Source organism: Ethanoligenens sp., from assembly GCF_047718355.1.
Taxonomy (GTDB): domain Bacteria; phylum Bacillota; class Clostridia; order Oscillospirales; family Ethanoligenentaceae; genus Ethanoligenens.
Genome location: NZ_JBDNLG010000011.1, coordinates 1 through 49,979, shown reverse-complemented (window position 1 = coordinate 49,979; position 49,979 = coordinate 1). Strand labels below are relative to the sequence as shown.

Annotated in this window: 68 protein-coding genes, 1 tRNA gene and 1 other RNA gene; 14 read left to right on the top strand and 56 right to left on the bottom strand. The window is 51.4% G+C overall.

From position 1 onward, the window contains the following. The 45 genes from ABF463_RS03220 to ABF463_RS03000 form a co-directional block, all read right to left on the bottom strand. Nucleotides 1-721 (bottom strand): hypothetical protein (locus ABF463_RS03220; RefSeq protein ID WP_415532107.1); only part of this gene is annotated, 721 nt, incomplete at its 3' end. Beyond that, nucleotides 721-1,917: a phage distal tail protein gene (locus ABF463_RS03215; protein ID WP_415532106.1), complete on the bottom strand. Its 1,197-nt coding sequence runs from the start codon at nt 1,915-1,917 to the stop codon at nt 721-723. The genes ABF463_RS03215 and ABF463_RS03220, both read right to left, overlap by 1 nt. Then, a complete protein-coding gene (locus tag ABF463_RS03210; RefSeq protein WP_415532105.1) occupies nt 1,917-2,408 on the bottom strand; it encodes a hypothetical protein in 492 nt (163 codons plus the stop codon). Before ABF463_RS03210 ends, ABF463_RS03215 begins: the two co-directional genes overlap by 1 nt. A 2-nt stretch (nt 2,409-2,410) precedes the next feature. Then, a complete protein-coding gene (locus ABF463_RS03205) occupies nt 2,411-2,956 on the bottom strand; it encodes a phage tail protein (protein ID WP_415532104.1) in 546 nt (181 codons plus the stop codon). Nucleotides 2,957-2,970: 14 nt separating this feature from the next. After that, nucleotides 2,971-5,631 carry a phage tail tape measure protein gene (locus ABF463_RS03200; protein WP_415532103.1) on the bottom strand — a complete coding sequence of 887 codons (2,661 nt, stop codon included), beginning with the start codon at nt 5,629-5,631 and terminating at the stop codon, nt 2,971-2,973. Between the two features lie 81 nt (nt 5,632-5,712). Beyond that, nucleotides 5,713-6,180, bottom strand: a complete 468-nt coding sequence (locus tag ABF463_RS03195) for a DUF4429 domain-containing protein (RefSeq protein ID WP_415532102.1) — start codon at nt 6,178-6,180, stop codon at nt 5,713-5,715. Nucleotides 6,181-6,502: 322 nt separating this feature from the next. Further along, on the bottom strand, nt 6,503-6,844 hold the full coding sequence (locus tag ABF463_RS03190) for a hypothetical protein (RefSeq protein ID WP_415532101.1): 342 nt from the start codon (nt 6,842-6,844) through the stop codon (nt 6,503-6,505). Between the two features lie 12 nt (nt 6,845-6,856). Beyond that, on the bottom strand, nt 6,857-7,675 hold the full coding sequence (locus ABF463_RS03185; protein ID WP_415532100.1) for a hypothetical protein: 819 nt from the start codon (nt 7,673-7,675) through the stop codon (nt 6,857-6,859). Beyond that, a complete protein-coding gene (locus ABF463_RS03180; RefSeq protein WP_415532099.1) occupies nt 7,675-8,007 on the bottom strand; it encodes a hypothetical protein in 333 nt (110 codons plus the stop codon). Before ABF463_RS03180 ends, ABF463_RS03185 begins: the two co-directional genes overlap by 1 nt. Then, a complete protein-coding gene (locus ABF463_RS03175) occupies nt 8,004-8,396 on the bottom strand; it encodes an HK97 gp10 family phage protein (RefSeq protein ID WP_415532098.1) in 393 nt (130 codons plus the stop codon). Before ABF463_RS03175 ends, ABF463_RS03180 begins: the two co-directional genes overlap by 4 nt. Next, nucleotides 8,393-8,698, bottom strand: coding sequence for a hypothetical protein (locus ABF463_RS03170; protein WP_415532097.1), 306 nt, complete (start codon nt 8,696-8,698; stop codon nt 8,393-8,395). Before ABF463_RS03170 ends, ABF463_RS03175 begins: the two co-directional genes overlap by 4 nt. Continuing rightward, entirely contained in the window at nt 8,698-9,015 is a 318-nt protein-coding gene (locus ABF463_RS03165; protein WP_415532096.1) for a hypothetical protein, read from the bottom strand. The genes ABF463_RS03170 and ABF463_RS03165 overlap by 1 nt, the downstream gene beginning before the upstream one ends. Before the next feature lie 57 nt (nt 9,016-9,072). Beyond that, complete coding sequence (locus tag ABF463_RS03160) at nt 9,073-10,287, bottom strand: phage major capsid protein (protein ID WP_415532095.1); 1,215 nt, start codon at nt 10,285-10,287, stop codon at nt 9,073-9,075. Nucleotides 10,288-10,302: 15 nt separating this feature from the next. Next, on the bottom strand, nt 10,303-10,938 hold the full coding sequence (locus ABF463_RS03155) for an HK97 family phage prohead protease (protein WP_415532094.1): 636 nt from the start codon (nt 10,936-10,938) through the stop codon (nt 10,303-10,305). Further along, on the bottom strand, nt 10,925-12,205 hold the full coding sequence (locus tag ABF463_RS03150) for a phage portal protein (RefSeq protein WP_415532093.1): 1,281 nt from the start codon (nt 12,203-12,205) through the stop codon (nt 10,925-10,927). The genes ABF463_RS03155 and ABF463_RS03150 overlap by 14 nt, the downstream gene beginning before the upstream one ends. A gap of 9 nt (nt 12,206-12,214) precedes the next feature. Continuing rightward, complete coding sequence (locus ABF463_RS03145) at nt 12,215-13,864, bottom strand: terminase large subunit (RefSeq protein WP_415532092.1); 1,650 nt, start codon at nt 13,862-13,864, stop codon at nt 12,215-12,217. Next, nucleotides 13,864-14,250: a hypothetical protein gene (locus tag ABF463_RS03140; protein ID WP_415532091.1), complete on the bottom strand. Its 387-nt coding sequence runs from the start codon at nt 14,248-14,250 to the stop codon at nt 13,864-13,866. The genes ABF463_RS03145 and ABF463_RS03140 overlap by 1 nt, the downstream gene beginning before the upstream one ends. 105 nt (nt 14,251-14,355) lie before the next feature. Next, entirely contained in the window at nt 14,356-14,637 is a 282-nt protein-coding gene (locus tag ABF463_RS03135; RefSeq protein ID WP_415532090.1) for an HNH endonuclease, read from the bottom strand. A gap of 819 nt (nt 14,638-15,456) precedes the next feature. Continuing rightward, nucleotides 15,457-15,870 carry a hypothetical protein gene (locus ABF463_RS03130; protein ID WP_415532089.1) on the bottom strand — a complete coding sequence of 138 codons (414 nt, stop codon included), beginning with the start codon at nt 15,868-15,870 and terminating at the stop codon, nt 15,457-15,459. Continuing rightward, the gene (locus ABF463_RS03125; RefSeq protein WP_415532088.1) at nt 15,871-16,176 is read right to left on the bottom strand and encodes a hypothetical protein; all 306 of its coding nucleotides are present in this window, start codon (nt 16,174-16,176) and stop codon (nt 15,871-15,873) included. Between the two features lie 65 nt (nt 16,177-16,241). Next, nucleotides 16,242-16,619, bottom strand: a complete 378-nt coding sequence (locus tag ABF463_RS03120; RefSeq protein ID WP_415532087.1) for a DUF3310 domain-containing protein — start codon at nt 16,617-16,619, stop codon at nt 16,242-16,244. Beyond that, a complete protein-coding gene (locus tag ABF463_RS03115; RefSeq protein WP_415532086.1) occupies nt 16,619-16,987 on the bottom strand; it encodes a hypothetical protein in 369 nt (122 codons plus the stop codon). The genes ABF463_RS03120 and ABF463_RS03115 overlap by 1 nt, the downstream gene beginning before the upstream one ends. Next, a complete protein-coding gene (locus ABF463_RS03110; protein WP_415532085.1) occupies nt 16,971-17,171 on the bottom strand; it encodes a hypothetical protein in 201 nt (66 codons plus the stop codon). The genes ABF463_RS03115 and ABF463_RS03110 overlap by 17 nt, the downstream gene beginning before the upstream one ends. Then, nucleotides 17,168-17,443: a hypothetical protein gene (locus tag ABF463_RS03105; RefSeq protein ID WP_415532084.1), complete on the bottom strand. Its 276-nt coding sequence runs from the start codon at nt 17,441-17,443 to the stop codon at nt 17,168-17,170. Before ABF463_RS03105 ends, ABF463_RS03110 begins: the two co-directional genes overlap by 4 nt. Next, nucleotides 17,443-17,739 (bottom strand): hypothetical protein, encoded by a 297-nt coding sequence (locus tag ABF463_RS03100; RefSeq protein WP_415532083.1) that lies wholly within the window; start codon nt 17,737-17,739, stop codon nt 17,443-17,445. The genes ABF463_RS03105 and ABF463_RS03100 overlap by 1 nt, the downstream gene beginning before the upstream one ends. Continuing rightward, nucleotides 17,736-18,125, bottom strand: coding sequence for a DUF551 domain-containing protein (locus ABF463_RS03095; RefSeq protein WP_415532082.1), 390 nt, complete (start codon nt 18,123-18,125; stop codon nt 17,736-17,738). Before ABF463_RS03095 ends, ABF463_RS03100 begins: the two co-directional genes overlap by 4 nt. Continuing rightward, nucleotides 18,113-18,760, bottom strand: a complete 648-nt coding sequence (locus ABF463_RS03090; RefSeq protein WP_415532081.1) for a hypothetical protein — start codon at nt 18,758-18,760, stop codon at nt 18,113-18,115. Before ABF463_RS03090 ends, ABF463_RS03095 begins: the two co-directional genes overlap by 13 nt. Before the next feature lie 146 nt (nt 18,761-18,906). Continuing rightward, on the bottom strand, nt 18,907-19,725 hold the full coding sequence (locus ABF463_RS03085; protein ID WP_415532080.1) for a hypothetical protein: 819 nt from the start codon (nt 19,723-19,725) through the stop codon (nt 18,907-18,909). A 2-nt stretch (nt 19,726-19,727) separates the two neighbouring features. Continuing rightward, a complete protein-coding gene (locus tag ABF463_RS03080; protein WP_415532078.1) occupies nt 19,728-20,168 on the bottom strand; it encodes a RusA family crossover junction endodeoxyribonuclease in 441 nt (146 codons plus the stop codon). After that, the gene (locus ABF463_RS03075; protein ID WP_415532077.1) at nt 20,165-20,380 is read right to left on the bottom strand and encodes a hypothetical protein; all 216 of its coding nucleotides are present in this window, start codon (nt 20,378-20,380) and stop codon (nt 20,165-20,167) included. Before ABF463_RS03075 ends, ABF463_RS03080 begins: the two co-directional genes overlap by 4 nt. A gap of 111 nt (nt 20,381-20,491) precedes the next feature. After that, nucleotides 20,492-21,259 carry an ATP-binding protein gene (locus ABF463_RS03070; RefSeq protein ID WP_415532076.1) on the bottom strand — a complete coding sequence of 256 codons (768 nt, stop codon included), beginning with the start codon at nt 21,257-21,259 and terminating at the stop codon, nt 20,492-20,494. Continuing rightward, nucleotides 21,235-22,092 carry a hypothetical protein gene (locus tag ABF463_RS03065; protein ID WP_415532075.1) on the bottom strand — a complete coding sequence of 286 codons (858 nt, stop codon included), beginning with the start codon at nt 22,090-22,092 and terminating at the stop codon, nt 21,235-21,237. Before ABF463_RS03065 ends, ABF463_RS03070 begins: the two co-directional genes overlap by 25 nt. A gap of 221 nt (nt 22,093-22,313) precedes the next feature. Further along, nucleotides 22,314-22,733: a single-stranded DNA-binding protein gene (locus ABF463_RS03060; protein WP_415532074.1), complete on the bottom strand. Its 420-nt coding sequence runs from the start codon at nt 22,731-22,733 to the stop codon at nt 22,314-22,316. Continuing rightward, on the bottom strand, nt 22,711-23,265 hold the full coding sequence (locus ABF463_RS03055; RefSeq protein ID WP_415532073.1) for an HNH endonuclease: 555 nt from the start codon (nt 23,263-23,265) through the stop codon (nt 22,711-22,713). Before ABF463_RS03055 ends, ABF463_RS03060 begins: the two co-directional genes overlap by 23 nt. A 261-nt stretch (nt 23,266-23,526) precedes the next feature. After that, a complete protein-coding gene (locus ABF463_RS03050) occupies nt 23,527-24,048 on the bottom strand; it encodes a hypothetical protein (RefSeq protein ID WP_415532072.1) in 522 nt (173 codons plus the stop codon). Further along, nucleotides 24,045-24,689: an ERF family protein gene (locus ABF463_RS03045; protein WP_415532071.1), complete on the bottom strand. Its 645-nt coding sequence runs from the start codon at nt 24,687-24,689 to the stop codon at nt 24,045-24,047. The genes ABF463_RS03050 and ABF463_RS03045 overlap by 4 nt, the downstream gene beginning before the upstream one ends. A gap of 215 nt (nt 24,690-24,904) precedes the next feature. Then, nucleotides 24,905-25,096, bottom strand: a complete 192-nt coding sequence (locus tag ABF463_RS03040) for a hypothetical protein (RefSeq protein WP_415532070.1) — start codon at nt 25,094-25,096, stop codon at nt 24,905-24,907. An 84-nt stretch (nt 25,097-25,180) separates the two neighbouring features. Beyond that, nucleotides 25,181-25,363 carry a hypothetical protein gene (locus tag ABF463_RS03035; RefSeq protein ID WP_415532069.1) on the bottom strand — a complete coding sequence of 61 codons (183 nt, stop codon included), beginning with the start codon at nt 25,361-25,363 and terminating at the stop codon, nt 25,181-25,183. Between the two features lie 6 nt (nt 25,364-25,369). Next, complete coding sequence (locus tag ABF463_RS03030) at nt 25,370-26,095, bottom strand: hypothetical protein (RefSeq protein WP_415532068.1); 726 nt, start codon at nt 26,093-26,095, stop codon at nt 25,370-25,372. A gap of 163 nt (nt 26,096-26,258) precedes the next feature. Then, nucleotides 26,259-26,543, bottom strand: coding sequence for a hypothetical protein (locus ABF463_RS03025; RefSeq protein ID WP_415532067.1), 285 nt, complete (start codon nt 26,541-26,543; stop codon nt 26,259-26,261). 177 nt (nt 26,544-26,720) lie between these two features. Further along, nucleotides 26,721-27,050 carry a sporulation initiation factor Spo0A C-terminal domain-containing protein gene (locus tag ABF463_RS03020; protein WP_415532066.1) on the bottom strand — a complete coding sequence of 110 codons (330 nt, stop codon included), beginning with the start codon at nt 27,048-27,050 and terminating at the stop codon, nt 26,721-26,723. A gap of 41 nt (nt 27,051-27,091) precedes the next feature. Beyond that, the gene (locus ABF463_RS03015; protein ID WP_415532108.1) at nt 27,092-27,373 is read right to left on the bottom strand and encodes a helix-turn-helix domain-containing protein; all 282 of its coding nucleotides are present in this window, start codon (nt 27,371-27,373) and stop codon (nt 27,092-27,094) included. A 17-nt stretch (nt 27,374-27,390) separates the two neighbouring features. Further along, nucleotides 27,391-28,236, bottom strand: a complete 846-nt coding sequence (locus ABF463_RS03010; RefSeq protein ID WP_415532065.1) for an ORF6N domain-containing protein — start codon at nt 28,234-28,236, stop codon at nt 27,391-27,393. 11 nt (nt 28,237-28,247) lie between these two features. Next, the gene (locus tag ABF463_RS03005) at nt 28,248-28,478 is read right to left on the bottom strand and encodes a helix-turn-helix domain-containing protein (RefSeq protein WP_415532064.1); all 231 of its coding nucleotides are present in this window, start codon (nt 28,476-28,478) and stop codon (nt 28,248-28,250) included. A 16-nt stretch (nt 28,479-28,494) separates the two neighbouring features. After that, nucleotides 28,495-28,737 (bottom strand): helix-turn-helix transcriptional regulator, encoded by a 243-nt coding sequence (locus tag ABF463_RS03000; protein WP_415532063.1) that lies wholly within the window; start codon nt 28,735-28,737, stop codon nt 28,495-28,497. Nucleotides 28,738-28,908: 171 nt separating this feature from the next. On the opposite strand from ABF463_RS03000, the gene ABF463_RS02995 reads away from it, so the two are divergent. Together ABF463_RS02995 and ABF463_RS02990 are read left to right on the top strand one after the other, a co-directional pair. Next, entirely contained in the window at nt 28,909-29,553 is a 645-nt protein-coding gene (locus tag ABF463_RS02995; RefSeq protein WP_415532062.1) for a LexA family protein, read from the top strand. A 52-nt stretch (nt 29,554-29,605) separates the two neighbouring features. Next, nucleotides 29,606-30,727: a tyrosine-type recombinase/integrase gene (locus ABF463_RS02990; RefSeq protein WP_415532061.1), complete on the top strand. Its 1,122-nt coding sequence runs from the start codon at nt 29,606-29,608 to the stop codon at nt 30,725-30,727. A gap of 46 nt (nt 30,728-30,773) precedes the next feature. Here ABF463_RS02990 and ABF463_RS02985 read toward each other — a convergent pair. Next, nucleotides 30,774-30,847: transfer RNA gene (locus tag ABF463_RS02985), tRNA-Gly, on the bottom strand. 167 nt (nt 30,848-31,014) lie between these two features. On the opposite strand from ABF463_RS02985, the gene ABF463_RS02980 reads away from it, so the two are divergent. From ABF463_RS02980 to dusB, 6 genes are all read left to right on the top strand, one after another. Then, nucleotides 31,015-31,209, top strand: a complete 195-nt coding sequence (locus ABF463_RS02980) for a helix-turn-helix transcriptional regulator (protein ID WP_415532060.1) — start codon at nt 31,015-31,017, stop codon at nt 31,207-31,209. A gap of 4 nt (nt 31,210-31,213) precedes the next feature. Continuing rightward, nucleotides 31,214-31,654 (top strand): hypothetical protein, encoded by a 441-nt coding sequence (locus ABF463_RS02975; protein ID WP_415532059.1) that lies wholly within the window; start codon nt 31,214-31,216, stop codon nt 31,652-31,654. 54 nt (nt 31,655-31,708) lie between these two features. Beyond that, a complete protein-coding gene (locus tag ABF463_RS02970) occupies nt 31,709-32,605 on the top strand; it encodes an ABC transporter ATP-binding protein (protein WP_415532058.1) in 897 nt (298 codons plus the stop codon). Further along, a complete protein-coding gene (locus ABF463_RS02965) occupies nt 32,602-33,855 on the top strand; it encodes an ABC transporter permease (RefSeq protein WP_415532057.1) in 1,254 nt (417 codons plus the stop codon). Before ABF463_RS02970 ends, ABF463_RS02965 begins: the two co-directional genes overlap by 4 nt. Nucleotides 33,856-34,118: 263 nt before the next feature. Beyond that, nucleotides 34,119-36,041: an APC family permease gene (locus tag ABF463_RS02960; RefSeq protein WP_415532056.1), complete on the top strand. Its 1,923-nt coding sequence runs from the start codon at nt 34,119-34,121 to the stop codon at nt 36,039-36,041. 93 nt (nt 36,042-36,134) lie between these two features. Continuing rightward, entirely contained in the window at nt 36,135-37,094 is a 960-nt protein-coding gene (gene dusB / locus ABF463_RS02955; protein WP_415532055.1) for a tRNA dihydrouridine synthase DusB, read from the top strand. A gap of 40 nt (nt 37,095-37,134) precedes the next feature. On the opposite strand, the gene ABF463_RS02950 is transcribed toward dusB, so the two are convergent. Further along, nucleotides 37,135-37,464, bottom strand: coding sequence for a hypothetical protein (locus ABF463_RS02950; protein WP_415532054.1), 330 nt, complete (start codon nt 37,462-37,464; stop codon nt 37,135-37,137). Between the two features lie 432 nt (nt 37,465-37,896). On the opposite strand from ABF463_RS02950, the gene ABF463_RS02945 reads away from it, so the two are divergent. Further along, on the top strand, nt 37,897-39,255 hold the full coding sequence (locus ABF463_RS02945; RefSeq protein ID WP_415532053.1) for an aminopeptidase C: 1,359 nt from the start codon (nt 37,897-37,899) through the stop codon (nt 39,253-39,255). Between the two features lie 92 nt (nt 39,256-39,347). After that, on the top strand, nt 39,348-40,256 hold the full coding sequence (locus tag ABF463_RS02940) for a PHP domain-containing protein (protein ID WP_415532052.1): 909 nt from the start codon (nt 39,348-39,350) through the stop codon (nt 40,254-40,256). Between the two features lie 79 nt (nt 40,257-40,335). On the opposite strand, the gene ABF463_RS02935 is transcribed toward ABF463_RS02940, so the two are convergent. Next, the gene (locus ABF463_RS02935) at nt 40,336-40,965 is read right to left on the bottom strand and encodes a hypothetical protein (protein ID WP_415532051.1); all 630 of its coding nucleotides are present in this window, start codon (nt 40,963-40,965) and stop codon (nt 40,336-40,338) included. Then, a complete protein-coding gene (locus tag ABF463_RS02930; protein ID WP_415532050.1) occupies nt 40,958-41,536 on the bottom strand; it encodes a TetR/AcrR family transcriptional regulator in 579 nt (192 codons plus the stop codon). The genes ABF463_RS02935 and ABF463_RS02930 overlap by 8 nt, the downstream gene beginning before the upstream one ends. A 329-nt stretch (nt 41,537-41,865) precedes the next feature. Here ABF463_RS02930 and ABF463_RS02925 point away from each other — a divergent pair, with 329 nt between their 5' ends. Next, the gene (locus ABF463_RS02925; RefSeq protein ID WP_415532049.1) at nt 41,866-42,465 is read left to right on the top strand and encodes a TetR/AcrR family transcriptional regulator; all 600 of its coding nucleotides are present in this window, start codon (nt 41,866-41,868) and stop codon (nt 42,463-42,465) included. A 21-nt stretch (nt 42,466-42,486) separates the two neighbouring features. Here ABF463_RS02925 and recR read toward each other — a convergent pair whose 3' ends face one another. The 7 genes from recR to ABF463_RS02890 form a co-directional block, all read right to left on the bottom strand. After that, on the bottom strand, nt 42,487-43,086 hold the full coding sequence (gene recR / locus ABF463_RS02920) for a recombination mediator RecR (protein ID WP_415532048.1): 600 nt from the start codon (nt 43,084-43,086) through the stop codon (nt 42,487-42,489). A gap of 65 nt (nt 43,087-43,151) precedes the next feature. Beyond that, entirely contained in the window at nt 43,152-43,670 is a 519-nt protein-coding gene (locus tag ABF463_RS02915) for an NUDIX hydrolase (RefSeq protein ID WP_415532047.1), read from the bottom strand. 8 nt (nt 43,671-43,678) lie between these two features. Then, nucleotides 43,679-44,026, bottom strand: coding sequence for a YbaB/EbfC family nucleoid-associated protein (locus tag ABF463_RS02910; protein WP_415532046.1), 348 nt, complete (start codon nt 44,024-44,026; stop codon nt 43,679-43,681). 60 nt (nt 44,027-44,086) lie between these two features. Then, on the bottom strand, nt 44,087-45,814 hold the full coding sequence (gene dnaX / locus ABF463_RS02905; protein ID WP_415532045.1) for a DNA polymerase III subunit gamma/tau: 1,728 nt from the start codon (nt 45,812-45,814) through the stop codon (nt 44,087-44,089). Nucleotides 45,815-45,826: 12 nt separating this feature from the next. Continuing rightward, nucleotides 45,827-46,049: signal recognition particle sRNA large type (gene ffs, locus ABF463_RS02900), an RNA gene on the bottom strand. Nucleotides 46,050-46,191: 142 nt separating this feature from the next. Further along, nucleotides 46,192-47,271: a radical SAM/SPASM domain-containing protein gene (locus ABF463_RS02895; RefSeq protein WP_415532044.1), complete on the bottom strand. Its 1,080-nt coding sequence runs from the start codon at nt 47,269-47,271 to the stop codon at nt 46,192-46,194. After that, nucleotides 47,246-47,836, bottom strand: a complete 591-nt coding sequence (locus tag ABF463_RS02890; protein WP_415532043.1) for a TetR/AcrR family transcriptional regulator — start codon at nt 47,834-47,836, stop codon at nt 47,246-47,248. Before ABF463_RS02890 ends, ABF463_RS02895 begins: the two co-directional genes overlap by 26 nt. A 208-nt stretch (nt 47,837-48,044) precedes the next feature. Between ABF463_RS02890 and ABF463_RS02885 the strand changes: the two genes are divergently transcribed. From ABF463_RS02885 to ABF463_RS02875, 3 genes are all read left to right on the top strand, one after another. Then, nucleotides 48,045-48,392: a hypothetical protein gene (locus ABF463_RS02885; protein WP_415532042.1), complete on the top strand. Its 348-nt coding sequence runs from the start codon at nt 48,045-48,047 to the stop codon at nt 48,390-48,392. A gap of 99 nt (nt 48,393-48,491) precedes the next feature. After that, entirely contained in the window at nt 48,492-49,034 is a 543-nt protein-coding gene (locus ABF463_RS02880; protein ID WP_415532041.1) for a DUF4830 domain-containing protein, read from the top strand. An 88-nt stretch (nt 49,035-49,122) separates the two neighbouring features. Further along, nucleotides 49,123-49,863, top strand: a complete 741-nt coding sequence (locus tag ABF463_RS02875) for a pseudouridine synthase (protein WP_415532040.1) — start codon at nt 49,123-49,125, stop codon at nt 49,861-49,863. Nucleotides 49,864-49,979: the final 116 nt, after the last annotated feature.

The window sequence follows — 49,979 nt, the reverse complement described above, 5'->3', positions numbered from 1 at the left end:
GGCTGCCGGTGTCCTGCTGCTCGCTGGTGATGGTCGTGCTGTTATTGTCACTGTCAGTCACCGTGCTCTCGGCATATACGTCGTTAGTGAGGTTGAGGATATCGCGGGCCAGCGTAGGCGCGGCGATGATGTTGTCTGCTTCTCCGCCGTATTCGAGCACATATTGCGGTTTGTCCGCGCCGCGCCGCAAAGCGAAGTGATACACCCGCGCAGTGTCCACCCAATAGTCATAGTTGGCGTCGGCGCAGATGTCCTTGATTTTATCAAACAGCATATCCGTTGCTTTAACCTCACGCTGTGTCTGGATTGCGCCGGGCGCAATGCTGTACCCAGCCAGCCCAATGGGATAATCTGTGCGCGCACTCTGGCAGTCCGCAATCAGTTGCTGTGTAAGGGTGCCGTATTCCAGCACCGGGTAGGTCTTGGCGCGCAGACGGCGGTATTTGAGCAAGGCGTTATAGTCCGTACAGTTGAGCGTCAGCTTTGTGTCGTCGAAACTATGACCGGCGATGTACCCGCTCCACACCGTCGCGCCGTTGTCGGCGGCATACTCAATATGGTTGCCTAACTGCATGTTTGCGGGTGTGCATTTTGGGTCAGCCAGTGCGATGTCCAGCGCCATGGTGTCAATGTCGTTTAAAGTCCAGCCGTATTTCGGCGGGCTGAACTGGTATAGCTCGTCCAGTTGGATGTGATCGCGGTCAAACAGCTTGATGTACATCACAAATACCTCCCTTGCAGGGCAATTGTGCAGTGCCGTTTGGTGTCGTAGCCGTCACGCTCAAACGTCAGCACGTTGTCCCCCGGCGGGCAGTGTAGCCAGCCCAGTCCCTGCTTGATGCCGAATGTGAGCGTGCCGTTCAGGTAGCATCCGCGCGTGGCCGGTCGGCAGTCGATTACAAGGGTATCGGTGCTCCCCAGCGCAACGTTGACGGCGATTGTCTCACCAGTTGTGCTGTTGGCAATGGATGGATTGGCACACGAGCCGACGATCGTAACGACCGGATAAGCATCTACATTGCCGGTATTGGTGATGGTGCCGGTCTCACCGACCGCCGGGTAAAAAATAACACCCTGCGTGCCGGGGGATACCCAGCCGGTCGCCGTGCTGCCTGCCTCGATTTGCAAGCCAAGCTGGTATTGTTGGCAGACCGTGCCGGAGGGGATAAAAAGTTGCACGGACGGGATGGACTGCCCTGCGGCGGTAAGGGTGGACGGTGTGCTGGCAGATACAGACGCGAGCGGTGACGGGAGTACCACTGTAGTTGTGCCCTCAAAATAGGTCGTGAACAGCGCCGCCATCTGGTTGGCGGTGAGGTTGTACAATGGGTTTGACGCGGCCGCACCCATGTCGATTGCCATAATTTTAACATCATATGCGCCGGTCACAGCGGCAGGCGTTTGCAAATAAAAATTGTCGACGTATACCGTCGATATGTTGACTAATCCATAGCCAATAACATATGAGGACGACGCAGCAAGGGGGGCAATAACGGCGTATGAAGTATTATGCGACTGTAGATTAATTGCAAAGGCGGATTTTGAAAAGCCACACAAAAAATATCGATGCCCGGCGGCAGCTACCATGCCGCCAACCACGGTAAGTTTCGCGTTGTTTTGCGTACCGGTTTTTTGACCGCCAACAATTGCTTGCGTTGCCTGTGCGGATTGCAATATATTTGCCGTCACGTTTCCGGTCGCATAGCCGCCTTTTGGGGTCATGGAGGCGGTATACTGCCCGCTGCCAAGCGCGGCACTGTTTACAGGGATCGTGAGGGCGGTATCCGCCGTGGCAGTGCCGGAGAGTGTGATTAGTCCGCTTGCCGCCGCCTGCGCGGTGATGCCGTTTGCGGACTGAGCGCCGGAGAGCAGCTTGAGCAGGTTTTTAGGTGCGCCGAAGATGATATTGTGCAGCATTAGCCCACTCCTCCTCCATCCCAAGTGACTGCTGCACCTGTGGCGTCTACCCACTTTGACCCATCCCACCAAAGCGGTTTGCCTAATGTCTGTGCAAACACTTGATCTCCGACAGCACACCCCTCATAGCTTGCCCATGGTGCGGGCCCACAAAAATGGCCGTTGACTGTAACATGGGAGTAGTTAAACGTCACATCGCCGTTTGGTGCGACCAAAACATAGTAGGCTCCCTCATCCTGACCAGCAATTTTAAAGGGGGGATTTCTACCGTCCATGTGCAGCGTGAGCTGCGAAAAAGGCGCGTATTTTTGGCTTACTACCCATACTTTTAGGTCTTTGACGTGTGTCTGCCCGTCGCCCATCAGTAGCCACAACTCGTCCTCTGGGCTGTCTGTGATAACGCCGAGCACTCCCTCGGGCAGTACAACGTTGTTGTTTTGCCAGTTGGCATAGGTGTCCCTGCGGTTTAAAAACTCATATAGTGCCGCCATAATCAGTCACTCCCTCCCGCATCCAGTGTTGTGCGTGTGTTGTCGTCACTGCCTGCCGCGTCCAGCAATGTCCGCACCGCCGCGTCAGACGCGCCGGCATCAAGCTGTATCCGTGTCACATCGCCAAAAATCACCCCGTTGTCAATGTGAGGTTCCAATGAAAGTATGTCTGGAGCCAAGGCGTACCAATGCGGATCGGGCATGGTTAGCTGAATCGATTTGAACAGCACCGAATCGTCACTGGTAGCAAGGCTGGCCACTTCGGCGTAACCAATCAATCGCCCCATATCCGTGTCGATCACAAGAGGCTTTAAGGCATTTCCTGTCACCATCCGGTTAAGGGAAGCCTGCATGACGGCGCTATATGAGGACAGTACCATATTCAGCACCAGCTTGCGTTCGCTCACTTTCGACCGTCCAAACACCTGCCCGTCACTCAGAATATCATTGTCAGTAAGTACTTTGTCAGAATCAAATGCACCTTTTAGTACGGATGCAATTTGATCTGTGTTGATGTCAATGCCACTAAAGCTGATTGGTGTAACCATATAAATCCTCTCCCTTAGATGGACAGTGACATGAATTGGAGCTGTTGCTCGTTTGCCCGCTTGCTTCCCGCATCAGTCATATTGATCGGCCCATTGATGTTGATGACCGGCGCTTTGGTGTTGTTGGTCGTCGCATTGGTGGTGGAATATGATGTGCGCTGTGTTGCCGATAGAGCAGAGACGGGTGTAGATATTAACGACATAGAACCGCCGATATTGCTTGCCACCGATTCCGCCACATGCCGTGCTGCGTCGGCTACCGGTGCGATATTGGAATTGATATCTTCCGCCATACCATACATCATATCTTTCCACCAGCCGTGGAAGCCAACCAAAGGGCCAGTATCCGGTTCTGAGAAGTGAAGGAAGGAGCGAATGTCCTGCGCCACGCCCTGCACGGCTTTTCCAACGGCACCGGCGGCATTCTTGATACCGTTTACAATGCCGTTGATGATGTCTCCGCCCCATTTGAGTGCTTCATCCGGCAGACCGGTGATAAAGCTGATGGCATCTTGAAACCCGCTGCGCACCGCTCCTCCGAGTGAAGACAAACCAGACATAAATCGTCCGGGGATACTGGCCACAAATCCTACAAGCCCGTCCCATACGCTGCGTACCCACGATCCGATGGCGTTCATAATGTTTCCGATGGTGTTCGGTAGGCCGGTGAAGAAAGCAATCAGCCCATTCCAAACATCAACAGCAACGTTCTTGATACCATTCCAGAGACCTGTAAAAAACGCTGCCAGCGCATTGAATATTGTCTGTGCAGCCGCCACCCAAGAATTCCATATAGCCATCACTACGGTTACTATGACCTGGACGACGCCGGTGATTACCTGCTGAATGCCTGCCCATATTTGTGCCAGCCCGTTCTGAATGTTGGTAAAGATTTTAACCGCGTCATCGTGCAGTTTTCCGAAGTTTCCGGTCACAAGGTCGCAGATCAACAGAACCGGCCCAAGCACGATGTTTTTGATAACCGTCCAAATACCTCCTAGAATGTTTTTTAGTCCATTCATCACGGTTTGGATTCCGCCCTTCATGCCGTTCCAGATATTCATAACGCCGTTAATAAGCGGTGTCACTACGGCCATTACCACGGCCTTGATACCGTTCCATGCAGCGGATATACCTGCTTTGATGCCGTTCCACAAGCTTACAAAGAACGCCGAAATTTGTCCCCAGTGTTGCATGATGAGCAACGGAATTCCGACAAATGGCGCGATTACCGCGAGGATCACCACACCCCATTGCCGGAAAAATCCCGCGATGCCATTCAATACGTTTCCGATAGCCGTTTTGGCGGCATTGAATGCGCCGCTGACATCTTTCCATAGCCCTACGAAGAAACCGGAGATATCTTTCCAATGTGTTACGATGGCCACCGCAGCCACTGCAAGTCCTGCAATCGCTGCAACCACTAAAGTGATAGGTCCCAGCGTTGCCAATTCGACCATTCCAAACGCTGTAGTTACCGTGGTCAACAGTGACAGCCCACCAACCAATAGGCCAATCACAGCAACAATGGCCAGAATGGCGGCTGTCAGTTGCGGATGTTTGGACACAAAATCAGCAACAGTCTGAATGATGGGCATGGCAGATTGCAATAACTTGGCCAACATCGGCATGAGTGCGGTGCCGATGGTTTCCTGCACTTCCTCCATGGTGTTTTGCAGCTGTTTCTGTTTGCCAGCATAAGTGTCTGCTGCCGCCGCTGCCTGTCCGCCAAATTCCTTGTTGAGTTCGCCCAAGATGACTTTTTGGGCGCCTGCCATGTCTCCGGTTTTGACCATCTGGGCGATCTGGTCTTTTTGCTGATCGGTGAATGTAACGCCAACGCGCGTGAGCGCTGTAATGCCCTTTACTGGGTCATTGAGCGCTTTTCCTAACTGGACGGCAGCATCTTTCGGAGCAGTTCCCATCTTCTGTGACATATCCAACAATGCAGCTGTAGCTTGCGGGAAGACATTCTTTCCAATGTTGGTGAATGTAAGCAGCATGCCTTCGCCGGATTTGACCTCATCATCCGAAAACGTGGTGTTTTTGATCATGGATTCGGTCAGTTCGTCGAGCAACTGCATGGTCATACCGGACGCGCCACCGGTGGATTTCAAGGTCTGTGCCAGATCCGCGTTGGCCTTTTGTGCATCTTGGGCTTTGCTGATGGAACTTCCAAGGAAAGCGCCGACTGCCGCACCAACCGATCCAATTCCGGCCTTGACATTCTCCAGTGAAAATGCAGATTTGATAGATTGCCCCATATTGGAGAACGAGGATTTTATTTTGTCCCCCAGCGTTCCGACAGACGCGCCGACATCCAGCTGTTGCTTCTGCACATCTTTAAGCTGACTGGTGACCTTTTCATATTCGCGCTCGACCGCGCGCACTTTGTCAGCGCCAAAATTGCCCTTTTCAAACTGTGCCTGTGCGTCGGTGACCGCCTTTTTGAGAATAGCCTGCTTGTCTTTGAGCGCGTCGGCACTCTGAGCCAATAAGTCCTGCTTCTGCTTGAGCAAAGTGGTGTTGGACGGGTCAAATTTCAGTTGCCGGTTGACCTCTTTCAGTTCGCTTTGCAGCTTGTTGATCGGGGTATTGACCTCCTGCAAAGCCGAAGCAAGTGGGCCAACATTCCCGCCGATGTCCACGGTGATGCCTTTGATATTATTTCCCAAACGTTTTCACTCCTTTCATTAAAAATGGGCATGAAAAAGCACCCGCTTGGCGGGTGCTATAAACTATTTGATTATCGCTGTTCAGATTTTGGAAAGCAAACTGTTTTTCTTGCTGTCAAATTCATCCTGCGTTATGATTCCATCGTCCAGCAATCCTTTAAGCTTTCTGATCTCGTCAGAAGGGCTTGACGCTGACGCACTCTGCGGCCTGTTTTGACTCTCTTGGATTTCTTCTATTTTTTCTTTGATCGCCTGCGCAATTTTATTCTGGTCTTTGTGAAACATTACGGTGTTTTCGTCCTGAGTGGCGGATGAAATCCCTTTTCGACTTTCATTTCCCCCCGGAATCGTGAACTGGATAAATCCGTTTAGCGCAAATCCCCCTAATTTCAGTTGAACCCCGGTGATATTTCGAATCATAATTTCTTTGTCTCCGGAAAATCCATGTGTCATTTTGGCTAATGCGCCTTTTCGCTTGATTACCACCTTGTTTTCATGTAGCTCCAGTTGTCCCGCCACGCCTTTTAGAGTTAAAATTGGTTCTGCCATTTCCGCCACTCCCTTTCAGATGTTTCCATCATAAGGTAATTTTACAATTCTGTCAACTATTTTCCGAATTGTCGCCGGAGCGCTGCTCTGTCTGGTTTGGTCTGCTGTGCCCGCCAGCACTTTTCAAGATATTCCTTGCCATCCTCGGTCTGCTGGAGGTTATATATCACGGCGTCTCGAAGGAAAAGCCAGAATTCAAAGACTGTTAGACTTTCCATCCGGTCGAAATCATATCCGGTGAAATCCCGTACAATCTTTTCCTCAATCAGATTGACGGAAAAGTGCCCCTCGTCACCTTTATCATCTGGGCAAGAGGGGACAGTTAGTTTTTTGCTTTTTTCTGTGCTCCCAACCACTCAAAATACGCCGTGATGATACCAATCAGCTGGTCGAAGTCCAGGCCGTCCACATACTTGTCCGGCACTTTATACCCAGCTTTGTTTTTGCTGAGCATATCGCGCACAACATTCTGTAACTCGTCCATGGCCGCAAAATTGTCTGCGTTTACTTCATCTCCGGGTTTGGCAATGGCCGTTAGGCGACGCAGCAGCTTAATTTTCGGTGGTTCTACCTGCAATTTAAGTTCATGTTCCTCATCATTTTCATCTGTGCAGATCAGCCGCAGGTCAAAATAGCGCCGGTTCACACTCGAAACATCATACATAGTTCGTCCTCCTTATGCTTTCGCCGTTGCAACAACAATACCGGCCTTTACTGCCGCACCGGTGCCATCCACCTCGGCCACAGTTAGAATATCACCCGTGGTCGCTGTAATACTGCTGGTGCCGTCCCAAGCCGACCAGTTTGTCAGCACTTGTCCGACCGCGGGCGTAGCCGCGCCGCGACACACCGCGTAACTGTCACCGGACGATTTCACCGGGGTGACTGTCAGTGTAGTGGTGCCGCTGGTAGAACCGGCTGCCGAAGACACGGACAGACCGGATGCCTTGACGGTATCGCCCAAGACTTCCTCGTCGTAGACGATCAGTGTGCCTTCGCTGTCGCTCGGCTGCGCGGTCACCTCGAGGTCGAGATTGCCGGAATCGTCTAGCTTATAGGATAGTGTAAACCCGCCGGTGTTAGTGCCCACAATGGTAATACGCACATCGCCAAGTTCAGCATCTGGATGAACAAAGCGGAACAGGTACTTTTTATTGGATACATTCTGCAAACCACCAATCTTGATGGTGCGCCGCCCAGCAGATTCAGAAACGCGTCCGCTCATGGAAAACACGTCCATGTTGGACGAACTCCATGCAATCAGGCTGGCTTTTAGTGTGACTTCTTCTTCGGTCACAACTGTGCGCTGTATGATTCCATAGTCATCCTTGAATGTCTTTGTGGTCGGCTTATACTGCACGGTCGCACCTTTTTCAATACGTCCAAGCCGGTTTGCTTCGGTTTCAATCGTTGCATCATCGGGAATTGAGCCGGTGAATTCTGTTTCAAACAGATTGCCGCTCCCGATGGGGATTTCCAAAATTTTATCTGCCATTATATCCTCCTCAGTATCGATAGATCATAGCTTATCAAGTACATTTTTTGATCCGGTATCCATGTTTCGTCTTTGGTAAAAGGCCATGGACTCAGGATGGTTTCTATTTTGATTTCCGCTTCCGCGTTCTTGTTGGATGTATACAGTTCCACCCGTACGGAATCGCTTGATAGCATGTTCATGCCATCCGGGCCGCTGTGCTGCTCATGTGGAAACAACCACACCACGAATGGCGGGTCTGGCGGCGCATAGGTATCGCTGGTGGGAGGAAAATGATTGTAGGCTACCGGATAACCCGCCTGTGAAAGCAGTGTGTACCAATCGATGGTCATTCGCCTTTCACCGCCTTCTCAATTTCTTCTGGTAGACGCTTCTGCGCCCAATCCTCGCCGTACTGGATGTGTCGGAACGCCCGTGTGCGGCCACCGTTCCGGGTGGCATGCCCGTATTCCAACAGATGGGTCAACCGGTAATAGGGCGCGGCCACATACCAGGTCTTACGTTTGTTCCGCATATCCCGGTATGTTTCCTTTACTCGGAACGCCCGCCGGTAATGTTTCCAGTGAGACGGCGCGTGCTTCTCGATGACCTCTTTGGTCTCATCAGCCACCTTGTCCACCGCCGCCATGACCTTGTCCGTCACTTCGTCGGTGTAAGCATTCAGCTGCTCCATTAGCGCGGCGGCCAGATCATCTACCTGCACATGCATGGTGTTGCTCATCGTGCGCCTCCTGTTTGGAGCGTCAGCTCCACCGTGTCCTTTTCGGTCACATAGGAACGAAACACCTTGTACCGAATACCTGCGGCATCTTGAAAAAGCGTTTGCCCGGCCCAGTCCTCGGTGTGGACTTCCACCATTTTTTCCAACTGGACGCCCTGCGCCGACGCGGCGTAAAATTCGGATTGCCGCACGGACTTTTCGTTGTACCATACCGGCGTGGCTGTCTCAACAGCGGGCTGTTCCACGCCTTTGACCATTGGATGGGTGACGGTGATCAGCTTGCCTTCATCGGAAAAATACATCAGCCGGTCACCTCTGCTGTGCTGTCGGCATAGTAGCCGCTGGATTGCCGGAGTTCATTCACCCGGCTTTGGTACATGAGCATATAGCGGTCGGCATCTGGATTGCCCAGACCAAATTGCCATTTGCAGAAATCCCGCACCGCGCCGAAGATAAGCGCATCCGTTTCATCTTCCGCTTTGCTTTGCAGGATGCCCAGCCGTTCCATGTCCGCGCGTGCTTCATCCACCAGTGCGGAAACTTCTGCAGTCACGGCATCGGAGGTGTTACGCCTTAGAGACTGCACCAGTCGGTTTACATAGTCTGCTGAAACTGCCATACCATCACCACCAAAAGGGCGGCTTACCGCTTACGCGTGCACCCATAGAATTTTGTGTTACGATGCAGCCTCATCCATTTTGACAAACGCATCTGTCAATGCAATTCCGCAGTCGAAGATGGCAGACCCAAGATAGTGAATGCTACGGCTGTCAAACCCGGCAGCATCATTTGCTTCAACGGTCACGTCCTGTGCAAGGTTTCCAACCATTTGCTTGAAGTCTCCAAAGATCATCGTGCCATCGGGGGCTTTGTCCGAAATGAGGATGGGGAATCCAAGGATACGCTGCGCAATGGGGTTGGAGAAGTCCTGCACAAGAATCGGACGTTTCTGATCGTCCTTGATCTTGGCAAGCTGACCATACAGGAATTTGTTGTTGCACAGGAATTTTGCGTTTCCGCTGTAACGCGCCGGAAGCATAGAAATGAGATCAACTACATTGTCGTAAGTAGGCGAGCCGCCGTGCGTATATTCCACCAAATTGGTGCCCGCTGCCCACATGGTGGCGTTTGTAACGCCTTTTGGCTCGCTGGAACCGGTGCCGTTGATAGAGGCATCCTCAATCTTGACAGCAATGTCCTGCGAGAGCATATCTGTGATCCACCCTTCGAAAGCGGGAATAGCCATAGTCGAAATTGTCTTGCTGATTACAATCAGCTTGGTATAGTCATAACCGCCAAGTTGCACATATACCAATGTATCGGCTGCCGGAGTAATTGCTGTGTTCTCAGTGTGGTTTGCGGCGTTGTCTCGCGTGCCCTGGACAGCAAATTTGATGTTGCCAGCCACGCGAAGCAGCGTGATCTCGTTGAGTAACGGAGCAACTTTGACCATTTTTTGGAACAGGATATCTGAGGTCTGCGTAGGGATGACCGCCGTAGTGGAGCTGTCATAAGCGCGCTTTTCGGCATCTGTTAGCGGTTTGCACTGGAGCATTTTAAAAAATGCGCTGCGGTATTCCGGGGTGGAAAGCAATTCTTCTTTGGGCATGTTTCCAAAGTCGCGTTTTTCAACGGCGGGTACCGGCGGATTGATGGGATTCCCTGTGATGACACCGGTGTTGATACCGTCGGCAATCTGTCGGCGGCGTTCAAGGTCGGCTTGCTCCGTGGAAAGTCCGCGCGATTCAGTGTCCAGACCCTCGAGTTCTGTCTGGAGTTCATCCAAATTAACTTTTTTGGTTTCGTCTGTTAACAGGCTGCGAATTTCAGCTTTGCGTGATTCAATGGCGTTCAGTCTTTCAAAAATTTCCTTTAAACGTTTTTCGTGCATGTTGTTCCTCCTTGTTTACAGATAAGTGAATGCGATCAGGCGTTTGCGTCGCTCGGCGTCACTATCCAGTGACCGGGCGCGGGCGCTCTCCAGCGTCCTTTTGGCACTATCCAGTGCCGATGCGCCCCGTGCGGATATATCAGTGCCGGGATTGGCCGGCATCGAAACTGCAGATACTTCATAGACCTTCGCGATGGCAGTAATGGTGCGCTGCGGCATATCGCTGTCCAGCCCTGTCCATTCATCGTCCGCGATTGCAAAGATGTACGACATACCAGAGATGTCGCCGCGTCCTACGGCACTGTAAAGAGCGCGGGCATCGGCGTTGTTTTCAACGTCAAGCGTTGCACGGGTGGCAAGTCCTTGGTCATCCACCTGCAATTGCAGGGTGGAATTGGCATTGTTGTTCCGGCTGCGCGCCAGTGGGATGCGGCTGAGATCGTGATTGACGCTGAACAGCACGTCTGTAAAGTCCGTCTGGTCAAATGCGCCACGCGCGATGGTTTCCGTCCACATGCCGTACATGTCATAGGGCTGTCCGAACACGGCGGCATGGCCCTGCACGACGTCGCCTTCCGGGTCTGCGGTAATGTCTGGCAGAGCGAACGCGCGAATTTCGCGCTCTCCTTTGATTGGCTTATGTTTGGGCATTCTGGTCATCTCCTTCCTGCATAGGATTGTTCAAATCTTCCGGCTGTCCGGTGTCATCCTCTCCCACCTGGTACTTGTTGGCCTTTTTGGCGTCAATAAAATTCAGCGATACGATGCGTTTGTCACCATCATCTCCCGGAAGCGGTGCCATGTTGAATATTTCGCGCATCTCGTTGTAGGTGAACAGCCCGATTTGGAAGGCGTTCTGCACCAGCTGAATCTTCGTGGACGCGCTGGCGTATTCCAGACGGTTCGCTTCAAATATGATCTGGTTGCCAAACTGCTGTTCACGGTTTGAGAACAGCGCCGATGTGAACTGCAAGCTCATCTGGATAGCCACTGGTTCAATGGTGCTTTCATAAAAGGCATTCCACTGGTTTTCCGTGTAGGATGACGTGATGATTTCCGGCGCCACACCGAAGTACCGGCAGACCTTGTCCGATAGAAATTTCATTGTGATGGCGTTGACTTGCTGTGGCTGGCTGTTCAGTTCCTGATAATCCGTGGTGTTGTCCATCGCCGCGACGCCGCTCGCACCGTCGCTGATGGTCATATAGTCCGAAATGAAAGCCTGCTGTTTCTTTCTCAAATCTTCGGGCTTAAGCATGTTCTGACTTTTGAGAATGCCGCGCAGGGCGTTAGAAGACTTCACAGCGTTTGCTATTCCCTGGTTGGCTGTATTGATGGTGTCCAGCGTTTGCCCCAATGCCTGCATATTTTGTTCGCCGTATAAGTCGTTTCGGTAGAAAAACCGGCGCAGGTGGATGAGCTGGGTGTATTCTACGGTCACATTGTCGCCGCCGGTGAAAGAAAACTTCGCATAGACAATGCCTCCGCTCTCAATCAGCTGGATATTGGAAAACGGGATAGGATACAGCCCCTGCACATTCCCCATGCTGTCATACTGCACGTAAATGAACGCGTTGTTCTGCATGAATAGCTGGGTTGTGACTTTGTACAGGAACGTGTAGGTGTCCATATACGGGTTTGGCTGCATCTCCAGCAGATTCTGAATGTTGTCTGAAACGTTGGCAATCGCACCGGTCGCATCCTTGCGGATGTGCTTCGGGTGCAGCTTGGCGACGTTGCGGGCGATAGCATCCACTGCCGCGCGGACATCGTCGCTGTCATAGGCTTCCTGGCCGAACGCCGTGAATACCGGTGAGTATCCGTTGAGCATTCGCAATTGTGTAGCCATGCCCGGCGGCGCGGCGGGCTTGTTGCCAAAGATAATGCTAAACAGGGAACGTCGTTGCTTCTTTGCCACTTTTTCACCTCAAATCATGGCCGTGTAATCCTGCATCTTATCATTCAGCCCTACATAGGCATCCAGCAGACTGACCATGCCATCAATGCGGTTCCGGCTGGATACGCCTTTGATTGGGCGGATGTTGTCGTTTGTATCGTGTTGGGCGGATGTATTGCACAAACACCATAGCAAAATGGGATTGTGGTTGTAATTGACCAGCTTGTCCTTCAGGTCGGCTTCCAACATTTTCATGGGATGGCTGAATGTCATGGCTCCCTGTGCGCATGGAACCATTGTGAAGCCATTGGCTGTCATTTCCTGTACCCAGTAGCCTGCCAGTGCGCGGTCGTAATAAATCCACAGCGGCGTGATGCCGTATTTGCTCAACATCCGGTTGAACCAAGCCGTCACCATGGCGTAATCCACACGCCATCCGGGGCAGGCAGTCAGCAAGCCGCGCTTTGCCCAGATGTCGTAAGGAATTTTGTCTTCGCGCACGCGCTTGTCCAAGAGTTCCTGCGGCAAAAAGTACATTTGCAGAACGTATTTCACATCGCTTCCCGCTTTCATAATGAGCAATGTTGCACAGGTGAGGTCTGTGGTAGCGGACAGGTCGCACCCGCCAATGGCGTAGGTGTTGGACACGTCCTCCATGGTGAACGTGGCGGAATTGTCGATGTCCTGATAAGTCATCCACGCACCGGCCGCCGTCTCGCGAACATTGAAGTCCTTAGTTAGCACTGTAGGCAGATAGTTGGGGCGGCGTTTGGCGTCCTCTACCTGTTTGGCAAGATAGTCGTAACTCTTGATGGTGCCAAGACCGGGGTTTGCTTTTTCCCACATTTTAGGGTCTGTCCATTCAGAACGGTCGTCCAGTTCATAGATGAATGCCAGCTTGGTTTCATCCTCAAAGCCTTCCAGACCGTCCAGCCGCTTGCAGGAAAGGTCATAGAGTTCGTCATAGATACCGCCGCGCACAAAACCGGACGTGGTGATGATGTACATGAGGGGCTGTTCGCGGGTGCCCATGGACTGCACTGACACGTCGTAAATGTTGCGGTCCTTCATGGCGTGCACTTCATCAAGGATGCCGCAGGACATGTTCAAACCGTCGAGAGTGTTGGAATCGCTGGACAGCGGCTCGAAGGTACCGAAGTTGAACGGGCTGTACATGTCCGATTTTCGCTTGCGGATGAACCGCTGCAAGGCAGGCGACTGCCGCACCATATTGACCGCTTCGCCGAATACAATACGCGCCTGATCGCGCTTGGTTGCCACACAGCACACCTGCGGGCCGCCCTCACCATCCGCCAGCAGCATGTAATTCCCGATGCCGGAGGTCTCACAGGACTTGCCGTTTTTCCGGGCTTCTACTGAGAACACTTCGCGACACCGGCGCAACCCGGTATCCGCGTGAACAAACCCGAAAATGGCCTGAAATTTTGCTTTTTGGAACAATTGAAGCTCAATTTTCTGTCCAATCCAGCGCCCTTTCGACTGTCTACAGAATCGTTCAATGAATTCAATCGGGGCGTTTGCCTTATTATCGTCGAACACCCAAGGGCCTTTTGGATGATCCAATTCCTCCACCAGGGGGCGGTATTGCTGAATGATCCGGCGGGGGGCGATAATGTGCCCGGATTGGATTTCCTGCCAGTATTTCCGAATGCAATCCATCACCGCCTCGCCTTCTTCATCATGCCAAGCAGGGCTTTTTCTTCTTCACTGGCTCCGGCATCTGCTGCCGGCTTGTCGTCTGGCAGCAGATCAAACAGTTGCTTGAAAACCGCCGCATAGTTTTTAATCGTGCGGTTGAAAATGGCCATGGCAGGCCGTTCACGGGCGTATTCAATGCCTTCTGTCTGGCTGAACATTTCTGTCGCGCCGTTTTCATTGACGTCAGCTTCCAAATCTTCGAGGGAAACCTGCATGAAAGCAATCCGCTTGATCAGACCTTCGGCGGCGCGTATCTTTTCGTTCGGAAGCTTGCGCTTGCGCAGAATGGATTTGAGGGCTTTTTCCGATTTTTCAATGCGGCTGTCACGATCTGTGGATTCTTCCATGCTTTTCACCTCACTTCAAGATTTTTAGGGGGAGGGGTTATGCGCGCGACGGTTCGGGGTCTTCCCTTAACCCTTACCCGGTCCCCGGGCTGGGATGGCACATGGTCACCTGGGGGGGATAGGATCGCCGTTTGCGTCAAACTTCATTGTCTGATTTTTGCGATGCAGCTCTGCGTGACAGTCGGTGCACACAGCCATGAGGTTGTCCCATGACAGCGTGACGTTCGGATTGTTGATGTTCTTGGGTGACAGGTGTACCTTGTGGTGTGCTACCGTGGCAGGCGCGCCACACCGTTCACAGGTCCAATGCTTCGACCGCATGAACCCAAGTCGGCAACGTTCCCATGCACGGCTATGATAAAAGGATTCTGCAAAGGGTCTTGCCATGGTGTTGCCTTCTTTCACATATTCCTCCGCGTCCCTGCAATGATAGCAAGGAGTCTGCGGTCTATGGTATCTGTCCCGGTGCGCACTCCCACGGCAAACGCTGCATGGCTCTGTGTGAATCCACTTGATTACCGTGGTGGTCACCCCCAAAGCATAAAATAAAGTGCCCATCACTGGACGCTGAATAATCGCGCGGGCCGTCCGCAGACTGACCCGCCAAGCCTGTAGTAACAGGTCTGTTAAACCCGGCAGTTATATCGCACTGCCGAAACGTCGCAGGCTACCCGACGGTAAGAGGCCCCTGCTTGAATGTTCCTTTTTTTGTTTAACTCCGGCTGGCACACCGAAGGTGTAAACCGGCTCCATCTCTACCGCCTAAAAACATAAAAAGTTTTGTGAGCATTGCCTCCCCGCCGGTCAGCCCACACTACCGCCCTTATTGCGGCTCCCCACATGGTTTCGGATGCTGGATTTGAACCAGCGCCTCCAGCTGCCTGCATCGGCAAGCCAGCGCACTCCCAATTATTCCAATCCGACATATGCCACCGTCTTTGGTGGCATCCCGTGCAGGCGGTTTATATCTCGCACTTATGCACGGTATGGTCGCACCGGCCATCACTGAACCGCCCACACGCGACCTGCCGTGAAGGGCGACCGATGCATGGAGCAATCAGACGGTTCGTGCGCCGTCAGATTGCAAAAAAGTGCCCGACCAGTTGGCCGGGGTGAAAGTGGAGAATCTGATAAAAGGCGTGTGGATTCCCGTGTGTCGAAAACCACTATACTTAGTTTACCCCTTGACAGTGTCCTCTGATTACCTCAAATCAAATTTCTTTTCTTTGAAAGTAAAAAGAAAAACTTGTGCACTTTCTGATAAAAATAGTTATACCCGCATGGAATATCTTTTAAAGTTTTGAGAAAATGGTAAGGTACTCCCTCGGTGACAGACAGAATTATCCATTGATAAAGCGAAGGGTCCGTCTCTATTGCCGCCTGTTTAATCATTTCACAATCGTGTGACAACACTGCCGCCAACTCTGCCGCCCTTGCCGTAGGTTCGCCCGGGCTTGTCCCGTGCGGCATCCCGTCGTAATTCATAGCCCGAAGCGGATTATGTAGATCGGCAATCCTACGTTTCTTTTCGGGATATTGCAGGCAAAAGTATTTCAGTTCCCGGTAAGCGTATTTCGATATAGCGTATTCATCCAGCTTCAAGTCACGTTCATTCGGCATTCACTTCACCTCAACCCCGTATTTTTTCAATTCATCGCGAATGCGTTCCCTGGCAATCTTAAACCCGTCGATCGGATCGTCTTTATGCCATTGGTTACATTCGTCCACAAGTTCGTTGCATCGGTCATTAAACCGTTCCAACCGTTTTTCCCCGGCCCCGAATACTTCATGCGCCGCCAGAAGATCGATGTCGCGCTGATCGGCTTGCCCCGCTTGGTATTCTTCTTCCAGAAATTCACGAATTTTATGCCTGATCTGCATTTCAGTCATAAACACTTTTGGCGTGTGTGCTTTCACTCGTCTCACCCCCTTTTCCACCTTGCGCCTGCTGTTTTCTAACTTGCATTTTGGAATGACCGCAATATGCACATTCAATTTGCATGGGGTTCCTCCCTGCCAATAATTCGCTGGATATAGGTAATCGCTTTTTTCAGATCCTCCACGCCGTTCTTGTCCTTCCAGCGCCAGAGGTATTTAATTGCGTTGCCGGTATCAAAAGCATCTGCGCCTATCAGGTTATCGGTGGCGGCATCAATCGCTTGAAAGCATTTAACGCCGTTTTTCAGGTAGTAGTCGGGGTGGGAGGTGCTTGCGGTTTCTTCTGAGGCGGATAGCCCCGGATGGAGTATCCAACAATCTGCGATTCCCCGGCTTTCATTATGTGGAATAAATCTCCGAGAGCAACTGTTGCAGGGAGCATCCGAGTTGAACCGATGACTATATTTACAATTTGCACACGTCTTTTCCATTATTTTTCCTCCTGCGCTTGGCGGATAAGCTCGTCTGGTTTAACGCCATATATAAGCGTACACGCATGTTCCAGTGCCCGGCGCAGAGCGGCATTTTCCGCATCCTTTGCGGCAAGCTTATCCATCAAGCGGCGCGCCACGGTGCAAGGCCTTTTCTGCGCTTTTAGCATGGCGTTCTCATTTTCCAGTTCCTCCACGCGATCACAAAGGGAGGAAATTTGTTTTGACACCCGTCTTAGAATTTCTGCTGTGTCCGGCGGAATATATACATTTCCGCTTCTTTCTCCGTCGGCGGCGTGCGTCCCAGCAACCGCAATAATATCTTCTATCGTTTCCGCCGCGGCTTTGATTTCAGAGAGATTCAGCATGATTGTTCTTCTCACTTTCCGTTTTGATTTTTGAAATTTGCTTTTCAATGCCGTCCAGACGTTCGCATGCCGCGATGATTCCGACAGATATCATGATATGTGTAAAATTCAAATGGCAGTTACCGTTCGTGGAGAGGAACATAAACGCGACATATACCAGATAAAAAATAGCAACAATCATCATTCCGTGCCCTCCACAGGCGCGTGTCTATACAGCAATCCAGCTTCACGCAGATTATCCATGATTTCTGCATCTGTTTTATTCAAAGAAACCCGAAACAGGGCTTCTCTCAGCGGCATATGGTTTGCTCTTTCAAGCGGCATAGTATCTTTTCCATATTCCCTTTCGCGCCATTTTTCGTAGTCTTCTATCGGCATGAAAGGCGTTATAAAAGCGTCCACAATGCTTGAAAAGCAGGCATATTCGTCATCTGCTTTGACATTATAACGTGGCATTATTCATCCTCCGCAGGCGCGCTGAGCCAGTCAAGCAATATGTCTTTACAAATTTGTTCCGGATCAAGCGGTAATTTGCAACCAATAGGGCAGTAATCACAATCCATGTGCTGGCCTAAAAACTCCGCCGCACTCTCCAGCGTTGCGAAATGGTGTTGGAAGTTGGTGGCCGTGGGTTCTTCTGCCGCCTTATCATTGATTTTGGCGCATTCGCAGTCATTCCCGTAATAGATTCCGTCACAGTGACCCACGTCGCATTTTCGGCGCACGCTATCTTGGCAACGATATTTATTCATCGTGTTTCCTCCTTCGGCGGTTCGGGTAGTGGCATCCAGTGTGTAACATTCCATTGACCCGATCTGTATAATTCAAGCATTTTTCCTACGGTCACGGTTTCTATACAAGAATGCAATTTTGGCTCCGTTGGCTCCGATTTTCGACCATCCCAGCAGACCAAAATCATCCCGAAATAATCTCCGTCTGTTGCATTTGGAAGTCTTTCGCTCATCGGAATCCACCGTTGACGCTCTTTCAACTCCGCAATCTCTGCGGGTGTGAGACCGGTGTCCTCATAATCCGCCAATCGGTGCATTGCAATTGTTTCGGCTACCCCGGGTGCGTCTATGGTGTCATTTACCAGCTCAACACCATTGTCTCCATATCTTTGCGTCAACCGTTCCATGGTTCCTCCTTGCTCACTCTCTCCATCCAGTACACCCACATCCATCTTGCGTCTGCGCCGTAGGTGTCAAACCAAAACCGTTTGAATTTATCCAGAGCAGAATCCATTTCATCGGCTTCAAACCCATCCTCTCGTGCAAACTGCTCGTCCACATCGTTCAGATTCATGGCCCCAACGTCGATCACCCGATAAAACAACCTTGCGGCTTCACGTGGCATGAAATACAGAGGCTGCCAGCCATTCTTATCCGCAAATTTCCCAAACTTGTCAAAACGTTCTGCATCGTCAAATTCAAAGTATTTTGAACTTCCATCTGCCTTAAATTCGACGCTATAGCCAAAGTTACCATCCATGTTGTTATAGCCAATACATTTCCATGTCTCTCTCGCATACATGTAGTCACCGGGTTGGTATTTGGACTTGCAAGGCACATAGTTTCTTAGCGTGTGCCGCGTAATCCCATTGCCCAAATTAACCGGCGGCACTTCTGGGGATGCTTCGCGCAAAATGCCTCGGTACATTTCTAACATGCTATCGGTATATTTGCGCTTCACAGGTCTCGCCGTATGTACCTTTCTCCTATTCAGCAATGCTCGAACCATGTCTTGTGAGAATAGCTCGCCTTTTAATGCCATCTTTATTTCTCCTATTCACGTCCACAATTACTTGTGCCGCGCTATTTTTTAACACGTTAAATTACACTGCTTAGCGTTTTTAGCGCAGTACGGTGGACTGTGGGCGGCGTATGCGGCGTTTACGCTTCGGCGGGGATTTTTTATGTCTATTTCAGCTTTGCCGCCACAATCTGTGGTCTGCACCACACACGTTGAAATTTCCGCCATTCTGCACCTACTTGCCCGTGCTTATCCCGGTACAGCATTGCATATGGCATAAACCCCGCCTGGATTGTTTCGGTCAGCCGCTTCTCGGCGTGCTCGAATGTATCACCAGGATATCCGATCAGCACATAGCAGCACATCGTATGTGTCGAAAATTTAAACCCAGCATCCTGCAACATCCGTCCTGCATCAACCAGCGGTTCCAAATCGTCCGGCGTGTCATAGGCAAAATACATGCGTTTTGTTCGTGCCTCTCGTAATAGGTCACAATGCCACGGTTTCAAAATTTTTGCTTCCAATCCGCCCGTAAACTCCGGGTGTTTCGGTTGCTGTTTCAACATGTCAAATACGGCGCGGATATGCTGATCGGAACAAGCTAACAGGTTATCGTCCAGTACGTTCCACCCGTTTGTGATCGGCAATTCCCGTAAATGGTAACCCTCGCGTTTTGGTACGTTACAGAACCAGCACCGGTTTGGACATCCTCTGGACGTGATTACATATCCGCGTTTAAGATACATTCCCGGCACAAAGCCACCGCCCGGCTCGTTGAATGCAGGGCCTCCCATTTTCACCGGTACGCCGACCTGCTCCCACTGGTAGGCAAGCTCCTCGGCCCGCCGCATGTCGTATGTAAACGCGACGCTGATATGTACCTCGTCGACTTCAGGAAGCGTGAGAATTGGCGGCGGCCCGAAAAAAGCAAGATCATCATTCGGGGATGCAGCGGTGCGGCGCGGGAAAACGCGGGCAATTTTCACAGTTACCCCTCCTCAATTTCCACTACGACGCGAGGATTCTGCTTGTCCACATGCCACACATGGCTGATACTTGTCACATATCGTTGGCTGTCATCCCGTATCACTCCGGCCACCACAAGTCCGTCCATGATGTATTTTGCGGCCGCTGCTATGTTGTCCGGATCACGTCTTGCGTCCGGCTCGCGCCAGTCAATTTTGACACTCGCACGGCGCAATTGTGGAATATGCATTCGCTTGCATTCCCACGCTATTTCCTGTGTCCATCTGACCTTTTCACGGGCGTACGGTTGGTACTTCCCGCGTCCAGACTTTGCCAGCTTTATCATGTCGTTTAGGTCAGGCATTTTTCCAGATATCACAATTGCAAAATGGCGGTTGCAATTTTGCATTGCCTGCGCTGCCGTTGGGTCGTGGTAGTGCTCAGCGTTACGGCTGTCGGTCATCCCGCACCTCCAATCACACTTTGCAAAATTGGCTTGCCGCAAAACACCGCGGATGCAATCTGCGCTTCGGCTTCCTCCTCGCACAGCTCCCACAGATACGCATTGCTCGAAACAATGCTGTGCGAATCGCCAAATCTGCGCAGGATATTTCGTCGTTTGGCGCGTGCTCTGGAAACAATTGCATCCGGCCAAATTGAAAAGTCATATGTCATTGCTTGCCCCTCTCGTTGCCGTCTGTGCGGCTCTGTGCTGTGCTTTTGTGTTTAACCACTAAATTACACTATTTTTACGTTTTATCGCGTCAGCGTGGCGCGTGCTTCGTGTCAGCGCCTTTCACGGCGATAATCTGTAGCCTTATTCAGCACTGGCAGAAAAACTTCCCGATCGTTTAACCGGCTCATAAGGCGCGCTCCTAAAACATCCTCGGACAACAGGCGTGGGCTATTTGGCTCCCAGTTGCTCGTGACGATAGTGGGCGTTACATTTTCAATGCGGCTGTTGATAAGCTCATACAGTGTGTTCCTCGTCCATTCAGATGGCTTTTCACTGCCAAGGTCGTCAAGGATCAGCAGATTTGCATGACGTGCGGCGTACAAGTAATCTTCGGCGTTCCCGTGTCCGTCATATGCGCCCTTGAGTGCTCCGAGCAGGCTTGGGACGTTCCAGCACACTACACGTACTTCTTTCTCAATCAATGCATTTGCAATGGCGTGAATCAGTCGCGTTTTTCCGCTTCCGGTCGTGCCATACAGATACATCCCAATTCCGCGGTGTCGCAAGCTGACGCGAAAATTTTCGGCATAATTGGTGCAGGCGGTATATGCACGTTCTGCTCCATCCCGTATCATCCAGCCCTCAAAGGTTGCCTGCCGTTGTCTTGGGGTAAGCCCGCTTTCTGAATAGATTTGCGATACACGGCTACGGTGATCAATTGCATCACGTTCTTTCTGCCGCCGGTCAAGTTCGCACTGGCACATGACTCTCACACGTTTCTCTACACCAAGAAGTCGGCATATGCCGATCTGGATGGGTCGCCCACATTTTGGACAACATTCCCCGGTTTCGATCAGTTCTGCGACGTTCTCGCCCATTCTGGTAAGTCCTCCTCTTGATCGCTATAGCTGTTCGGGTCGCTAAAGTCTGGAGTTGCATTTCCTTGAGATGCAACGGGCTTGCTGTCATATTTTCCTTCAAGGATTTTTGCCATGTTTCCGTCTTTGATCATCCAGTCGAAGTCGGCAGACCAGTTTCGGCTATTTGCGCCTTTGAGAAACGCGCTTGCTTCTGACTTTTCAAAAAGCGTTCGGAACGTGTCAAGGCTTTTCCCGTACTGCACCCATCTGGCGTGTATGGCTTGCTTGCGGTTTGCTGAAAGTGTTTTGATGCGTGGAAAAGATGGGCAAAGAGAGAGATAAAGGCTTTGAATTTCAGAGTACGGAGTGGGTTCCGCTTCCGGCGGCTTGTCCGCCGTGGTTTCCCCCACGCCCCTATCCTCACCTGTACTACCCTTACCTAACTCTAACCTAACCTTACCTAACCTAACCTGGGTATCCATTTTGGATACATGTTGTATACATTCTGTATCCATGCTGTATACAGGCAGACTGTATTCCCCGCTTTCTTCGACTTGCAACGATGACTTTTCACCCGTATATTTCGTTTCGTGGTACCGGTCTTTCTGGATGTAATTGTGAATTTTCCAATGCTTTATAACCACGATTCCGCTTTCAAAAGGGATAATAAACTTTCGGTCAACAAGCATTTGAGCATCCGCGCTATGGCACCCAACCGTGCGCATAACAGCGTTTGGTTTGTTTACAAACCCATCATCGTCCGCTCTCATTGCAAGATGAAAATATAGAAGTTGAGCAGATTGCGACATTTCCAAAAAAGCGTCGCTATCAATTATTGTTTTGGCAAACATTCTTCTTTCTGCCGTGCTAATCACCTTCTTTTTTTGCGGTCTTTCAAAAGTTTCAAGGCTGCATCGTGAGCTTTTAAAATCGAATCTTGCAGCGTATACGTCCAGTATCCAGAAACAAGCACACGTAGTTTCTCAAGCTCTGTTTCAGTTCGCTGTAAATGTTTTTCATCAGTTGGGAAAAATAAATAAATTCCCCGTTCATTTTGTTTTAGTTCCATAATTTAAAAAGGTAAATCATCATCGCTACCGATTTCCACAAAGTCTTCATCATTTCCGGTTTGCGCGTCTGGATTGTGTTGGCTTGAATTTGATTCATTTTTTGATTTCGGCTCTGCAAAATGAACATTGCTTGCTACAATTTCAAAGGCTTTTCGTTTGTTACCGTCCCGGTCGGTATATTTGCGTGTCTGGATGGAACCTTCCACCGCAACTAATTGGCCTTTGTGAAAATACTTGGCAGCAAATTCAGCTGTGCCCCGCCAGCAGACGATTGAAATAAAATCAGCCTGCCGATCTTCGCCTTGTCGCTGATAGCTGCGGTCTACAGCCAATGTAAAGGATGTGACCGCAATATCATTGTTTGTATGCCGCAGTTCTGGGTCAGCGGTAAGTCTACCATTAAGCGCACAAATGTTCAGCATGTTTGTTTTTCTCCTTCGCATGATACTTTGCGTGTTCTGATTCACTGGGAAAAAGCATTAGATTTTCGATACGGTTGTCTTTTCTGTCGTGGTTGATATGATGAACAACTTCCTCACTCTTTAGCTCCCTGCACAAATGTTTTTCCATTACAAAACGATGCTCCATTATATAGCCATCGCGTGTTGAATTCGGATGTTCAGGAAAAAACAAACTAATATATCCGTCGGAACGAACTTTTTTGTGACCTATTCCGTGAATTTTCCTTGATTCCGATATTTTTTTACAAGATTCATCAGACATAATTTTCCCCAAATTGGCGTTTCTCAGCTTCTCCCTTGCGGCTTCACTTTGCGGTCTGCAAAGACAATTTCCGCATTTTCTTGGCTTAATTGAAAGCTTTTTAAACCACAAAAATACCGATGCAGGAGTAACGCCAAAAAGATTTCCAATTTCGGAATAACTCAAACGTGACCCAAAATAGAAGCTTTCTAATGTTTCTTTGCTTGGCATACACATTTTCTTTTTAGCCATCTGTATCCCCCTATAAATAGTTCCGGCCGAATTCTTTTATGAAGTCCATTTCTGGATGTTCCTCCATAAACTTTTTCTGGAATTCTGCCTTTAATTTTAAATCGTTTTGGTGGTTAAAATGAACTCCATTCGGCGGTTCATTGTGGCAGAAATGGCACAAATAAACGACCATCCCATACTTTTCGGATTTTTTACGAAACGGGCCATAAAAAACATGGTGGCGTTCAACCCAGTCTGTACGACCGCATATATGGCATTTTTTCATGCTCCCCACTCGCTTTTCATCACGTCGAGCTTGTCCGGCGGAAGCGTCTCTATGTCCATTTCTTTGCATTCTGACACAATTCCATCAATGAGACGCGCCATTTCTTTTGAATCATATGTGGAACTTCCAAAATAACATTGAAGCTGTATCCCAGTTTGCCCGTTTATAGTAACTTCTCCAAGTTCTTTTACCGACCTCCACTCCTGCTTCACTTTTTCAACAACAGACGGTTTTACAATAATGTGCGTAAAAACACCGTATCGAGAAAGCATTTCGAGATAAACTTCCCACTTGTCGCAATGAAGAACAGTTGCAATTTTATCCATCAAAACCCAAGCATATGCATTTGCGTCAATCGATCGCTTATTCCGGTGCTCTTTAATCGTTGCGCAATACAGCTTGTCCTTAATTTCATCCACAATTTTGCACGCCAAATGTGGAAATTTTGCGCGAAGCATGATCCACGTTTCTTCCCTGTCTGACATGACTTTGACTTTATCAAACAGTAAGCCGGTCATTGTGGAAGCTCCGAAAAGTCCTCAATCATTTTGATAATGCTGCTCGCCCTATCCTCTGGGACATCTTTTGTAGACTTATATCCGGTAATTGGGAAAAGCATTTCTGGAGCTTTCTCTTTCCCGAATTTTTTTATAAGCGCATTTGCTACGCGGTGTGCCCCGTTTTGTGGGGATTCGGAATGCTGATTACCGTGAGAACGTTCTGAAGCTGTTTCCTCTGGCGTTTCAGAATCAGGGTCTTTCATTTCATCGGTCGGTATGCAAAGCGCCTGGAAACAAGCATATTTAAAAGCTACGCTCATGGCCTTGTTACTTGCTTTGTCCCCGCTGTCCATCCCTTCTCCGATTACGATTGCAGACACGTTGCTGCCATCATCTGCATAAAACGTGTACTTCATTTTAAGCACAGAATAAATCAGGTGGTTCCCTTTTGATGTAGTCCTTTCTTCGCGTTTTTGATCCACTACTTCCGGCAAAATAAAGATGTGGTTTTTGATAAGCACAGGCTGCAATGCGTTCATCACGGCATCTATTCCGCGATATTTGAAGTTTTGCTGGTTGTTTCTATCGTTTTTTGATATTACGCCGATTTCAGACATTGCCGAAGAAATAGCGCTATATATTAATTTTGGTTCGCACATCTGGATTTAATTCCTCCTTGCTTTCAAACACTAACGGGCATTGATTTCCACGGCCAGTAAACGGATATATCAAATATTCTCCAGTGATTAGGCATTCCCACCGCTTCAAGCTGTCCCTGCTCCGGCAGTATTGGCAGTATTGGCAAAACGTCATGTTCTCCGGGAAATGTACCGTAATGTTTGCGGTTGCGTCGGTGTAATATGTAACGCAGCTTTTAGAATTTAAGCTCATTCAATTCACCCACTTGCCTTTTGCTGGGAGTTTCTTTTTCCAACTCGCAGTTCAGACTAAAAATGATGCCTGCATAAACCTTTGCTTCTTCGACATTCTGCACATCCGAAAGTCCATGTGCATTCAGCTTCATCGCACTCACGATTGCGCTCTGCTTTTCGGTCATAGTATCCATATTCCTCATACTCCCTTCGCGTTTCCTCACGGTAAAACCCATAGTCCGATAGTGGATTTGGCACTATATCACCTCACGGTATTTCTACATCGCACGTCTTACACTCGACATGCAGATGCCTGTTAAATTTTGACCGTCTCGCAGCCGCTTGCGTCCCGCATACTGGACAGATAAAATACGCACTTCCGGGTTCTGGTAAAGCTTTTTCAGCAGCAGCGAGTAGTGCGAGATCGCCAGATGTTGGGTCGCCAGACGATCTTTTTTCAAGGCACATCAGTAATCTTCCTCGTACACGCAGGTGTCCACATCGTCCGGGTCGGTCATGTCGATTTCCACTGGTGTGTTGTTGTAGTAGCAGGAAAGTATCAGTGCCTCAAACTTGCTTAACCTTCGGATGCCGATTTTTCCGTTCTGATTTTCCCCATTAATGTCCAGATGCGCAATGTTGGATGGCTTTCCGCGCTTGTATAGCATCCCAAAGCTGGCCGTGATTCTATCCCAGTTGTCGTTTCCATTCCACATCAGTTTAAGATTAAAAGAATAGTAATCAATACTATAGGTCTGCCGCTCGTTTTTGATTTCAACCTCAAATTCTGGATGATCCCGGCGCATGTCCTCATCTTGGTCTTTGCATTCCTCTGCAAAAGCGGCGATGATCTCAGACACCTTAATGGATTTCCGCTTTTTCAGCAGCATGTTTTCCATGGCCGCTTGCGCGCGTTTCCGTAGTTCCTCCCCCTGCACCGATTCCACAATGCTTTTTGCCGCCTGCGCGACAAATTCCATGTACCCATCCAGTCCAATATCGGTAACGATTTCTGGCAACTTTTCTTCCAAACGGTCTTCGATGGATTGCCTCAGCTTGTAGCCATCTAGCACCCCGTCCACTGCCGAAAACACGGCCTTGCGAAAAACGTCCTTGACATGCTTTTCAACTTCTCCGGTCTGCTCCATTTCTGCCAGCGTATCGCTAAGGATTTCTGATATGTTAAGTTCCATTTGACACACTCCGTTTCCCGTGATACAATCACGATGTATATGTTTCCTTACCTCCTGTCCGACTTGCACTCGGGCAGGCTTTTTTCTATGCGTTCGATAACTGCTCCTGCCGCGCACAGCGGCGCTAAAATGACGATCAGTGCTATAAGGCAGGCGGCGATTTCTACCATTTCCCGCGCCTCGCCGGTTCCACGTCCAGCGGCCAAAACTTGCACGGTCTGCCGCTCACGTCCACGTCGATCATTCCGTCCGGCTCAATTTCAGTGATAAATCCCATTCCTGCAGCCGTCTGGACAAGCTGTTGCATGCTCTTTGCGGTGTGCAGCCGGCGAATATGCTCCGCGCAATCCGGGCAGATATATCCGACATGTGCGGTACGATTTGATACCTCCCACGCACGATGACATGATGTACATACGGCACGAAGCACCGTTTTAGCCGATACCATAAAATTTCCTCCTCATGTCTCTCCGCTTCGGCACAATCCCGTACCCAAGCGATTCTTTTTGTTCCGCGATGCGGCGCGCCTCGTGCCATTCTCGCATCGCGCGGTATGTATCGCACTTGCTTTGGCATCCAACGCAGCGGTTTGGGCAGGGGCGCGGGCATGACGGGGGGCGGGCGGTCATATTTCATCCTCCAAATCGTCCACCATGCGGCAGATAAATTCGGAATTGGTCATGCTGATGTCGGTACAGTCTTGCAAAGCGTGGCGGATAGCCCGTTCTACACGGGACTGTGTGGCGCCATCGAACTGTTTCGCAATGGTGTTATATAGCTTGCAGGTGTGGCGCTTAGCGTCTTTACTATTCAGGCAGATTTCGGCGGCAGTCAGCAGGTAATCATACCCAAGAACTGCACGTCTGACGCGCTTCCCGTCAAGATATTCACGTATGCGTTTACGCATTGTGAGCGTAGGCTTTTCAATTTCCGGCACAGTTGCAAATTCAAACATATATGTAATTCCTTTCACGCGCTTGCGCGCTGGCTGGCGGGCTATATGTATCCTTTTCCCCGCATTTTTTCACGAAACGACATGCTGGATGCTTTAGCCGGCCGTTTTGCTTCGCGTTTCCTAATAATTGGTATGACTGTGCTATCACAGCTTAGCGAATCCTGCCTCTCGGCTATCCGATTCAGATCAGCTTCGGTAAATCTCCACTGGCCTCCAACCTTTCTCCCTGTGATCTCCCCACGCGCCAGCCGCTCACGCAATGTATTTGTAGATATTTTTAGGGCTTCGCATGCCTCGCGGAAAGTGTAAAATCGGGGGAGCATGGCAATTACTTCCTTTCTCATGCTCGTTTAAGTTTCTTTGCGTGATCCGCTTTCCATTTGTCACACGCCGCGATCAAAAGCTCATGTCCTTCTTCGTTGTAATGAAACTCTGGCACCTGTTTCACGCGTCCGGGTACTTGATTCAATATGGCCTGTCCATACTGTTTTTCTTTCAGCCCGGCAGCCACAGCAATTTTTCCAACGGTGCTTGCGCACAAGCCGGTTTCTTTGGCAACGTCCGTGGCCGTCCACGACTTGACAAATTCGGGCTGCATGGCGATTTTTTGACCGGTGATCTGTTCGATTGCTTTTAGCCCGAAGACCTGTGCAGCAAGGTCGGAATATTTGGCCTTGTCCAATGTTGACATGATTGCTTTGTAGGCACGGGTTTTGGCGTTAAGGCTCATTGCTTCCGCTCTCTGCTTTGCTGCTTCGGCTTTGATCGCGTCCAGCGCGGCAGGCGTTTCTTTGACCGCCTTGCGCATTTGAAAGTATCCATCCACCAGCAAGTCGTATTTTTCCCACGCCAGATCATCTTCGAGAATTTTTAAGAGTTTGGCATATCCGCGTTCGGAGAGAATGTAGATGTTGGAACTATTTGCAACTGCCTGTTTGCTGAATCCAAGGGATTCGAAAGTGGGTCCATCAAATTGACCGAGTTTTAAATCAATCACGTCCACGCCATCACGGAAGCGTTTACGGTTCATATTGATTGCCTGGTTAATGTGTTTGAGTTCCTTGCCATGAATCCTTGCAATGTCACGGGCTGACATCGACGGTGCGCTCTCACCAAATCCCCCTTCTATGTGGTGGAATTTCATGTCTGCCACGATGGCAAGGCCGGATACGGTTAAATCGTTCATATGCGTTCCTTTCAAGCGATTTTGATATTGGGGACAATCGGTACTGTCGGCGGGAAATACACGGGGATGTCTTCATACTGAATGCCAAGCAGATTGCAGATTTTATAGACTTCGTTCATCGACCACGGCTTTTTACAAGTAATGCGTGCGGATATGTACCCCTGCGACTTCCCAAGCCGCTCGCAAAGATACTTTTGGTCGATATCTTTTTCAATCATGAGAGCGCGAAGTTTGCGTGGCATTTAGACTCCTCCTTTCTTATGCAGAATCACGGTTTGTCCATTTTGTGGACAAACGGGCAAAAAAATAGTGAACGAATCTCTCTGGGGTTTCGATTCCCAAAAGCGCAGATATTTTCGCCATATCGTCAGCGGACAGCGCGGTCACACCATTAAGTATACGAGACGCTTTGTTCCTCGACCATCCAATTGCTTTTGCAAATTCGGAAATGCTATGATATTTCGACAAGACAAGCCCGCGAATATTAACACCTTCATTCATATGTGCCCCTCCTTTCTGAATGATTGTCCATTTTGTGGACACCCATATAATAGCATAATTATTCCACATAGTTAACCACAAAATGGACAATTTGAAGAAATTTTATTTAAACCGTTGATTTTGTGGACGATATGCGCGATAATATATTTAACAAAAACGAGGTGTTATTATATGAAGATTATATCATCATTTAGTGAACGGCTAGAAGAAGCACTTGCGGAATCTGGCGTATCTGCTACCGAATTGGCACAAAGCATTGGTCTGTCGAAGCAAGCGGTCAGTGCATACACGACAGGAGTTAGAAAGCCAAAGCAACCAGTAATAGAAGCAATTTGCAAAGTTTTAAATATAAGTCCGGCATGGATACTTGGATACGATGTTGACAAGCATCTTCCCAAAAACGTTACACCGATTCGAAAGACAAAACGCGCGCCCCTTATTGGACAAATTGCGTGTGGCACACCGATTTTGGCGGAGCAAAATATTGAAGATTATATTCCATATCCAGATTTTATAGATGTAGATTTCTGCTTAACTTGCAAAGGCGACAGCATGATAAATGCAGGGATTTACGACGGGGATATCGTGTTTATAAAATCTCAACCAGACGTAGATGACGGGGAAATTGCCGCGGTTCAAATATCCGAGTTTGACGAATGCGATGCGACATTAAAACGAGTTTATCATGGGCACAATAAAATAACGCTTGTTGCAGAGAACCCGAAATACAATAACATGGTATATATGAACAACGACGACTCGGTAAGAGTGAAAATTATTGGAAAGGCAGCCTGGTGTTTGAGTCGCGTGAGATAACAAAAAACCCCCGACCAAGCGGTCGGGGATTGATTATAAAAGGGGTGATTCTATGCGCAGGGTGAACACGGCGGTATGGATGGAAAAACAAAAACGTTGGCAGATAAACGTGCAAAAGGACGGGATTCGCAAGTCGTTTTATTCATCAACTCCGGGCAGAAACGGGCAGAGAGAATGCAACAAAAAGGCGGATGATTGGTTAGACGGCGGAGTTATAAACGACAAGACACGGGTCAAAGAGCTGTTTGATACTTGGGTTGAGGATGTGTTGAAAAAAACGACTGGGAAGTCCAGCTGGAAACAGTACGAAAGCTACGGAAGAAACTGGATTTGCCCACGTATAGGTCATATCAAGATCGGCGCGGTGAACGAGGGACATTTGCAATCTATTATAGACGCTGCATTTGCGGCAGGGCTGTCTAAAAAGACATTGTCTAATATAAAAGCCTGCATGATGGCGTTTATAAAGTACGCGCGTATCAATAAAGGCACTTTGCTGTTGCCTGAGGTTCTACGCGTTCCAGCCGGAGCAAGGGAGGGATTGCGAACGATATTGCAGCCAGCTGACTTGCAAAAGCTGTTTACTGCCGACACGCGCGTCCTGCGCGGAAAGGTAGTGTATGAATTGTACGTCAACGCATTCCGGTTTGAAGTCGTAACGGGTCTGCGACCTGGTGAAGTGATCGGAATGGATTGGGCGGACATCAACGACAACCGAGCTAATGTAAAACGTAGCATTAACCGGATTGGGGAGGAAACGCAAGGTAAAAATGAAAATGCTTTGCGTGGATTTACGTTGACGCCTCTTGCACAGTGGATACTGCATATGCAAAAGGTTAAGTTAATGGCTCTTGGTATCCGTTCCAACGCTGTTTTCCCACGTGAGGACGGAGAGCGTATCCGGCAAGATACTTACTATAAACGCTGGGTGGCATACCGCAATCGGGCGGGTATCGCTCATGCGTCGCCCTATGAGTTACGCCACACATTTGTCTCTATTGTCAAGCAACTGCCGGAAGGGCTACTCAAACCGCTCGTAGGACACAGCAAAGATATGGACACATATGGCGTGTATTCTCATGAGGTGCAGGGAGATACAGATGCTACATCCGCGATGGTGCAAGAGCTTTTTGCAAAGGCTCTTGGAAAGAGTGTGTTAAAAAGTGTGTTATAGCTAAAAGCAAAATCCCCATAGGCGTGATACCTATGGGGATTGTTTTTGGAGCGGGTGATGGGAATCGAACCCACGCGGCCAGCTTGGGAAGCTGGAATTCTACCATTGAATCACACCCGCAAAGCATACATACCGAAAGTGTATTTGAGTATAGCATATCTTTTTCAAAAACGCAAGCGCCCCTTTATGAAATTTTACAATGCCAAAATGTAATGGATGCTTGACATTTTTCTGTAATATTGCTATGCTAGATGTCATGGATCGCTAACATCTCAGGAGGAACTTTCGTGGAAAACAGACTCCGTACTCTGCGCCGGACGCGCGGCATGACGCAACAGCAGCTTGCGGATACGGCGGAGGTCTCCCGCCAAACGGTCATTGCCATCGAAGCAGGGCGGTTCAACCCATCGGTACTGTTGGCTTTTCGCCTTGCAAAAGCGTTAGGCGTGACAATTGAGGATATTTTCATATTTGAGGGGTAGGGACATGCGGTTACAGAAAATGAATTTTACCAAACGGCTTCGGTTGCGCGTGGGTCTTATGGCGGCCTGCCTGTGCATGGGGCTTGCCATCCTAGTGATAAGCGCCATGGCAAAACGATTTTACCATTATGATTATGCGTATCTGCTCGGCCTTGGCGCAGGGCTGGCGGCTGGTGGCGCCATCAAAATGCAGCAGGCCCTGCGCGTGTTGCGTGACCCAGAAAGGTGCCGTGTCGCCCGCATTGAGGAAGAAGACGAGCGCAACCGTTCAATGGAGATGCGTTCTTCCCACGCGACCTTCTATATCGGGATGGTTGCACTCGCCGTTGCCTCGGTTATCGCCGCGTTTTATGATCAAAAGGTGATGCATACGCTGGCAACTGTGCTTTTGCTCCTGGTTGCGCTAAAGGGTGTAAGCCTGCTGACACTGCGGCGGCTGGGGTAGCGTTATACAAAAGGTATATTTTAATATAAAATCGACAAGAAATGGGGAAAACATATGGCGCTGGACATATCACATGTTTGCAAGCAATTCGGCAGAAAGACCGCTGTCCAAGATTTGTCGTTTGCAATGGAAGATTCGGGGGTATTCGGGCTGCTTGGCACCAATGGCGCGGGCAAGACCACAACCATTCGGATGCTGCTCGGTATTTTAAAGCAGGATACGGGCACAATCACCTGGGATGGGCATCCTGTCACGCGGGAAAACGTATCGTTCGGTTATCTGCCGGAAGAACGCGGGTTGTACCCCAAGATAGGCGTGGGAGAACAGCTTGTATACTTTGCCAGCCTGCGCGGTATGGACACGCAAAAAGCGAAACAAGCCATCGGGCGTTGGTATACACGGTTGGACATTGGCAAATACGACCGTATGACCGCCGACCAATTATCTAAAGGCAACCAACAAAAAGTCCAATTGGCTGCCGCGCTGCTGCACGACCCCGCACTGGTGGTGTTGGATGAACCGCTCAGCGGGTTGGACCCGGTCAACACAGACTTGTTTGTAGACGTGATGCACGAGTTGGCGGCGGCAGGCAAATACATCGTGCTTTCCAGCCATCAGATGGAAGCAGTGGAAGCATTCTGCACCAATATCCTCATGCTCAAGGACGGGCAGACCGTTTTGCAGGGTAACCTGCGTACGATCAAAGACAGTTATGGCCGCACCAATCTTTCCATTGAGAGCCCCGTGGATTTGCGGCTGAAAGCGGAACTTGCGGGACTGACCGTCCTGTCACAGGATGCGCGCGGATTGGAATGCAAAATTCCGGAGGAGGCTGCCGCTTATCGTTTCCTGCGCGGTCTGCTCGACGAAGGTGTACGCATCGACAAATTTGAAGTGCGCACGCCCTCTTTGCATGAAATTTTTGTGGAAAAGGCTGGTGTAAGCGCATGAACAGTATCTTTACCATCTTTCGGTTTACCTTTCGCGAGCAGGCGCGCAAAAAATCGTTTCTGATTTCCACCATTATTTTGATGATTGTGGCGGTCGCCATGGTGGTTGTTCCGGCTATCATCACCCAGTCACAGAGCAGTAAACCGGCAGCCTCCGGCACAAAGAGCGTGCTGTATCTGGACGATGAGACCGCCGTCACGCTCAGCCCGGATATCGTGCAGAAAGCCCTGCCGGCCTATACCGTCAAATTTGTAAGTGCGGAACAGGCGGACAGCCTGCGCCGCTCGGTTCTCAAGGACGACAAAGACGACGTGCTGGTCGTTTTCAAGGAAACCGGCAGCGGCCTGGAGCAAACCGTTCCCTCTTTTACTTATTATACAAAAGATAAAGACAATGGTCCCGGCGCGGAAACACTGGCGCGCCTGTTTCAAACAATGCGCGAGAAACATCTCCTGCGCCGCAGCGACACGCTGACGGAAGGCCAGGCAGACTACATTCTCCAACCGGTGCAATACCACACGCAGACGGGCAGCGCCGACAGCATGACCGGTTTCATCCCCGCCATTGCAGTCTGCATCCTGCTGTTCATCACCATTTTCAGCTACGGGTATTGGGTCGCCATGTCCATTGCGTCTGAAAAAACCTCCCGCGTGCTGGAGATTCTCATCACATCCACGAAACCATCGCGCATCGTCATCGGCAAAAGCCTTGCCATGGGTGCGCTGGGGCTTTCGCAGTTGCTGCTTGTGTTGTGCGCCGGGGGCGTGGCCTACGGTGCGGCGGGCAGAGGAAGCGGTCTCCCGTTCCTCTCGTTCGCGGGCTTCACACCGTTTTATGTGGTATTCCTGCTGGTCTATTTCGTACTTGGCTTCGCGTTGTACGCCATGCTCAATGCTGTCGCCGGCGCGACCGTCAGCAATGCCGATGATGTACGCTCCGCCGTGCAGCCCATCACGATGCTGGGCATGGTGTCGTTCTATCTGGCGTATTTTGCGTTCATGGCGCCGCACACGCCGCTGTCGCTGGTGGCATCACTCATTCCCTTTTCCGCGCCGTTTTCCATGCCTGCCCGCTTAATGATGGCCGGTGGTGTGCCATGGTGGCAGGTCGCGCTCTCGCTGCTGCTGCTCGCGGGAACCACCTGTGCGTTGGCAGCCCTGTCCATCCGCCTGTATGCATCGGCAGTACTGCACTATGGCAGACGGTTGAAACTTGCAGATTTGTTCCGCCTCGCCAAACAGGCAAAATGAGCCTGTGCATCGGCTCTGCACCACTGATGCAGTGATATGTTAAACGTCGGATGCAATAACACGGGATATAATGCGAAATTTGGCAAAATAGGCCGTTGTTCGGTCAAAACAGCCAATATTCTCTCGGCCACCATAGAAAAGCCGCATGTTTTTGCAGTTGTATTCAAAAATCGGGTATGCTAAAATAGGAACGCTTGTATAGATTGAACCTGTGGGGAACGCTTGGGCGTATATAGACGCTTTTGCGAAAAAGGACGGCGTTTATGAAAATTAAAGATTTTCTGCTTGGCAAACCACTAAAAAATACGGATATTACGGAACAAAAGCTTTCACGCAAATGGGGCCTGCCTCTGATGGCAAGCGACGCCGTTTCATCCGTTGCTTACGCGGGTGAGGAAATCCTCCTCGTGTTGGTACCGGTCATCGGCTTGGGTGCTTTCCACTTTGTGCCGTGGATTACGCTCTCCATCATCCTCCTGCTGCTTATTTTGGTTTTTTCCTATTCCCAGATCATCGACCACTACCCCAGCGGCGGCGGCGCGTATGTCGTCTCACAGGAAAACCTGGGGAAATATCCCGCTCTGCTGGCAGCAGCCTCACTGATTGTGGACTACATCATGACGGTGGCCGTGAGTGTCTCATCGGCCTCGGAAGCCATTGCGGCGGCTTTCCCCGGGATTGCGCACGTACGGGTCTGGCTTGCTGTGGCATTCGTCCTGCTCATCACGCTGGGCAACCTGCGGGGAATGCGGGAATCCGCACGGCTGTTCGGCACCCCAACCTATATCTTTATTGGCTGCATGGCTCTGCTGATTATCGTCGGGTTCGTCCGCGTTTTGACCGGCACCATCCATCCGGTGGCGTATGCGCCCAGTATGATGCACTCCCTCTCCACGTCTATGGCCGGGCTGAGCATCGCGCTCATCCTGCGCGCATTTGCTTCCGGTTGTTCGGCGCTGACCGGCGTAGAAGCCGTAAGCAACGCCATCCCGAATATCAAAGAACCTTCCCAGCGCAACGCCAAACAGATTTTATTCATGCTCGGCGGCGTGATCGTGTTCCTGTTTGGCGGTACCATGCTGCTGGAACTCAAGCTGCGTGTCCTTCCGGCAGGTGGAACCAGCACCGTCCTTTCCCAATTGGGTACGGCGGTGTTTGGCAATTCCATCCTGTTTTACGCGCTCCAGCTGTTCACGGCCATCATTTTGATTCTGGCCGCCAACACCGCATATAACGGCCTGCCGCTGCTGCTATACATTCTGGCACACGACGGCTTTGTGCCCCGCCAGTTTGCGCACCGCGGCACCAAGCTGAGTTTTTCCAACGGCATTCTGTTCATCTGTATTGCGGCCGTGCTGCTTATTCTGATTTTTCAGGCCAAAACCACCAACTTGATTCCCCTCTATTCGGTTGGCGTTTTCATCTCATTTACCCTGTCGCAGTATGGCATGTTCCGCAAATGGCATAAGACCAAAGACAAGGGCTGGCAATACAAGATGTGGATCAACGGAATCGGCGCTATCCTCACGCTGATTGGCGTGGGGGTCGAGATCTCCACCAAATTCACACAGGGCGCGTACATGATCGTCATTGCTATCCCGGTCCTGATGTTGCTGATGACCTATGTAGAACGGCATTACGCCAAAGTAGGCCGCGAACTGAAGCTGACCAAGTTCCATCCCTATTATGATCAGGCGACGGCACACTCCACGCAGGTTATCGTGCTGATGCAGTCTGTCAACAAATCGCTGCTCAAATCGCTCAACTATGCCAACTCTATTTCGGAGGACATTACAGCCCTGCATGTCTGCCGCCACCCCGCACACGCCGAGCAGCTGCGTGAGGAATGGAAGCGGCTGGAGATTCCTGTAAAGCTGGACATCGTGCTCACACCGTATCAGGATATCATCCCGCCGCTTGACAAATATATCAGCAAACGGGAGCGCGCACTCCGGCACGGGGAAACGCTGTCGGTCATCATCATCAAATTTGTCTCGGAGCATTGGTACGATGCGGTGCTGCACAACCAGACCACCTATTTTTTAGAGCGTGTGCTCTCCCGGCACAAGAATGTCTCCTCCATTATCATGCCGTTCCATTATAACCCGAACATCTCGGCAGAGGCGAACCGTGCTGCGCTGTTTGGGAAAAAACAAGCAGATGACTCCACGGAAGACGACGAATGATACAAACCCTGCCCTATTAGATCAGAGAGCGGCTCGAAAGGGCCGCTCTCTGTGTATTTTCACCTGATCGTGCATATAACCGGAGGAAACATCGTGTATATCGGAACTGTAGAAATCAAAGGGCACACAGCGTTGGCTCCGATGGCAGGCGTTGCCGACACAGCGTTCCGCACCATCTGCAAAGCGCACGGCGCGGCGTATGTGGTAGGAGAAATGGCCAGCGCCAAAGGATTCGTCATGCAGGCCACCAAAACAGCGGAACTACTCAGCGTGACCACTGCGGAGCGCCCCATGGCAATCCAGCTGTTTGGAAACGACCCGGAAATCATGGCGGAGGCGGCGCAGAAAGCGTTGGCGTTTTCCCCGGACATCATCGACATCAACATGGGGTGCCCCGCACCTAAAGTTGCAGGCAACGGCGGCGGCAGCGCTTTACTCAAGTACCCTGCGCTGGCGGGGCGTATCATCGACAGCGTCGTGCACGCTGTACCGCTGCCGGTAACAGTAAAGATCCGCAAAGGATGGGATGCGGCACATGTCAACGCAGTCGAGATGGCACATATCGCCGAGGAGAGCGGCGCGGCTGCCATCACAGTGCATGGACGCACCCGTGCCCAGCAATATGCACCGTCCGCAGACTGGGACATCATCGCAGCCGTTAAAGCCGCTGTGCGCATCCCGGTGATTGGAAACGGGGATGTGGATTCCCCGCAGGCCGCGGCGCGGATGCTGACGCAGACCGGATGTGATCTGGTGATGATCGGGCGGGCAGCGCTTGGACAGCCATGGCTGTTTGAGCACGTAGAAACTTACTTGCGCAGCGGTGAACTGCTGCCGGAACCGGATGTGGCACGGCGGATGACTGTGCTGCTCGACCATGTGCGCTTGCTTTGTGCCCTGAAAGGGGAACGGATAGGAATGCGAGAGGCACGCAAACATGCGGCCTGGTATATGAAGGGTCTGCACGGTGCGTCCTCATTGCGTGGAGAAGCAGGAAAATTGGTGGTTTTTTCTGATCTGGAGCAGCTCGCCGCGCGTGTGATGGGACTTTAACTGTTTTATGCAAAAAAAAAGCGGCACCTGCCGCCTGCCTTTATAGATGCCCGTTACTCAGTAACCAGAAAACGGTCGCCGCCCCCGCGCCGCCCAGCGTGCAGACGGCGTATTTGAACAGCGTGCGCAGCAACACCCGCATGTGGCGTTTTTCCCCTCGTTTGGCCCTGCAAAATTTGTCAATAATCCGGGAAGCCTCCCCGGCCAGCGTTGGCTCTGCCAGCGGGTAAGGAATGTCTGCCCGCACAAAAAAGAGCGCACGCTCAAAACAACCGCTCCCGGTATCCCGAATCTCTATAATCGTTCGTTCCACGCCTTTGACCACAAACACGCACCTCGCAATTTTGAAATAGACTGGGGTTCTTTCCATATTTTTAGTTTTTCTGTTTCAAATATGCGGAAGTTCGGAAAAAATCTTTCCATTTAGGAAGTTGACATAAAATCGGTGGAAAACTCTGTGGAATAAGTTGAAAACTACCTTGCAAATGGCTAAAAATCGCCCCATATCTCGTGAAAAACTTTTTCACTGTCTAAAATGGGCGGATTATGTAAAGATTATGTATCGCCGTCTGGTAAGCAGATCACCGCAAAACAGCGTTTTCTACGGTGATTTTGTACCGCGGCAGATTGGAATGTATGCGCACATGATTGCGCAGACCCTCGTCTTGTGATAAGATTGGCCTATCAAATATTTCCTGCTTACGGTTTGCGTTTCTTTCATATCCTATAAGAGGAGAGGCATGACGTCTGCCGTCACGGCAGGATCATGCCGAAAATTTTCGTGATAGAAAGTGTGTTATAAATGAGCATGAACCATGCAAACGGCATAACTGAAGAACTGACCGCGCGCGCGGCCAAAGCATTTGAAGACGCGCCGGCACATATACTGGCCGACAGCATCGCCAAGAACGGAATCGACAACACGGCTTATCACCGTGAAGCGGCTGTGCGAATGAACCACCTGTTCTCACATGAAATTGACCCGATGGTTATCACCAACCAGCAGAAAAGCGGGCGGTGCTGGCTCTTTGCGGGCACCAATGTGCTGCGCTACCATTTGCGGGACACATTGCATATCAAAAACGCCGATTTTGAACTTTCCCAAAGCTACTTGATGTTTTGGGATAAATTAGAAAAAGGCAATTATTTTCTCGAAAGCGTGCTGGACACCGCATCGGAACCCAAAGATTCACGCATCGTGATGTGGCTGTTTCAGAACCCGCTCAACGACGGCGGGCAGTGGGATATGCTGGTCTCGCTCATTGATAAATACGGCGTGGCGCCGAAGCTGGCCATGCCGGAGAGTTTCCATAGCGGCAATTCGGCGAAAATGAACGCGGTGCTTTCCCGAAAACTGCGCCGCGGCGGCATTGAACTGCGTACCCTGTATGCGCAGGGCAAATCCCCCGAAGCGTTGCTCACCCGTAAAGAGGAGCTGGTTACAGAGTTTTATGTGCTGCTCTGCTGTTTTCTCGGTGAGCCGCCAAAGACGTTCGATTTCGTCTGGCGTGACAAAAGCGGTGCGTTTCATCGGGATGCGGGCCAGACGCCGCTTGGTTTCTACCATAAGTATTTCGGCAAGGATTTTCTGAACCGGTATGTCAGCATCATCAACGCGCCTACCGCTGAGAAACCATATGAACACACCTATACCGTCAAATATTTGGGAAATGTAATCGGCGGCAGGCCGATCAAATACCTCAACTTGCCCAGCGAAGATTTGGAACGTGCCGCAAGCGGCCAGATCCGGGCCGGCAAACCGGTGTGGTTCGGTTCCGACGTGGGTAAAGTGTCCGACCGTGAAGCCGGCATTCTTGACACAGCACTCTATCCGTATGAGAACGTGCTGCACACCGCGCTTTCCATGGACAAAGGCGATATGCTGGATTACGGTGAAAGCTGCCTGACCCATGCGATGATGCTTCTGGGCGTGGATGTGACCGACAAGGGCATCGCAAAATGGAAAGTGGAGAACAGCTGGGGCAAGGATGTAGGGCAAAAGGGCTTTTTCGTCATGAGCGCCGACTGGTTCAACAACTATGTCTGCCAGGTGGTCGTCGACAAAGTCTACCTGACCGACGTGCAGCAAAAAGCGCTGGAGCAGCCGCCCATTGCATTGGAGCCTTGGGACCCCATCGGCGCACTCGCACAATTCAATTGAATAAAATCTGCCCCCCCAGTATGCGCCGACGGTCAGTGCCTATAGCAATTTCAGATTGAGCCGAAATTGCCGGATCCATAAGGATGGTGTAAATGCAGTCTTTATATGATATGAGCGGCCAGTGGTACAAAGGTAACCTGCATATGCATACCACACAGTCAGACGGCGCGCTTTCTCCCGAAGAAGCGATAGACCTCTATCGGCGGGCAGGGTATGATTTTCTTGCACTGACCGACCACTGGAAACAAAGTGAACCGATGGAAAGCCCTGGATTTCTACAGCTCACCGGATGTGAATTCGATACCGGCGATATGAATGACTTGCAGGCGCATCCCATCTACCATATCGTGGGCATTGGGATGGAGCGGGCCGTGGCGCTCAGGCGCGCCCATGATTATCCGCCGCAGGTGCTGCTTGATGCCATCCAAGAGGCCGGCGGCGTAGCAATTTTAGCACATCCCGCGTGGTCCCTAACCGACCCGTCGTCGATCTTGCCGTTTACCGGCTTAGCCGCCGCAGAGATCTTCAACACATTTTCCGGGGTGCCGTACAGCAACGCCCATGCGGAGTCCTCCTTATATTTTGACCTGTGGGCGAAAGATGGGTTGTTGCTGCCTTGCACGGCGGCGGATGACTGCCACTGGTACAAAGGAGAGCAGACGTGCTCCTACATGATGGTCAACGCGCCCGCACTGACCACATCCGCCATCCGCGCGGCGATTGCGGCGGGCAATTTTTATGCCTCGCAAGGCCCCCGCTTCACCGACATCCGCTATGACGGAGAAACGGTTGAGGTCTTTTGCTCCCATGTGCAGACGGTGGTGTTCTACAGTGACACGGTTTATTGTAATGACCGCCTGACCACAGCAGACAGCGAACCTGTCGCCAGCGCACGCTATGCAATCAAGCCATCCGACCGGTATGTGCGGGTGGAACTGATTGACGCGGACGGCCGGCGCGCATGGAGCAAACCTTTTGCAGTCAAAAAATCGGGCAGATAAAGCGATTTACAATAGGCAGAAGCGGCACATATCCGAACATACGGATGATGTGCCGCTTCATTTTTTGCATATGTAGGAGTCATCCCTGACCCGTATGAGGGAACGCCGTCTGGTCGTTCTGCCTGCGGAAATAGACATAGGCCAGCAGCATGACTGGCACAAAATAGACACACCAGCAAAAAAGTGCAATCTCACCGGTATGAGCGCCTGCGCTGCCCTGGAAGACGTTGCACATTGGCAATACAACGCAAACCGGGAAAAAGACGCCGTGCACAAGCAATAGCACCCGCATCACTTTGTCCGCCCGTGTGCGTGGAACCAGTGACAGCCCAATGAGAAACGTGGACAGTCCCATTACGCCATAGCCAAACAAATCGACTCCAAACGCCCAGCTGCCCGGCTGATAGGTAAGCATTTGCAGCACCACACCGTCGGCTGCCCCGTAGGCAACCGTGGTCAACTGGGTAAAATAAACCAGACCGGTGAGCAGCGCGTACAGAACAGCGATGGCCACGCCTCCAAGAGCAAGGGCCTTTCTGCCAACCGGTGCAAACGCGGCGAACGCGCACGTTACCAACACGTAGGCCCAGCCGAGCACCAGACAGGAACCATAACTCAACGCCGACCATCCGATTCCCATTGAAACAGCAAATAGGATGACCATCAGCGCAGTAATACCGGATGCCGCCATCCCCATTTTTCTATCCACAAATCTTCCCTCCTGCCAGACAATCGACCAGCCCATCAAGGAACGCGTCGCGTTCCTCCTTGACGTTGAAATCATATCCCGTAAACGTACGCCCCATGTCCTTGTGTAAGAATGCCGCCTGCAAGACTGTCGTCAGCGCAAACAAGCACGATGCGCGTTCTTGTTCGGTTTGTCCGGTTTCCCCCAACACTTGTGACAACCCGCGCATGGTCTGAAAGGTGTTGTTCTGCGGCGCCGGAGCGTGCAGATCATCCAATATGGATACCCGTGAAACCGCCGGATTTGCCGCCAAAAAATCACCTACCGCCCGCAGAGTTGCCTTTAGGCTTTTGATGCCTTTGCCCTCTATAGGGGGACGAAAAGCCGTGACAACCTCTGCGATGATGCGTTGCACGCAAAGATGCAGCAGGTGTTCCTTTGTGTGGAAATAATAATGAATAAGCCCGTTCCCAACCCCCGCCTTATCCGCAATGGCGCGTGTGGTAACGGCGATCGTCTCACCGCTGCTGGCCTGAATCAGTTCGGTGGCTGCCTGTATGATGGTCTCCTGTATATCGGGCAATTGCTCCATATGCTCCTCCTGTTGGTCAATGGTTTAACCATTGACCAACAATAGTGTAACAAGGCCTACCGCATTTGTCAACCGTGTTCTTTCACGGTTCATCATACAGCTGCACTGTCATAATCATACTACCGCCGTCCACTTATATTACAAGTTTTGGTAAATACGTAAAAACCTCTAACCAGGAATTGTCATTTGACAGGAACCGTGCTAAAATAGGGACATCCTTTATTTTCCTAAACAAGGTTCATGCGCACTGGTTAGCGCTTCACGTGAAACCAGCATCTCTATTTTGTTAAAAAAGTCGTATTTTTACGTTTTTTGGAAGGAGCGCCTCTATGGATGTAGTTGCCAACAAACGCCAACATCCTTCCCAAATCCAACAAAACATTTTTCAAATAGCATTAGAATTGTTTCGCACCGCCGGCTATGAAGCCACCACGATTCAAGACATCTGTGAAAAGGCCGATGTGTCTGTCGGCGCGTTTTATTATTACTATAAATCCAAAGAAGATATTCTCAACGATTCCTATCGGGAATGCGATCATCTTTTAGATGAAAAATACGGGCATGTAGTTTTCGATGATCCAATCACCGGCATTTTAGAAATTTTAAGCAGCATGAGCCAATCCATACAAGAGCAGGGTTTTCGCGTTCCCGCTCAATTTTATAAGAACCAGATTATAGCCACTGACCGGTTCATTTTAAGGCAGGATCGTTCTCATTACCGTCTCATCTACCGATTGGTCGAGCAAGCGCTCGCTTGTGGACAGCTGAATACGGACGATTCGCCTCAGACCATCGTGGACACGATCATGCGCGTAGCACGCGGCGTTTTGTATGACTGGTGTCTGCACGACGGCGCCTATGATCCGGCGTACCAGATACGGGCCGACATACAAATCGTACTGAGATATTTTCAGCGGAAAGACATCTGAGGCGACGGCCTCTATGGGGGGTCAGCCGATTTCGCTCCGCCCTTCCAACGCCCGGGAAAGCGTGATCTCATCTGCATACTCCAGTTCGCCGCCAACCGGTATGCCATAGGCGATGCGTGTGACTTTAACACCCAGCGGCTTGATAAGACGGGAGATATATAAGGCGGTCGCCTCGCCTTCCACATCGGGGTTGGTGGCAAGAATGACTTCTTTCACGCCGTCGGCCACCCGCCCCAGCAGCTCCTTGACATGCAACTGGTCGGGGCCGATGCCGTCCATCGGCGAAATAACACCATGCAGTACATGATACAGGCCATTGTAATCCCGCGTGCGTTCAAATGCGACGACGTCGCGCGGATCCTCCACCACGCAGATAGTTGCATGGTCACGCGACGGATTTCCGCAAATGGAGCAGACGTCACCATCTGTGAGGTTTTGGCAAACCTTGCAGGTGTGCATCTTGCCTTTGGCATCCAAGATGGCCTGTGCGAATACGCGCGCCTGTTCGTCCGTCCCGTTGAGCACAAAGAACGCCAGTCGTTGGGCAGTCTTGCGGCCAATACCCGGTAGACGTTCAAACTGCTCGATCAATTTGGACAGCGGAACGGCATAATAGGCCATGTAGTTTCCTCCATCTATGTATGTGCGGCTTCAAAGAGCCGCCTCCCGCTTCCTGTGTGGACTGATCAGCATTGGAAGCACGATGTGTTTTGGGGACGCTCTAAAAACGCTGTGATGATTTCGCGATAGCCGGGGTCTGGAAACTCGCGGTCAAACAAAATTTCCAGCATCTCCCGCGGCGTGACCAGCCGAACATCATCCACTTCCTCGCGTTGCAGCACAAGGTCTTGCAGTTCAAATGTGTGCCGGCATACCCAAACGTCAAAAAAACAAGGGGGGCGCTTGAGCCGCGTCAGCCGCTGCATCCGCTCGGGCGCAAGCGACAGCCCAATTTCCTCCTGAACTTCCCGGCAGGCGGCATGCAGGCTGTCTTCCCCCGCCAGCACACCGCCGCCTGTCACATCCCATTTTCCGGGGTACAGGCGCTTTTGCATCGAGCGTTTCTGCAAAAGGAATTGCCCGTCCTCCCGATACAGGAAGACATGCACGGCCAGCATGAATTCGCCGTCTTGCAGCTCATGTTCGCGCGGCACTCTGCGGCCTGTAGGCTCCCCCGAGGCGTTGCGGATATCCATCCATTCCATGGCGGATATTACAGCAGACCGGGCATATTCATGCCGCCGGTCACTTTGCTCATTTCCTGCTCAGTGGTTTCATCCACTTTGCGGATGGCTTCATTTACACCGGCAACAATGAGGTCCTGCAACATCTCGATATCATCCGGGTCCACTGCTTCCGGCTTGATGGTAAGGGACTGAATTTCCCGCTTGCCAGTGATATGGACTTCCACCATGCCGCCGCCCGATGTCACGGCATATTCCCGGGTCTCCAACTCAGCCTGCACCTTGCCGATCGTCTCCTGCATTTTCTGTGCCTGCTTAATCATGCTATTCATATCGGAAGATCCGCCGCCGTATCCTTTGGGCAATCTTGCTTTCATATTAAATCCTCCATCTTATTTCACAGTCACGTAATCTGTCGCTTATCGTCATGGTTTGTCTCAATCTGAACCCGCCTGTTTGTCACTGCCGCTTTCCCTGAGAGGGACACCGCCCTCCATGGCTGTGCGCAGCAGCGCATCGAACGGATCATCCGTCTTTGGCTTTTGCGCCACATGCAGGCTGGACTTGAAAATGCCTACCTTATACGGTTTGCCGGTGGCGGTGCGCACTGCCTCCACCAGTGGTTTCTGGTGGAGCGGCTGGCGAATGAGTTCGGCGAACATCACGTTGCCCGCATCCACCAGCACATACGCGCCGCGCACCACGGCTTTGGATTTATCCAGCACACCGCGCAGGGGCGGGTCGATCCTGCCAAGTTCTTGCAGCACTTCCGGCCAACAGGCAAGCGGTTCCGCCGGTTCCTCCGAAAGTTCCTCGACCGGAACCGGAGTCGGTTCACTATCTGCCTGTTTTTTCCCGGATGCACGTGGTACGGCAGGCATGTCTGACCGCTTTTCTGTTCCCGCCATCGGCTCGGACAACGGCTGCGCCCATGGCAGCGGCTCAGTAGGCTCTGTTTCGCGTGGCAGTGATTGTGTATCAGCAGACCGCATCTCTGCGCCGGAAACGGAAATCATGCTGCGAGTACCGCCCGCCTTCACCTTGGCTTCCAATTCTGCCACGCGGCGAAGCAGCGCGGTGGGCGAGGCGTCCAGCACCGGATTACAGAGCCGCAGCAGGCACATCTCCATCTCCACACGTTTGACCGGTGCACGCCGCAGCGTCTCGGCGGTTCGCTGGAGTGTATCCAATATATGCAGCACTGTCTCCGGGAGGAACGCACGGGCTGTTTCCTGTAGCTTGACGGTTTCCGCAGGGGAAACCAGCGGCGCGCTGCCCGCCTGTGTCAACATAACCGCGCGGAAATGCCCAATCATCTCTTCACAAAGGCGGTCGGCATCCTTAGCCGAAGCATACAGCTCATCCAGTACATGCAGTGCTTTTGCGGTATCCGCAGCCCGCACCGCGTCCGACAGGGCATACAGATAATCGCGGCCCGCAAGCCCGGCAGCGCGCGCTACCGCCTCCTCGTCCACCGCTTCCCCGCCGTTCCCGGCACAGGTATCCAGCAGAGAGAGCGCATCGCGCAATGCACCGTCCGCCAGCCGCGCAATCGCCTCCGCCCCGTCTTGTGTGAGGTTGATTTTTTCCTGCTCCGCCACATAAAGCAGACGGTTCGCGATATCCGCAGGGGGAATGCGGCGGAAATCAAACCGCTGACAGCGCGAAAGGATGGTGGCGGGAATTTTATGCGCTTCCGTGGTGGCGAGGATGAAGATCACATAGGCGGGCGGCTCCTCAAGTGTCTTGAGCAGCGCGTTAAACGCCCCCGCCGACAGCATATGCGCTTCATCGATGATGTACACACGGTATTTGGCCACCGCCGGGGTATACACGGTTTCTTCCCGCAGAGCGCGGATACTGTCCACCCCATTGTTGCTGGCGGCGTCGATCTCCACCACATCGGTCAGCGAGCCATCGTCCACGCCGCGGCAAATGGCACATTCTCCGCAGGGGTCACCGTTATTGGGGTGCAGGCAGTTGACCGCCTTTGCCAGAATTTTTGCGCAAGTCGTCTTACCCGTTCCCCTGGAGCCGGTGAACAGGTAGGCATGGGCCACACGCCCCGCCCGCAACTCGCCAAGCAATGTGGCAATAATCTGCGGCTGCCCCGCGACATCTTCAAATGCGTGGGGCCTCCATTTTCGATAGAGCGCCTGATACACGTAGAAAACCCCCGGCACATGGCCACACAGTGCCCCCGAACATGCAGGCGCGAACAAAATCCCGCGGCGCCCGGCGAAATCCGCTTAATGCTGCTCGGTTCCCCGCCTGACATGGTTCACGGCACGCCGTCGCACAGGCCGCCCGCAGCCTGCATGTTCCGTTGCACTGTATGACCGATTCTATTTGCGCTGTGCAAAAAACACGGTCTTTATATTATAATACATCCGCGCGCCAAAGGCAAGGATTTAACTGCATACTGCATTGCCTCGGCATTGCAAACCCATGTTGTTACATTTGTCATTTGAAATGTGCATTTCATCACTGTTGCATGACAATGGCAAGCCCGCTTCCACCTGCCCCTCGCGGGAGCAACCGTCTATTCCTTCCCCACAAGGGATTCCAGCTCCGCCTTTTTCCCAAACAACGCACAGCCGCCGGCATGGGGCATCGCAAGCTTTCCATTGCGGCGCAGGTCTTCAAACAGCGGTGAGCGCAGCGCGTCTTCCAGCGAACCGGTGCGCAAATCCACATCCGATACCGGCGCGAACGGACAGGGTTCCGCACCGCCCGCCGCATTGATATGAAAAAAGCCGCGCCCTGCCGCCAGACAGCCCCCGGTTTCAACCTCATCCCCGGGGAACGCAATTAGGATAAGATCTTTGAATCGTGTTTTGAGTGCTTCTAACCGCGTGGTATATGCCTCTCGCTGTACATCGTCTGGCGTGTGCAGCACGGCATTTGCATCCGCAGGCACATATTCCACAAAAAAAGCGATTCCACATCCCTTTGCCCGCAGGTCACCGACAAACGCCTCGTCCGTGACCTCCATGCAGTTTTCGGCGGTCACGGTGATAGACGCACCGAACAGGATGCCGCGCGCATGCAGTTCTCGCCACGTCTGCTCAATTTGCCCGTAGGTATCCGTGCCGCGCCTGGCATCTGTTTCTTCCGCACCGCCCTCAATACTGCAAATCGGTACCAGATGGCGATATTTATCAAAAAGCTGTAAAGCGGCCGTATCGAATAAAGTACCGTTTGTCAGCACAGGAAAAATGACCTGCGGCACCTGTGCTGCAGACTGCAACACGTCCATACGGGTCAGCGGTTCGCCGCCTGCTAAGAGGATGAATGAAATGCCCATCTCGGTGGCTTCTTGAAACAGTTCGCTCCAACGTTCTGTGGAAAGCGACTGTGTTTCCTCCGTGCCGCATACGCCCTCCGCACGGGCATAGCAGCCTATACAATGCAGATTGCAGGCGGATGCTATGCTGGCAATGAGAAAGGCGGGAACAGGTGTGCCCGCTCGTTGCCGCCGGCACCGTTTTTCAGCGGCTTGCTTTTGGGTACGGGCCTGTCGCAGCAAAAAAGCGCCTTCGCGCGGATTTTGCCAAGCGGCTTTCAGCGCGCGGCGGAGCAAGCGGTCTATATGATCACTCAGATAGTTGGTCAGATCCATAAGTATCCCCCTCAAAAAACAAGTGCAGTAGTATATCGAGCAGTCTCTTTCTTTCTTCTCGCTTGCGCAGGTCGATACCCGCATATTGTGCAAAGGCATCTTCACGGAAATACAGCAGTACTAAGTAGGAAAGAAGTACGTGAGCGAGCACACGGCACTCCGTTTCATCTTTTTGGTTACCGAAATGTTCACGGATAAGCGGTAGGATATAACGCGGTGTTTCAATCGTTCCGTGCAGCAGCGTATAGGACAGGGCTGTCTGCGTGAACGGCTGGTAATGGATAACCTGCTCGGTCAATTCCCATAGCATGGTATGCAGACGCTTGAGTGCGGGCGTGCCGTCCGCCGGTGCTGCACGGAACCGTTCTGCCGCATCGGCAATCTGTTCCTCAATAGCCGTGCTGACAAGTGCGTCTTTACTTCCAAAATAATAATTGATAACGGCGGGATTGACGTTTGCTGCTGCGCCGATAGCGCGTGAAGTGAGAGCGGCAGGATTATCTGTATCAGAAAGCAGGTGTTTGACAGTTTCAATGAGTTTAACACGCATATCGTTTTTGGACATATGGAACCTCTTGATTTAAACATGTTTTAAACGTGTTTAAATTTTATCATGTGCGCTTTGCTTTGTCAAGCGCCGCATAAAACGCTCCTTTATGCGCAAATTGTTAACATACAAATATTAACAATTTGCGTTTTGTTTCATTGACAAACGGCCTGTTCGCTTATATAATGGGGATAAAATTGCCGGAAACAGAAAGGCGGTGTACCGCATGGTTCTCGAAAGCTGGGCCATCGTCATTATTATGGGTGTGGCTGCCTATATGTTCGCGCGCGCGCACCGCAAGGAATGGTCCTTTCGCGTATTGCCGCTCATTCTGGCGCCGTTTGCCAACATTGTGTATTCCCCGTTTGCAAAAAGGATACTCTCACATGGCGGGGACGCGGGCGCGGCGCGTATTTTGCTGTACATTGCCGCGTTTGTGGCTACCGCCGTATGGGTGTTCATCGCGGCACGCAGGCTGTCCCCCCGCGCTGCAAAATGGGCGTATATCCTTTGCACGATCGCTTTCACAGCCATCGTGTTGATTATCTTCGCAGTGAAACTGATTCGTTTTTGAGCGGAGGCTGGTATCCTTTCCGCTTTTTTGCTCTGTGCCGGTGCTATTGCGCCCCTTGTCCGCATACACATGCAATACATGCGGATGGGGGGCTTTTTCATGATTGTGGCATCGATAAAAGGGTCGGCATTGCGGCTCGCGGTAGTGGTCGCCGCGCTGGTCATTCTTGTAGGGGCCGCGCTCTGGCCCGCACACGGAGTAGTGATGGTGTGGGACGGACAGTCCTATCAAGGTATATCCGACAACACGAAACGGGTGGCTTTCTTATCCAAATTCGGCTGGACGGTCGACCCGACCCCCGCTGAAGTGGTGGAGATCGTTATCCCCAAGACATTTGACCAGGTCTACCTAAATTATAATGAAATCCAGAAAAAACAAGGGCTTGACCTAACCCCTTATCAAGGGACACGTGCCAAGCGCTGGACATATAAGATCAGCAATTATCCAAACTACAACGGCGATGTGTTTGCCGATCTGCTGATCGAAAACGACGATGTGGTGGTGGCCGGGGATGTACGTACCGTGGCAATCAACGGATTCATCCATGGACTGTCAAGGTCAAACCCGCAAACGGGCACGACCGGCTTGGCGCCTGCTGCGGCAGATATCACTTCCGGTATGTTTGACAGCAGCACAGTATGAATCACGGCGCGGTGATATGCAGTCAAGACAGGAACACGCCGGGCATGATTGCCCGGCTTTTTTAATGAGAAGGAAGTGGAGGGCCGTTATGCCGCTTTTAAGATTGGACCGCCTGCTCGCCAGCCAAGGAGAAGGCTCTCGCAAGGAAGTGCACGCCCTGCTGCGCGGCGGCCGTATACAAGTGGATGGAAAAATCGCGACTGCCGCCGACCAAAAAGTAGACCCGGCACAGCAACGCATTACCGTAGGCGGACGCGCTCTACACTGGCGCGCGCACCTCTACCTGATGATGAATAAACCCGTCGGGGTGATCTCCGCCAGCCGCGACCCCAAAGCGCGTACCGTGCTCGACCTGCTGCCGCCGGAACTGCGTCTCCCCGGATTATTCCCCGCCGGACGTCTGGACAAGGATACCGAAGGCTTTTTACTCATCACCGACGACGGGGTATTTGCTCACGACATCCTTGCGCCGCGCCGCCACGTGGAAAAGGTCTATCTTGCCACGTTGGACAAGCCCGCCGACGATACCGACGCCGCCGCCTTCGCCGCGGGGTTGGTGCTGGAGGACGGATTGCGCTGCCTGCCTGCCCGGTTGTGGCTTGGGGAAGGCACGGAGGCATACGCCGCCGTACGCGAGGGAAAGTTCCACCAGGTACGCAGAATGTTTGCGGCCTGTGGCAAACAAGTTCTGCGCCTGCGCAGAACGCAGATTGGCGGATTGATACTGGACCCCGCACTTGCACCCGGTGAGGCGCGTGAATTGAGCGAGGCAGAGGTCGAATTGATTAAATTGCATAAGGAATCCACCCGGGATTTTAACAATCTGTAGGAGAGCGCCGGTTTCCATCGACAGATTCCATAAACCTCAAAATGCAAGTTTGGGTAATCGGCGTCTATCTATCCCATGCGAAATTTGGTATCATATAAATACCAAATCACTACATC

Bases quoted from the DNA above. Each gene is read 5' to 3' on its own strand.
- ABF463_RS02910 (WP_415532046.1), bottom strand. From the start codon at position 44,026: ATGAAAGCAAGATTGCCCAAAGGATACGGCGGCGGATCTTCCGATATG.
- ABF463_RS02915 (WP_415532047.1), bottom strand. From the start codon at position 43,670: ATGGAATGGATGGATATCCGCAACGCCTCGGGGGAGCCTACAGGCCGC.
- ABF463_RS03000 (WP_415532063.1), bottom strand. From the start codon at position 28,737: ATGAATGAAGGTGTTAATATTCGCGGGCTTGTCTTGTCGAAATATCAT.
- ABF463_RS02890 (WP_415532043.1), bottom strand. From the start codon at position 47,836: ATGTCCAAAAACGATATGCGTGTTAAACTCATTGAAACTGTCAAACAC.
- ABF463_RS03155 (WP_415532094.1), bottom strand. From the start codon at position 10,938: ATGCCCAAACATAAGCCAATCAAAGGAGAGCGCGAAATTCGCGCGTTC.
- ABF463_RS02990 (WP_415532061.1), top strand. From the start codon at position 29,606: ATGCGCAGGGTGAACACGGCGGTATGGATGGAAAAACAAAAACGTTGG.
- ABF463_RS03015 (WP_415532108.1), bottom strand. From the start codon at position 27,373: ATGCTCCCCCGATTTTACACTTTCCGCGAGGCATGCGAAGCCCTAAAA.
- ABF463_RS03005 (WP_415532064.1), bottom strand. From the start codon at position 28,478: ATGCCACGCAAACTTCGCGCTCTCATGATTGAAAAAGATATCGACCAA.
- ABF463_RS03130 (WP_415532089.1), bottom strand. From the start codon at position 15,870: ATGCCGAATGAACGTGACTTGAAGCTGGATGAATACGCTATATCGAAA.
- ABF463_RS02960 (WP_415532056.1), top strand. From the start codon at position 34,119: ATGAAAATTAAAGATTTTCTGCTTGGCAAACCACTAAAAAATACGGAT.
- ABF463_RS03090 (WP_415532081.1), bottom strand. From the start codon at position 18,760: ATGGCATTAAAAGGCGAGCTATTCTCACAAGACATGGTTCGAGCATTG.
- ABF463_RS02895 (WP_415532044.1), bottom strand. From the start codon at position 47,271: ATGGATCTGACCAACTATCTGAGTGATCATATAGACCGCTTGCTCCGC.
- ABF463_RS03140 (WP_415532091.1), bottom strand. From the start codon at position 14,250: ATGGAAGAATCCACAGATCGTGACAGCCGCATTGAAAAATCGGAAAAA.
- ABF463_RS03160 (WP_415532095.1), bottom strand. From the start codon at position 10,287: ATGCACGAAAAACGTTTAAAGGAAATTTTTGAAAGACTGAACGCCATT.
- ABF463_RS02925 (WP_415532049.1), top strand. From the start codon at position 41,866: ATGGATGTAGTTGCCAACAAACGCCAACATCCTTCCCAAATCCAACAA.
- ABF463_RS03100 (WP_415532083.1), bottom strand. From the start codon at position 17,739: ATGAATAAATATCGTTGCCAAGATAGCGTGCGCCGAAAATGCGACGTG.
- ABF463_RS03045 (WP_415532071.1), bottom strand. From the start codon at position 24,689: ATGTGCGAACCAAAATTAATATATAGCGCTATTTCTTCGGCAATGTCT.
- ABF463_RS03070 (WP_415532076.1), bottom strand. From the start codon at position 21,259: ATGGGCGAGAACGTCGCAGAACTGATCGAAACCGGGGAATGTTGTCCA.
- ABF463_RS03095 (WP_415532082.1), bottom strand. From the start codon at position 18,125: ATGGAACGGTTGACGCAAAGATATGGAGACAATGGTGTTGAGCTGGTA.
- ABF463_RS03170 (WP_415532097.1), bottom strand. From the start codon at position 8,698: ATGTATTTTTCCGATGAAGGCAAGCTGATCACCGTCACCCATCCAATG.
- ABF463_RS03030 (WP_415532068.1), bottom strand. From the start codon at position 26,095: ATGGAACTTAACATATCAGAAATCCTTAGCGATACGCTGGCAGAAATG.
- ABF463_RS03180 (WP_415532099.1), bottom strand. From the start codon at position 8,007: ATGACCATCGATTGGTACACACTGCTTTCACAGGCGGGTTATCCGGTA.
- recR (WP_415532048.1), bottom strand. From the start codon at position 43,086: ATGGCCTATTATGCCGTTCCGCTGTCCAAATTGATCGAGCAGTTTGAA.
- ABF463_RS02965 (WP_415532057.1), top strand. From the start codon at position 32,602: ATGAACAGTATCTTTACCATCTTTCGGTTTACCTTTCGCGAGCAGGCG.
- ABF463_RS02885 (WP_415532042.1), top strand. From the start codon at position 48,045: ATGGTTCTCGAAAGCTGGGCCATCGTCATTATTATGGGTGTGGCTGCC.
- ABF463_RS03120 (WP_415532087.1), bottom strand. From the start codon at position 16,619: ATGGAAAAGACGTGTGCAAATTGTAAATATAGTCATCGGTTCAACTCG.
- ABF463_RS03175 (WP_415532098.1), bottom strand. From the start codon at position 8,396: ATGAGCAACACCATGCATGTGCAGGTAGATGATCTGGCCGCCGCGCTA.
- ABF463_RS02970 (WP_415532058.1), top strand. From the start codon at position 31,709: ATGGCGCTGGACATATCACATGTTTGCAAGCAATTCGGCAGAAAGACC.
- ABF463_RS03215 (WP_415532106.1), bottom strand. From the start codon at position 1,917: ATGCTGCACAATATCATCTTCGGCGCACCTAAAAACCTGCTCAAGCTG.
- ABF463_RS03075 (WP_415532077.1), bottom strand. From the start codon at position 20,380: ATGACATATGACTTTTCAATTTGGCCGGATGCAATTGTTTCCAGAGCA.
- ABF463_RS02945 (WP_415532053.1), top strand. From the start codon at position 37,897: ATGAGCATGAACCATGCAAACGGCATAACTGAAGAACTGACCGCGCGC.
- ABF463_RS03210 (WP_415532105.1), bottom strand. From the start codon at position 2,408: ATGGCGGCACTATATGAGTTTTTAAACCGCAGGGACACCTATGCCAAC.
- ABF463_RS03205 (WP_415532104.1), bottom strand. From the start codon at position 2,956: ATGGTTACACCAATCAGCTTTAGTGGCATTGACATCAACACAGATCAA.
- ABF463_RS03050 (WP_415532072.1), bottom strand. From the start codon at position 24,048: ATGACCGGCTTACTGTTTGATAAAGTCAAAGTCATGTCAGACAGGGAA.
- ABF463_RS03145 (WP_415532092.1), bottom strand. From the start codon at position 13,864: ATGGATTGCATTCGGAAATACTGGCAGGAAATCCAATCCGGGCACATT.
- ABF463_RS02950 (WP_415532054.1), bottom strand. From the start codon at position 37,464: ATGGAAAGAACCCCAGTCTATTTCAAAATTGCGAGGTGCGTGTTTGTG.
- ABF463_RS02975 (WP_415532059.1), top strand. From the start codon at position 31,214: ATGCGGTTACAGAAAATGAATTTTACCAAACGGCTTCGGTTGCGCGTG.
- ABF463_RS03105 (WP_415532084.1), bottom strand. From the start codon at position 17,443: ATGCCACGTTATAATGTCAAAGCAGATGACGAATATGCCTGCTTTTCA.
- ABF463_RS02880 (WP_415532041.1), top strand. From the start codon at position 48,492: ATGATTGTGGCATCGATAAAAGGGTCGGCATTGCGGCTCGCGGTAGTG.
- ABF463_RS02995 (WP_415532062.1), top strand. From the start codon at position 28,909: ATGAAGATTATATCATCATTTAGTGAACGGCTAGAAGAAGCACTTGCG.
- ABF463_RS03020 (WP_415532066.1), bottom strand. From the start codon at position 27,050: ATGTTTGAATTTGCAACTGTGCCGGAAATTGAAAAGCCTACGCTCACA.
- ABF463_RS03185 (WP_415532100.1), bottom strand. From the start codon at position 7,675: ATGGCAGATAAAATTTTGGAAATCCCCATCGGGAGCGGCAATCTGTTT.
- ABF463_RS03065 (WP_415532075.1), bottom strand. From the start codon at position 22,092: ATGTTTGCCAAAACAATAATTGATAGCGACGCTTTTTTGGAAATGTCG.
- ABF463_RS02940 (WP_415532052.1), top strand. From the start codon at position 39,348: ATGCAGTCTTTATATGATATGAGCGGCCAGTGGTACAAAGGTAACCTG.
- ABF463_RS03010 (WP_415532065.1), bottom strand. From the start codon at position 28,236: ATGAACGATTTAACCGTATCCGGCCTTGCCATCGTGGCAGACATGAAA.
- ABF463_RS03190 (WP_415532101.1), bottom strand. From the start codon at position 6,844: ATGTATGATGTTTCGAGTGTGAACCGGCGCTATTTTGACCTGCGGCTG.
- ABF463_RS03195 (WP_415532102.1), bottom strand. From the start codon at position 6,180: ATGGCAGAACCAATTTTAACTCTAAAAGGCGTGGCGGGACAACTGGAG.
- ABF463_RS03040 (WP_415532070.1), bottom strand. From the start codon at position 25,096: ATGGATACTATGACCGAAAAGCAGAGCGCAATCGTGAGTGCGATGAAG.
- ABF463_RS02930 (WP_415532050.1), bottom strand. From the start codon at position 41,536: ATGGAGCAATTGCCCGATATACAGGAGACCATCATACAGGCAGCCACC.
- ABF463_RS03055 (WP_415532073.1), bottom strand. From the start codon at position 23,265: ATGGCTAAAAAGAAAATGTGTATGCCAAGCAAAGAAACATTAGAAAGC.
- ABF463_RS03165 (WP_415532096.1), bottom strand. From the start codon at position 9,015: ATGGCAGTTTCAGCAGACTATGTAAACCGACTGGTGCAGTCTCTAAGG.
- ABF463_RS03060 (WP_415532074.1), bottom strand. From the start codon at position 22,733: ATGCTGAACATTTGTGCGCTTAATGGTAGACTTACCGCTGACCCAGAA.
- ABF463_RS03025 (WP_415532067.1), bottom strand. From the start codon at position 26,543: ATGGTATCGGCTAAAACGGTGCTTCGTGCCGTATGTACATCATGTCAT.
- ABF463_RS02875 (WP_415532040.1), top strand. From the start codon at position 49,123: ATGCCGCTTTTAAGATTGGACCGCCTGCTCGCCAGCCAAGGAGAAGGC.
- ABF463_RS03080 (WP_415532078.1), bottom strand. From the start codon at position 20,168: ATGACCGACAGCCGTAACGCTGAGCACTACCACGACCCAACGGCAGCG.
- ABF463_RS03110 (WP_415532085.1), bottom strand. From the start codon at position 17,171: ATGATGATTGTTGCTATTTTTTATCTGGTATATGTCGCGTTTATGTTC.
- ABF463_RS03115 (WP_415532086.1), bottom strand. From the start codon at position 16,987: ATGCTGAATCTCTCTGAAATCAAAGCCGCGGCGGAAACGATAGAAGAT.
- ABF463_RS03135 (WP_415532090.1), bottom strand. From the start codon at position 14,637: ATGGCAAGACCCTTTGCAGAATCCTTTTATCATAGCCGTGCATGGGAA.